The organism is Micromonospora sp. WMMD882 (assembly GCF_027497255.1).
Lineage (GTDB): Bacteria > Actinomycetota > Actinomycetes > Mycobacteriales > Micromonosporaceae > Micromonospora.
Map to the genome: position 1 here is coordinate 4,661,984 of NZ_CP114903.1, position 56,545 is coordinate 4,718,528.

A 56,545-nucleotide genomic window follows, 5' to 3' on the forward strand; every position below is an offset into this window, starting at 1 on the left:
GTACCGACGGGGGTCCGGTCGCCGCCACCGGGGAGGGCGAGCTGCTGGTGACGAACCTGGTCTACCGCGACACGGTGTTCGCGCGGTACCGCACCGGCGACCGGGCGGTGCTCGCTCCCGGGCGGGTCGACGGCGCGCAGCGGCTCGCCCGGCTGTGGGGCCGCGAGCCGCGGGAGGTCCGGTTCCGCACCGGCACGGTGCCCGCCGACACCCTCACCGACCGGCTCGGTCTCCTGCCGGGCCTGGCGGACTTCCAGGTACGGACGGCGCCGTCCGGCGCGGTGCTGCGGTGGACGCCCGACGACGTCCCCGCCGACCCCGAGCCGGCGTTGCGGGAGGTCATGGCCGAGCTGCTACCGGGAGAGGACGTCCGGTACGAGCGGTGCGCCCGGATCACGCCGCCGGGCGGCAAGAAACGGAGATTCGTATGACGCTCGACCTGACCTGGACGGGCAGCCAGTTCCTGGACCCCGCCACGCACAGCCGGGACGTCCTCTCCGGCCTGGGGACGGTCGACCTGACCACCAAGGACGACACCTGGGCCGACCGGGTCGCCGAGGCGGTCGGCGGGTACTTCACGGTCCCGGAGCCGTGGATCCGGGTGGGCGCCGGCACGACGCAGCTCATCGAGGTGCTGCTGCGCGAGCTGCACCGGGGCGTCGTCGTCGACGTGGTGCCCAACTTCCACCTCGCGGCCACGGTGGCCCGGCAGGAGGGGTGGACGTACCACAGCGTGCCGGTCCGGGAGCCGGCCGAGCTGCTGCCCGCCCTGGCGCCGTACCTCGGCCGCGCCGACGTCACCATCTCGATGTCCTCGCCGCGCAACCCGCTCGGTTACCAGTTCGACCTGGCCGACGTCGAGGTCCTGCTGCGTCGGGCGGCGGGCCCGGTGATCCTCGACGAGGTGTACGCCGACTTCGCCCCGGACTCCGCGCTGCGGCTGCTCGGGGCGCACCCCAACCTGTACGTCGCGCGGACCTTCTCCAAGGCGTGGGGGCTGGCGACCCTGCGGGCCGGGTTCGTCGCCTCCGCCGCCTTCGCCGACCCGGCGCGGCAGGTCTCCCGTCGGTCGCTGCCCAACAGCGTCTCGGGCATCACCCAGCGCGCGGTACGTCACCTGTTGGCACATCCGGAGGTCGTCCGGGAGAGCATCGCCGCCGCGCAGCGTGCCCGCGAGTCGATGCTGGCCGGGTTCGCCCGGATCGCCGGGGCGCGGGTCTGGCCGTCCGCGGCCAACTACGTCTGCCTGGAGACCCCGCTCGCCGGGCCGGTGGCCGAGGCGCTGGCGACCGCCGGGTACCGGGCCCGACTGCTGCACGACCTGCGCGGGTACCCGGAGAGCTGGCCGCCCGGGATCCGGCTGTCGGTGCCGCCGCAGCCGCACCTGGACGCGGTGGTGGCCTGCGTCGCGGCCTGTCACGACGGGGTGGAGCCGGTCGCCGAGGTGGTCCCGCCAACTCGGGCGGCCCGGTGAGCCTCCCGCACGCGCCGGGCGTCCCGTCCGCGCCGACCGACCTGGCCGCGCCGACCGACCTGGCCGCGCCGGGCGTCCAGACCGCGCCGGGCGATCCGGGCGTGGTGGGCGGCCCGGCCGGCGCGGTCGGGGAGCTCAACGGACAGCCCGCCATGAGCGCCGACGGCCGGCACGTCGCCTGGCTGTCCAGCGGCGCGGCGGGCACCCGGCTGGTGCTCTACGACGTGGCGGCCCGGCGGCCGTACGCCAGTCTGCCGGTCGCGGCCCGGCGGGCGCGGGCCTTCACCTGGTCGCGGCTGCCCGGCGTCGGTATCGCGGTGGCCGATCCCACCGGCAGCGAGAACTGGTCGCTGTACCGGGTCCGGGTCGACACGGGGGAGTGGGACGCGCTCGGGCCACCCGTCGGGGCGCAGAGCCGCGTGGTCCGGCTGAGCCCGCGGCGACCGGACTCTGTGCTGGTGGCCACGAACGGGCGCGACCCCCGGTTCCACGACTACGACCTGGTGTCGCTGCGTACCGGTGACCGTCGCCGGCTGCTCGCGAACGCCGGGTACGCGGCGGCCTACTTCGACGACGAGTTCGCGCTCCGGCTGGTGGAGACGGTCGACGGCGACGGCGCGCGGACGTTCTGGCACGGCGACCCGGCCGGCGGGCGACGGTTCCTGCGGGTGCCGCACGAGGACGCGTTGACCGCCCGGCTGCTGCGTTTCGCCGGGGACGGCCGGACCGTCTACGCCGTGCTGCCGGCCGGTGACGACGCCGTGCGGCTGGTCGGCCTGCGCTGCGTCGCCGACGAGCCGGCCACGGTGGAGGAGACGCTGCTGACGGCGCGGCGGGCCGACATCGACCGGGTCCTGACCGCGCCGGGGACCGGCCGGCCGGAGCTGGCGCAGGTGGAACGCTTCCGACCCCGTACGGTCGCGCTGGCCCCCGCGCTCGCGCCGGTCCTCACCGCGCTCCGGGCCCGACTCGGCGACGAGCCCACCGTGCTGCAACGGCACGAGGACGGTCGGCTGTGGCTGGTGGCCGTGCGCCGACCCGAGACGGACGTTCGGTACTTCTGCTACCAGCCGCACGACGACGCGTTGTGGCCGTTGTCGCAGGCCCGGCCGGACGGCCGACCGCTGGCGATCTCGTGTCGCCCGGTCGACGTCCCGGTGCGGGACGGCCGGCGCAGCGTGGCCTACCTGACCGTGCCGAGACGACGTGCGCCGCACGGCCCGGCCCCGGCGGTCCTGCTGGTCCACGGCGGTCCGTGGCGGCGCAGCCGATGGGAGTACGCCGAGCGGCGTGGCTGGCTGGCGGCTCTCGGTTACACGGTGATCGAGCCGAACTTCCGTGGTTCGACGGGCTTCGGTCGGGGCTGGGTCAACGCCGGTGACCGGCAGTGGGGCGCGGCGATGCGGGACGACCTGCTCGACGCGCTCGACTGGGCGGTCCGCCGGGGCGTGTGCGACCCCGACCGGGTCGGCCTGGTCGGGGGCAGCTACGGCGGGTACGCGGCCCTCCAGCTCGCCGCCAGCGCCGACCGCCTGTTCCGGTGCGTGGTGGCCACCTCGCCCGTCACCGACCTGCCGGCGTTCCTGGAGTCGCCGCCGCCGTACTGGCGTTCGGCCGCGCCCATGCTGCGCCGTCGGATCGGCGACCCGGCGGATCCGGCCCAGCGGGCGGCCCTCGACGCGGTGTCGCCGGTGCGGCACGCCGACCGGATCCGCTGCCCGGTGCTGCTGGTCCACGGTCTGAACGACAGTCGGTTGCCGGCGGAGATGACCACCAGGATGTTCATGGCGCTGGCCCACGCCGACCGGGACGCCAGCATGGCCCTGTTCCCCGACGAGGGGCACGAGATCGTCGGCGCCGCGAACCGGCTGGCCGTCGCCAACCTGCTCGCCGGCTTCCTCGCCCGACACCTGCCCGTGCCCGGGTCCTCCGCGCCGCCGACGTCCGCGCCGGAGCCGTCCGTGCCGGAAGCGTCCGCGCCGCCGACGTCCGTGCCGACAGCGGGCCGGGTGCCGGCGGGATCGACGCTCAAGCTCTTCCACACCCCGCGTCACCAGCGGGTGAACGCCGATCCGACCGGACAGAAGGTGCGCCCGTGATCGACCCAGCCTGGTTCCTGTCCGAGCTGACCCGACACCGGGTCGGCTGCGTCACCGGCGTGCCCTGTTCGTACGTCTCGGGCCTGTACACCCTCCTCGAAGGTGAGCAGCGGTACGTCTCGGCGACCAACGAGGCGGAGTCGGTGGCGATCGCCGCCGGCGTCTGGCTCGGCGGCTCGCAGGCGGTCGCGCTGTGCCAGAACTCCGGCCTGGGCAACATGACCAATCCGCTCAGCTCCCTCGCGGTCCCGTACCGGATCCCGGTGCTCCTCGGGGTGTCGCGGCGCGGCTGGCCGGCCGGCGCCGACGAGCCGCAGCACGCCCTGATGGGTCGGATCACGCCGGAGCTGCTCGGTCTGCTGGAGGTGGCCACCGAGACCCTCGACCCCGCGCCGGAGGTGGCGGCGCAGCAGATCGAGGTGGCGGTCCAGCGGTGCGCCGACCGGCGTTCCGCCGCCCTGGTCATCGAGAAGGGTCTGTTCGACAACGTCGTCCCGACGCCGGCCGTACCGCCGGTCGGGGTACGTCCGCCCGCGGCGGCGCACACGCTGTCCGGCGGGGCCCGGCCCCGGCGGGCCGACGTGATCGCGGCCCACCTGGCGCTGGAACCGGCCCGGGTCACCGTGGCCACCACCGGTTACACGGGTCGTGAGCTGTACGGCATGGACGACCGGGACAGTCACTTCTACATGGCCGGCTCGATGGGCTGCGCGGCCGGCATCGGGGTCGGCCTCGCCACCACCGGCCATCCGGTGACCGTTCTCGACGGGGACGGCGCGCTGCTGATGCGGCTCGGCTCCCTCGCCACGGTCGGCCGGTACGTGCGTTCGCCCTACCTGCACGTCGTCCTGGACAACGGCCGGCACGAGTCGACAGGTGGCCAGCACACGAACGGCGCCGCCGTCGACTTCGCCGCGGTGGCCGTGGCCTGCGGTTACCGGGCGGCGTGGCGGTGCGACGGCATCGACGCGGTACGGGAGGCGCTGCGCCGGGCCGTCCAGGTGACGGACGGGCCGGTGCTGGTGCACTGTCGCGTCGAGGCCGGAACCAGCGGCGCCCTGCCCCGTCCCCGGCAGCGCCTGGACGACCTCGCGGCGCGGCTGCGCGCCCACCTGAGCCGAAAGCACGTCCCCGCGTCCGTCCCGCTCTGACCCCCGGGAGAAGCCATGGCACTCCTTTTCACCCGTACCAATTCCCTCCTGTTGCTGGTGCCGAAGACCGGCAGCACCTGGATCCGGGCGAAGGTCCGGCAACTCGGGCTGGCCGTCGAGACGGTCGGTGATCCGGCGATGCGGGATCACGACCTGCTCGACCAGTACGACCGGTCCGCGTACCGGCACGTCGGGGCCTTCGTCCGTGACCCGGTCGAGTGGTACCGGTCGTACTGGGCCTACCGGATGGAACGGGGTTGGCGTCCGCAGTATCCGCTGGACGAGCAGTGCGCCAGCGACGACTTCGAGACGTTCGTCCGCCGGGCCGTGTCGATTCTGCCGGGCGCGCTGGGGAACATCTACACCTCCTACGTGGGCCCGCCCGAGGCGGAGATCGACTTCGTCGGGCGGCAGGAGCGCCTGGTCGACGACTTCGCCCGGTTCCTGCGCCTCGCCGGTGAGGAGTTCGACGAGGCGACGTTGCGGGAGGGCAGCCGGGTCAACGCGACGACGACGGTGCCGGACTATCCGGAGGAGCTGAAGGAGCTCGTCACCCTGTCCGAGTGGGACACGATGCGGCGGTTCGGCTATCTCGCCGACCGGCCCGACCCGTACGGGCTGGCGGAGATGCAGGCACGCTTCCCCGCGTACGCGGAGGACCACCGGCTGCTGACCCTCTGGACGGAGAAGATCCACTGGGCGCCGGACGACGTGAAGCGGGCGGCCGGCCGACCGATCCGCCAGCAGACCCGGCACGCCCGGGTGCACAGCAACTTCGCGCTGCTCGCCCAGCACAAGTACGGCGACCACGACTACGCCGAACAGCGGTACCGGCAGGCGCTCGAACTGGACCCCGACCACCCGCGCACGCTGTGCAACTACGCGCTGTTCCGCTGGCAGGCCCGGGCGGAGCCGCAGGAGGCCCGCCGGCTGATGCTGCGCGCGCTGGCCGGTCGTCCGTCGCACCCGTACACCCTGGGCAAGCTGGCCCGGCTCTCCGACCGCGCGCTCGGCGACCCGGAGCTGGCCGAGGTGCTGTACCGGCAGAGCCTCGCCGGCAACGACCGGCAGCAGGACGTCCCCGTGGAGCTGGCCGAGCTGCTGGTGCGGCTGGGACGCCCGGGCGCGGCGGTGGCGCTGCTCACCGAGCGCGCCGGCCGCCCGGACGCGAGCGAACTCACCCGGTCGGCCCTGGCGCTGCTGCGTCAGCGCGTCGAGCCGTCCGACCCCGCCCAGCGCCAACCAGCGTTGGCCTGACGAACCGAATCCCCTGAGGAAGGACACCACGAATGTCTGGCGACGACTTCTCCGGCGAGAGCATCGTCCGTAACCACGTCGATGCCGGCGGCAGGTCACTCGACGCGCTCGTCGCCGAGGCACGCGCGACGCTCGACCGCGACCGCATCGTCCTGATCCGTGACTTTCCGCTCGACCCCGACCGCTACCTGGCCTTCCTGGGCCGGTTCGGCACCCCGTTGGCGAACTACTCGTCCCGCAGCGACCTGGCCAAGGACGACCCGCACCCGCAGATCAACCGGGTCAAGTACAAGCCGAAGGGCCAGTACGTCAAGCAGTCCGTGCACTACGTCGGTGGCGAGCTGCGGCCACACTCCGCGCGTTCCTGGTGCGACCCCCGGCCGGCGTACTTCGCGATGCTGATGGTCGAGCCGGGCTGGCGGGACACGCCGGAGGGGCAGCGCGGCGAGTCGGTGGTGCTGGCCTGGCGGCGGCTGTTCGAGGAGTTGGCGGCCCGGGACGGCGAGACGTTCGAGGCGCACCTGGCCCACCTCACCGGCACCCCGGTCACCTTCGAGGCCAACAACGTCCGTGAGGAGCTGTCGCACCTGCCGCTGTGCTACCCGCTCGCCGACGCCGCCGGTCCGCTCGACCTGGGCGTACGGATGAAGCAGGACATCCAGGACAAGCTTCCGGGTCTGCGTGACCAGATCGCCGACTACGAGGGCTACCGGCGCGCCCTGGACTACGTGATCGAGAACGCCGCCGAGGAGAAGTTCCAGGCGTGCTTCCCGATGGACAGCGGTGACCTGCTGCTGCTGGACAACAACCGGTTCGCGCACGGCCGCCGGAAGATCGTCGGCGAGCGCCCGCAGGACGGCGGCACCGCGGTCAACAACCGGGAGCTGTGGAGCGTCACCGTCGCCTGACCGTCCCGACCACAACCGAGGAGATTCCGCATGACCAGCCCCGAGCCCACTTCCGCCGAGCCCACTCCCGCCGTCGACGGGGCCGCCCTGGCCGACAGTTGCGCCCAGCTCCAGGGTGAGCTGGACGCCCTGCTGCTGGGTCAGGACACCCAGCGGGCCGTCGACTCGTTGGACAACGCCGTCGCCTCGCTCAAAGAGGTGGAGCAGCGCAACGTGTCGTCGGTGCAGCTCGTCGCCCTCACCGACTGACCGGCCGACTGACCGACCGGACGGGTGGACGCGGCCGAGCGTCCGCCCGTCCCCGTACCGCCCAACCGCCCCACCGACGAAACAGGTAGATGATGTCGTTGGCACCGACGAACGGCTGGCGCAGCCGTGCCGCAGGTCTCCCGGTCAAGCTGATCAACTCGTGTGTGCGGCGGGCCGCCGACCTGCTCGACGGACGCGAGCAGCTCGTCTCCCGCAATCCGACGCCCCGCGACGGTGATCTCGTCGTCGTGCGGTGCCTGGCCGGCGCCGGCGCGTACGACCACGTCGAGGACGAGACCGGCATGCCGGTCAAGCTGTACCAGGGTGACCTGTTCGTGGCGACGCTCGGCACCCGGCGCTCCGGCACCAACCTCATCGGCGAGGTGCCGACGACCCCCGTCGCGGCCGGCGACCGGCTGGACCTCGTCGCGCAGGGCGGCCTGGCGGCCAGGTGCACGGCGGTCCCGGCCTACTACGGCGCCCGCGCGTTGCCGTTGGAGGTCGTCGGGTTCCCGGCGGACGCCGCCGGACGCGTCCGCAACATCGACGAGGCGCCGGTGGTGCCCGTCCGCGACAGCCGACGGCCGCGCGTCGACACCCCCGTGCTGTTCGTCGCCGGCACCTCGGCCGAGGTGGGCAAGACCACGCTCGTCTGCCAGCTCAACATCGTGGCCAGGCAGCACCGGCCAGGTCTGCGTACCGCGGCCGTCAAGGCGTGCGGCACCGGACGGGCGAAGGACGTGCTGAGCTACCGCGCCGCGAACTACGACGTGGTCACCGACTTCGTCGACGCCGGCATGCCGTCGACCTACGGCGTGGACCCGGACCGGTTCCGGGCCATGCTGTACACGCTCGTCGAACACTGCGCGGAACGCGTCGACCTGATCGTGGTGGAGATCGGCGGGGACTTCCTGGAGGCGCGGGCCCCCGAAGCGCTGGAGATCATGGCGGAGCTCGACGCCGCCTGCGTGATGATGGTCAACGACGCGATGGGCGCGCTGGAGGGCCTGCGTCAGCTCCGGGCGCTCGGCCGGGCGCCGCTCATGATCGGCACGTACCGGCAGAACCTGCACGCCCTCGCCGACCGCCTCGCCGTACCCGTGGAGCAGGTCGTGAACTCCACCGACGCGGACGCGCTGCGCCGCCTCCTCGACGCGATCCACCCGGCGCGGCCGACCGCCGACCTGCTCGCCGGGGCGACCGGCTGACATGGACGAGATCCTGCTCCTCGCCGCGGTGGCGCTGCTGGCGGTGGTCCAGTCGGTGTTCGGGGTCGGCCTGCTGCTCTTCGGCACGCCCCTGCTGCTGATGGCCGGCTACTCCTACCTCGAACTGCTCTACGTCCTGCTGCCGGCGTCGGCCACGTTGAGCACGCTGCAACTGGTCTTCGACCACTCGGTACGGCCGCGCGAGGTCGGTGGCTACGCGCTGTGGGTGGTGCCGGCGATCCTGGTGGGCACGGTGACGTCACTGCTCTACCTGACCGGCCTCGACATCCGGATTCCGGTGGCGGTGCTGCTCGCCGTCACCGGGGTGCTGCGGCTGAGCCGCTGGACCCGGCAGAGGTTGCAGACGGCGTGCGTGGCGGCCGGTCGGCCGGCGTTGAGCCTGATCGCCCTCGCGCACGGGCTGACCAACATGGGCGGCGGCCTGCTGGCCGTGTACGCGGGCGCGCTCAGCGACCAGAAACGCGAGGTCCACCGGACGGTGGCGGTGGTCTACCTGCTGTTCGCCGGGAGCCAACTGGTGGCGCTGTACGTCCTGCACGGCCCGCCGACGCCGGATCCGCGTCTGCTCATGTCGACGGTCGGCGTGGCCGTGCCGTACCTGCTGCTGGGCCGGCGGGTGTTCCAGGCCATGTCGGACCGCCGGTACCAGGCCGCCTTCTCCGCCTTCATGCTGTGCTGCGCGGGCGTGCTCACCTGGCAGGCCGCGCAGTGAGCGCCGCGCAGCAGGGCGCCGCTGGGCAGAGCGCCGGGCAGCAGGGCGCCGCCTGGCGGTACCGGCACGAGGGGCCGCGCGTCGACGGGAAGACGCTGACCCGGGACCGCACGTTCCCGGTCCGCTACCCGCACACCGGTGAACCGGTCGCCGACGTCGCCATGGCGACCCCCGACGACGTACGGCAGGCGGTGCGCGTCGCCGCGAGGTTCCGTGACCGGCTGAGCCGGCACGACCGGTACACGATCCTGATGCGGACCCGTGAGCTGATCGACAGCCGGCGCGCGGAGTGGGCCCGCCTGATCACGATGGAGTCCGGCCTGTGCCTGAAGGACACCGGTCACGAGGTGGGCCGGGCCTGTGACGTCCTGCTGTTCGCCGCCAACCAGGCGCTCGTCGACGACGGCGAGATCTACTCGTGTGATCTGACCGCGCACGGTCGGGCCCGCAAGGTGTTCACCACGCGGGAGCCGCTGCTCGGCGTGATCGGCGCGATCACGCCGTTCAACCACCCGCTCAACCAGGTGGTGCACAAGGTGGCGCCGGCCGTCGCGACGAACAACCGGCTCGTGCTCAAGCCGTCGGAGAAGACCCCGCTGGCCGCGTTGGCCTTCGCCGACGTCCTCTACGAGGCGGGCCTGCCGCCCCCGATGTTCCAGGTGGTCACCGGTGATCCCGCCGAGATCGGTCCGGCGCTCGTCGAGGACCCGCTCGTCGAGCTGGTGACGTTCACCGGCGGCACCGAGGTCGGCAAGCGGGTGGCCGCCCGCGCCGGGTACCGCCGTACCATCGTCGAGCTCGGCGGGACCGACCCGGCGATCGTGCTCGACGACGCGGACCTGGCGGAGACGGCGCGCCTGGTCCTCCAGGGGGCCTGCAAGAACTCGGGGCAGCGCTGCACGGCGGTCAAACGGATCCTGGTGCAGGCCGGGGTCGCCGACGAGTTCGTGGCCCTCCTCACCGAGCAGGCGCGGCAGTGGCGCACCGGTGACCCGCTCGATCCCCGGACCGACATCGGCACCGTCGTCGACGAGCCGGCGGCCCGGCGGATCGAGGCCGCGGTCGACGACGCCGTCCGGGCCGGCGCGGTGCTCCGCCACGGCGGCGTCCGCTCCGGCGCGCACTACGCTCCGACCGTGCTCGACCAGGTAACGCCCACCATGGCCGTGGTGACCGAGGAGGTCTTCGGCCCGGTCGCCCCGGTGGTGCGGTTCACCACCGACGACGAGGCCGTCCGGATCGCGAACTCCAGCCGGTACGCCCTGTCGGCCGGCGTATTCACCCGGGGCCTGGACCGGGCGCTGCGCTTCGTCGACCAACTGCACGCCGGCACCGTCAACATCGGCGAGGTTCCCGGCTACCGGATCGAGTCGACGCCGTTCGGCGGGATCAAGGACTCCGGGCTCGGCTACAAGGAGGGCGTGGTCGAGACCATGAAGGCGTACACCAACGTCAAGACCTTCTCGCTGCCCTGGCAGCCATGACCTGACCAGCCACTGGAGACGTACGTGCGCATCCTCGTCCTGCACCAGAACAAGTTCGACCGCCTCGGGTACGCCGACGCCTTCGACCACGCCCGCCACGACGTCACGTACGCCGGCACCGCCGAGTACATCGGGAACATCCCGGCGGACGTCCGCTGCGCGAAGGTGGTGCTGGAGCCGGAGCGGTCCGTGGTCGACCAGCTCCGTCCCCGACTACGGGGGTGGCCGCCGTTCGACCGGATCCTCACCCGGCACGAGCTGCTCATCGCCCCGGCGGCCGAGCTGCGGGCCGAGTTCGGCGTCCCCGGCATGCGACCCGACCTGGCCCGCAACTTCCGCGACAAGGTGGCGATGAAGACCGCCGTCGCCGCCCGGGGTCTGCGGGTTCCCCGGTTCGTGCCGGCGACCGACCTGCTCACCGGGGACGTGACGCCGCCGTGGCGGGGCCGCACCGTCGTCAAGCCACGCGGCGGGGCCGGCAGCCGCGGGGTGACCCTCTGCGAGGACGTCCGGCAGGCCCACGAGCTGGTCGCCCGGGAGCAGCGCACGGACGCCGGATTCGCCGGGCGGTACGAGGTCGAGGAGTACGTCGACGGGGACCTGTGGCAGATCGACGGCTACCTGTTCCGTGGCGAGCCGGTCGCGATCCAGGCCAGCCGGTACGTGGGGAGCTGCCTGTCGTTCGAGCAGGGCCGGCCGCTCGGCGTGGTGCAACGGCCGCACCCCGAGCTGGAGGCGTTCACCGTGGACTGCCTGCGCGCGCTCGGCGGCGACACGCTCACCTTCCACCTGGAGGCCATCACCACCCCGCAGGGCCCGGTGTTCCTGGAGGTGGCCGCCCGGTGCGGCGGCGGCTACACGGTGACCACCTTCCGGCGGCGGACCGGGATCCACCTGCACACCCTGGACATGGCCACCGAGGTGTCGGGCGCGCTCGCCACCGGGCACATCCACCGGCCGGAGACCACCGACCTGCACGGGGAGTTCCAGTACCCCGGCCACGTCTACGGCGGTGCGCCGATCACCGTCGACGTGCCGGCCGGGCTGCTCGACGACCCGCGCGTCCTGACGTACCAGGTGTACCCGGTCGACAGGCCCACCCCGGTGAAGGGCTCCTACCGTCCGGAGAACCTTCCGCTGTCCGGCCTGGTCACCGGCCAGGATCCGGACGTGCTGGAGAGCTGGCTGGTCGACCTGTTCGCCCGGGTCACCGTCACCCCGCGCCTGGGCGCGCCGGCTCCGCTCGTCGCCGCGCAGGCGGCCCCGTGACGGAACGGGTCCGCGCCATCCTCCTCACCCCGACCGACGGATGGTTGGTGTTCCGGCGTACCCGACCCGACCGGGACGTCTACTGGTCCCTGCCGGGCGGGGGCGTGGAGCCCGACGATCCCGATCGCCGGGCCGCGCTGCTGCGGGAGGTACGCGAGGAGGTGGGCGGCACGGCCCGGATCCACAGCCTCCGGTACGTCCTGGACACGCCGGCCGGCCGCCAGTACCTCTACCTCTGCCGGATCGACACGTGGTGCGAGGCGGACCGGACCGGGGCGGAGTTCAGCGACCCGACGGCGGGCGGGTACCTGCTGGAGACCCGGCGACTGGACCACCGGACGCTGGCCGCGATCACCCTGAGCCCACCCGGTCTGGCCGACCTGCTCGCCGCGGACCTGCGCCGGTCCGATGGCGACCTGTTCCGCCTGCCGGGCCTGCCGGAGGGCCCGGACTGACGCAACCCCCACCCGAGGCAGCGCCCTCCCCAAGGCAGCACCCGGAAGCAGAAACCTCCCCACGGACCGCGCGGACAGTGCCGGCCGTAGGTTTCCGGGGGGAGCCCGCCCACTCCGGGCGGTCAGGCTTGATCCCTGCGTGGGTGGGCTCCCCCCGGAAACCCCCCACGCGGTCTCATGCCCCCTTGGGGTGCCAGACGGTTTTGGTTTCCAGCAGGGCGGTCGTTCGGGTGATGCCGGGGTCTGCGGTCCAGTCGTGGTCGGCCGGGACGGGTCGTAGTACCCGTTTGAGGTTCTCCGCCGCCTTGATTTCCAGGTCGGTGGCCAGTTGCGGGTCGGTGACGCCGGTGAGGTCGAGGGCGTTGACGTCCAGGTGCGCGGCCAGCGTCGGAGCGGTTTCGGCGACCCGGCCGGTGAGCAGGTTCACCACGCCGGCGGGAAGGTCGCTGGTGGCGAGCGCCTCGGCCAGGGTGATCGCCGCCAGCGGCGCGGTGGGTGAGGTGAGCGTGACGACCGTGTTGCCGGTGACGATGGCGGGGGCGATGACGCTGACCAGGCCGAGTAGCGCCGGCTGTTCCGGGGCGATCACGCCGACCACCCCGGTGGGTTCGGGGGCGGACAGGTTGAAGTAGGGGCCGGCGACGGGGTTGGCGCCTCCGTGGATCTGGGGGAGCTTGTCCGCCCAGCCGGCGTACCAGACCCAGCGGTCGGTGGCGGTGTCGACTTCGTCGGCGGGCACGCCGAGGGCGACGAACTGCTCGCGGCGGCCTTCGAGCATTTCGGCGATGCGGTAGAGGATCTGTCCCCGGTTGTAGGCGGTCGCGCCGGCCCAGCCCTTCACGGCGGTCCGGGCGGCGACCACCGCGTCCCGGACGTCCTTGCGTGAGGAGAGGGCGACATTCGCGTTCTGCACCGGGTATGACCGTCCTGACTCGCTGCGGGGGAACTTCCCGCCGATGAACAGCTTGTACGTCTTCCGCACGGTCACCCGTTCAGACATCGAGGTACCCTTCCAGCCCGTGCCGGCCGCCTTCGCGGCCGTAGCCGGACTCCTTGTAGCCGCCGAACGGCGAGGTCGGGTCGAACTTGTTGAACGTGTTGGCCCAGACCACGCCGGCGCGTAGCCGGTCGGCGGTCCACAGGATCCGGGAGCCCTTCTCCGTCCAGATCCCGGCGGACAGCCCGTACGGCGTGTTGTTGGCCTTCTCCACGGCCTCCGCAGGGGTGCGGAAGGTCAGCACGGACAGCACCGGGCCGAAGATCTCCTCCCGGGCGATCCGGTGCGCCTGGGTGACCCCGGTGAAGATGGTCGGGGCGAACCAGAACCCGCGTTCGGGCAGCTCACAGGCGGGTGACCAGCGTTGCGCGCCTTCGGCGGCGCCGGCGTCGGACAGCTCGGTGATCCGGGCGAGCTGGGCGGCGGAGTTGATCGCGCCGACGTCGGTGTTCTTGTCCAGCGGGTCACCGACGCGCAGCTGGGCCATCCGCCGTTTCAACGATTCGAGGACCTGCTCGGCGACCGACTCCTGAACGAGCAGCCGGGACCCGGCGCAGCAGACGTGGCCCTGGTTGAAGAAGATGCCGGTGACGATCCCCTCGACCGCCTGGTCGATCGGGGCGTCGTCGAAGACGATGTTCGCCGCTTTGCCGCCCAGCTCCAGGGTGAGTTTCTTGCCGGTGCCGGCGACCGCGCGGGCGATGGCCCGACCGACCTCGGTGGAACCGGTGAACGCGACCTTGTCCACACCCGGATGCTCGACCAACGCCCGACCGGTGTCCCCGGCGCCGGTGACGATGTTGACCACGCCCGCCGGCAGGTCAGCCTGCTGACAGATCTCGGCGAACACCAACGCGGTCAACGGGGTCGTCTCGGCCGGTTTGAGCACCACCGTGTTCCCGGCCGCGAGGGCCGGGGCGATCTTCCAGGCCAGCATCAGCAGCGGGAAGTTCCACGGGATGACCTGCGCCGCCACCCCCAACGGCCGCGGATCCGCCCCGCTGTGCTGGCTGGTCGGCCTCCGACCGAACCCCGCGTAGCCGAGTTTGTCGGCCCAGCCGGCGTAGTAGAAGAAATGCGCGGCGACCAACGGCAGGTCGACATCCCGCGATTCCCGGATCGGTTTGCCGTTGTCCAGCGACTCCAGCACCGCCAGCTCACGGGAGCGTTCCTGCACGATCCGGGCGATCCGGTACAGGTACTTCGCCCGGTCCCGGCCCGGCATCGGCCCCCACACCCGCTCGTACGCCGTGCGGGCGGCCCGGACCGCCCGGTCCACATCCTGCGGGCCGGCCTCGGCGACCTCCGCGAGGACCTCCTCGGAGGCCGGGTTGATCGACTTGAAGCTGCCACCGTCGGTCGGGTCGACGAACCCGCCGTCGACGAACAGCCCGTACGAGGGCTTCAGGTCCACCACCGCACGGGACTCCGGGGCGGGCGCGTACTCAAACATGGGTCAGTCCAGGGTGAAGTAGTCGGGACCGGCATACACACCGGTGGTCAGCTTGGTGCGCTGCATGAGCAGGTCGTTGAGGAGGCTGGACGCCCCGAACCGGAACCAGTCCGGGTCGAGCCAGTCCGCGCCGACCGTCTCGTTGACCAGCACCAGGTATTTGATCGCGTCCTTGGTGTTCTTGATGCCGCCGGCCGGCTTCACACCCACCTGCCGGCCGGTGGCCGCCCGGAAGTCACGCACCGCCTCCAACATCACCAACGTCACCGGTAGCGTGGCCGCCACCGGGACCTTGCCGGTGGACGTCTTGATGAAATCACCGCCGGCCAGCATCGCCAGCCAGGAGGCGCGGCGCACGTTGTCGTAGGTGGCCAGCTCACCGGTCTCCAGGATCACCTTCAGGTGCGCGTCCCCGCAGGCCTCCTTGACCGCCACGATCTCGTCGTAGACGGCCTGGTAGCGGCCGGTCAGGAAGGCGCCCCGGTTGATCACCATGTCGATCTCGTCCGCGCCGGCCGCCACGGCGGCCCGGGTGTCGGCGAGCTTGACGTCGAGGGGGGCCTGCCCGGACGGGAACGCGGTCGCCACGCTGGCCAGGTGCACGCCGGAACCGCGCAGCACCTCGGCCGCGTACGGCACCATCGCCGGGTAGACGCAGACCGCGCCGACGTGCGGGCAGGTCGGGTCGGCCGGGTCGGGTCGCAGCGCCTTCGCCGCGAGAGCCCGCACCTTCCCCGGAGTGTCGGCCCCCTCCAGGGTGGTCAGGTCGACCATCCGGATGGCCAGGTCGACCGCCTGCGCCTTGGCGGTGGTCTTGATGGATCGGGTGCCGAAGTGGGCCGCCCGCTGCTCCGCGCCGACCTGGTCCACCCCGGGCAGGCCGTGCAGGAAGGCACGCAGAGCGGTCTCGGAGCCGGTCACGTCCGGCAGGTCTCGCACGAGGGCCATGGTCAGCCTCCTACCTCGGTCGATGTGGAGGGGGCAGGGTCGACGCCGATCCGGTGCAGCTCCCCGGCGAAGTGGCAGGCGGCGAAGCGCCCCGGCGCCTGCTGCCGCAACGGCGGCGACGCCGTACGGCAGATGTCACGACCCGGCCGGGCCGTCGGGCCGATCGGGCAGCGGGTGTGGAACCGGCAGCCGGGTGGGGGCCGCAGCGGGCTCGGCAGGTCGCCGGGGAGGGTGACGTACTTCCGGGTCCGTTCGACCACCGGGTCCGGCACCGGCGCGGCGGAGATGAGCGCCGCCGTGTACGGGTGCAGCGGCTCGGCGTACAACTGCTCCGCCGGGGCGAGCTCCACGATCCGACCCAGGTACATCACCGCCACCCGGTGACTGACGGCGCGTACCACCGCCAGGTCGTGCGCGACGAACAGGTACGACAGGCCGAGCGTGTTCTGCAGCTCGGACAACAGGTTCACCACCTGCGCCTGGATCGACACGTCGAGCGCGGAGACCGGCTCGTCGCAGACCACCAGGGACGGGTCGAGCACGAGTGCCCGAGCGATGGCGATGCGCTGCAACTGGCCGCCGGAGAACTCGCCCGGATAGCGGCTCGCGTCGGCGGAGCGCAGTCCGACCCGTTCCAGGGCCTGCCCCACCAGCTCGTCGCGATCCCGGCCCGAGCTGATCCGCTGCACCCGAAGCGGCTCGCCCACCAACTCGCCCGCGGTCATCCAGGGGTTCAGGCTCGCCTTCGGGTCCTGGAAGACGATCTGCGCCTTGCGGTGCAGGCCGGCGGCGCGCCGGGCGCCGGGCGCGGTGACGTCGACGCCGTCGAAGTGGACCGTACCCCGGGTGGGCTGGTCGATGCCCATGGCCAACCGGGCCAGGGTGCTCTTGCCGCAGCCGGACTCGCCGACCAGGCCGAGGGTCTCCGCGCGCCCGAGCGTCAACGACACGCTGTCGACCGCGCTCACCGTGCCCCGACCGCGCCACCCGACCAGCCGGCCGGCCCGGAACTCCTTGCTGACGTCGCGTAGCTCCAGCAGGGGCGTCCCGGTCCCAGCCGTGGTGAGCGCGGCGCCGTCGACCGCGCCGGCGGCGGTCGCCGCCTCCGGCTTCCAGCAGGCCACCAGGTGTCGGTCCGGCAGTTCCGCCTGCGGCGGCTCGTCGGCGCGGCACCGGTCGTCGGCGTGGGCGCAGCGGGGAGCGAACCGGCAGCCGACCGCCGGCCGGTCGGAGATGCTGGCGGGTTGACCGGGGATCGCGGTGAGTCCACCGGGCGGACTGTCCAGCCGGGGGACCGCCGCCAGCAGGGCCCTGGTGTACGGGTGCCGCGGGTTGGCGAAGACGTCGGCGGTGGTGCCCTGTTCCACGATCCGTCCGCCGTACATGACCAGCAACCGGTCGCAGGCCCGCGCCACCACGCCGAGGTTGTGTGAGATCAGCACGATGGCGGTGCCCAGCTCGCGGTTGATCTTCACCAGGAGGTCCAGCACCTGGGCCTGGATCGTCACGTCCAGCGCGGTGGTCGGCTCGTCGGCGATGATCACCTCAGGGTCGTTGCTGACCGCCATCGCGATCACGATCCGCTGCCGCATCCCACCCGAGAACTGGTGGGGAAAGTCGCGCAGCCGAGCGCCGGCGTCGGGGATACCTACCAGCTCCAGCAGCTCCCGCGCCCGCGTCCGCGCCTGGGCGGCGGTGTACCTGCCGTGCGTGAGCATCGCCTCGACCAGTTGGTCACCCACCCGGATCACCGGGTTCAGCGCGGCCAACGGATTCTGGAACACCATGGCGATCCGGGCGCCCCGCACCGTGCGCAGCTCACGGCCGGACAGGGAGAGCAGGTCCCGGCCGTCGAAGGTGACCGTGCCGTTGGTCGTTCCCGGTGGCGGCACCATCCGCAGCAGGGAGAGCGCGGTCAGCGACTTGCCCGAGCCGGACTCACCGACCACCCCGAGGATCTCGCTCCGACCCAACGTGAGGTCGACGCCGTCGACCGCGACCATCTGCCCACCCGCCGCGGTGGGAAAGGCGACTCGCAGTCCGCGTACGGTCAGCAGGGCTTCCCTGCCGGGCGGCAGGTCGGCGGACGGACGGGTGGCGGCCCCGGTGCTCATGGTCGTGGTCTCCGTTCGCTGTTCGAGCCGTAGTCGAAGACGAAGCGGTCCGCCCGGTACAGCTCGCGGACGAACTCCATCGGTCGGTCGTCCTGGTCGAAGGTGAGGCTGTGGGTCACGATCACCGGGCTCCCCCAGGGCAGACCGAGCAACGACGCCACCGGCGGATCCACGAAGGACACCCGCAACTCGTTCTCGGCCCGCGCCGGCCGCAGGCCCGCCGCCTTCAACTGCTGGTAGACACCGGTCTCCTCGATCATCCGGTGGTCGACCACGCGGGCCACCCGCGACGGGTACCACGCCTCGATCAGCACCAGCGGCTCGTCGCCCGCCGTGCCGACCCGCAGCAGCCGGTACAGCCGACGCGCCCGTGGCGTGTCCAGCTTCCGGCGCAGTTCCGGGGTGCTCTCCTCGAAGCCCTGCTCCACCACCCGCAGCTCGGCGGCCACGCCCGCCGTCCGCATCGCCTCCGAGAAGCTGGTCAACGACGGCAGCACCAGGTGGATGCGACGGTGGTTGACGAAGTATCCGGCGCCGTGCCGGGCGGTGAGCCGGCCCTCGGTGACCAGCCGCTCCAGCGCCTGTCGTACGACGTGCCGGCTGACCCCGTAGTGACCGGCGACGGCGCTCTCGGACGGCATCCGGGCGCCGTGCGGGAGCCCACCGCCGTCGATGACGGCCTGCAGCGCGGACTTGACCTGAAGGTAGAGCGGGTGGTCACCGACCCGGTCGATCGGCGGCAGCTCAGCCAACATGAGCGTCTCCTCTGTGGAGTTTCCCTAGGGTCGCCGCTGGTTGCCGCGGCCACGGCAGCGTACTGACCAGGGCGGCCAGCAGCAGGCCGAGCGCCGGCAGGATCCAGTGCTGCGTGCCGGGCGCGAGCCGCTGGGCGAGTTGGAGCGCGCCGGGCGCCAGGGCGGCGACACCGGTGGACGCCGCGATGATGACCGGCGCGCCGAACCGGCTGCTCCCGCCGGGGGCGTAGCCCAGCCCCAGCAGCGTCGGAAAGATCGGGGCCACCGCGGCGGTGGCGACGACGGCCAGCACGGTCACCGCCACCGGCCCGGCGACCATCGGGAGCGCCGCCACGCCGCCGGTGCCGACCAGGCAGAGCAGCACCACCCCGCGGCGTGGCAGCGCGCCCGCCGGCAGCGACGCCGCGATCCGTCCCACGATCATCCCGATGCCGGCGCCGAGGAGAGCCTGGTCGGCGTGGTCGGGCACGACCAGGGCCGCGCCCGAGACCAGTCCGAGCTGGACCGCGGTGGCCAGGCCGGCGCAGGCCGCCAACCGGGCCACCAGTCCAGCGGGTGGCCCATCCGCCGCGGCGGCGGCGGTCTGTCGAGGCGCCCGCACCGCCGCTGCCGCTGCGGTGAGCACCCCGACGACCAGCAGGGGGCCGACGCCCGCCCCCAGGCCCAGCACGATCGGTGGCACCCCGTTCCCGACGGCGAGCAGCGCCTGCATGGTCAGCACCGGGCGGGCGCCGGGCCACCGGCGGGCGGTCAGGTCGGTGAGCCCGACGTTGAGCAGCGCGGCGGCCGGGGCCAGGACCGCGAGGCCCGCCAGGTGCAGTACGGTACGCGTGCGGTCACCCGTCACCAGGCCGGCGGCGAGCAGGCCCATGCCGAGGGCGAGCAGGGTGAAAGCGAGCCCGGTCAGCCGCGCCGCCCAGGCGCGGAACCCCTCCAGGGCCAGGCAGGAGACGGCCACCAGCAGCAGGTATCCGGCCATCACCGCCGGCCGCTGCGGAAAGACCCCCGCCGGTACGGTGAACGCGAAGCCGAGTACGACGAACCGGATGCCGACGCCGACCATCGTCGTCCGGCGTCCTACCGCGACGGCCGACGACCCGGCGCTCACGACTGTTCCGTGGAGCTGCGGGTGGCGAAGCGACGGGCGACCGCCTCACCCACCAGGTTCAGCGACACCACCAGCAGGCAGAGCGTCAGGGTGGGGAAGACCAGGTACCAGGGCGCGGCGTAGACGTAGCCGCGCCCATCGTTGATCAGGCTGCCCAGGCTCGGCATCGGTGGTTGGACGCCGAAGCCGAAGAAGCTCAGCCCGGCCTCGTACATGATCGCGCCCGGAATGCCCACCGACCAGGCGACCCCGAGCTGCACCGCCATCGGCCGCAGGACGTGCAGCCGCAGGACGTGCCAGCGACCGGCGCCGAAGGTGCGGGCGGCCGAGACGTAGTCCCGCTCGCGCAGAGCCAGCGCCTCGCCGTAGACCAGCCGGGCCACGTCCGGCCAGCCGATGATCACCAGCGCGAGGGTCAGCGTGGCGAGGCTCGGCCCGAGCACGGCGGTGACCGCCATCGCCACCAGGAGGGCCGGGAACGCCAGCATGATGTCGGTGGCGCGGAGCAGCAGGACGCGGGCGACGCCGGGGGAGAAGGCCGCCAGGTAGCCGATGAGCACGCCGACCACCATCACCACGGTGCGTACGCCGACCCCGATCAGGATCGAGGTGCGCAGCCCGTAGAGCACCCGGCTGAGCATGTCCCGACCGAGCTGGTCGGTGCCGAACCAGTGCTCCGGCCCGGGCGGGAACGGCGGCACGTTGCCCGGCGTCACGTTCACGACGGTCGGGTCGTACGGGGCGAACAGCGGCGCTCCCACCCCGAGCACGAGCCACAGCCCGGCGATCACCGCGCACCAGACCAGGGTCCGTCGGCCCGGCCGGCGGGCGCGGCCCAGGAGGGCCAACCGCAGGCGGGTGGTCAGGCCGGGCGACACCGGCCGCGACGCGCTCCGGAGATCAGACATCAGGCACCGATCCGAGGGTCGACGAGCCGGTAGGCGATCTCGGCGAACTGGTTGGTGAGCAGCACGACGATGGTGATGGCGAGCAGGGCCCCCTGCAACGCCGGCAGGTCCCGGTGCACCAGCGCGTCGTAGGCGTACTTGCCGGCGCCCGGCCAACTGAAGATCACTTCGACGATGGCGACCCCGCCGAGCAGCCGGGACAGATCGGCTGCGGCCACCGAGATCAGTGGCCCGTAGGAGACCCGCAGCACGTGCCGGCGGGCCACCGTGCCCGGTCGGACGCCCTTGGCGATGGCGGTGCGGACATGCTCGTCGTTGAGGTGCCCGGCGATCGAGGCGCGGGCGAACCGCGCGACGAACCCGGCCGACGGAATCGCGCAGGTGATCGCCGGCAGCACGATCGCCGCGCTGAGCATCCCGCCGCTGCCCGACGGGGGCAACCAGCCCAGCCACTGCGCGAAGACCAGTTGCAGCAGCAGGGCCAGCGCGAACATCGGTAGCGACACCGCCACGGCCGAGCCGGTCATCAAGGTGTTCGAGGCGAAGCGTCCGCCGCGCAGCGCGGCCAGGGCGCCGATCAGCAGACCGGCGGCGAGGGCGATCAGCTCGGCGACCAGGGCCAGTTGGATCGTCTTCGGGAAGACGCCGAGCAGCTCCGCCAGGACCGGTCGCCCGGTCTGGAAGCTGGTGCCGAGGTCACCCCGGAGCAGCCCGCCCAGGTACTCCAGCAACCGCTGGGGCGCCGGCTTGTCCAGTCCGAGCTGCTCCCGGACGGCCTGGACGCTGGCCGCGTCCGCGCCGGCTCCGGCGACCACCCGGGCGGGGTCGCCTGGCAGCGCGTCGATGAGGACGTACGCCACCAGGGCGACCCCGAGCGCGAGCAGCGGGATGGCGCCGAGCTGTCGGAGGACCCTGTTCACCGGTGCGATCCCGCCTGTCCGGTCACTGCGCGACCCAGGTCTTGCGGTAGTTGTGCGCGTCCATCGCCGACGGCACGTACCCGCCGACCCTCGGCTGGTGGATGTCGACGTAGACGTTGTGCAGCAGCGGGATGTAGGCCAGCTCGCCCAGCACCGCGTCGCCGATCTGCTGGTAGAGCCCGGCGCGGGTGTTCTCGTCCATGCTGCTGCGGGCCTGCGTCAGCAGGTTGTCCACCTGGGAGCTGCGGTAGCGGGCCGCGTTGCCGAAGCCGATCCGGTCGGAGGCGACGAGCGGGGTGATGAAGCTGTCCGGATCGATGAAGTCGGGCACCCGGTAGGTCCAGGCCAGGTCGAAGTCGCCCTGGTCGAGAGCCTGCTGGTACTGCGCCTGCTCCAGTTGGTTGAGCTGGACGTCGATCCCCACGGCCTTCAGGTTGGCCTGGTACAGCTCCAGCGTCTTGGTCAGGTTCGACCAGGACGGCGCGATCAGCCGGAGCGGTGTCGTCGGCGCGCCGGCCTCGGCGACGAGGGCTTCGGCCGCGTCGGCGTCCGCCGCGCAGGCCGGCTTCGGCGGCGACTTCTCCAGCGGTTCGGGCAGCAGGGTGTACGCCTCGTTGGCCCGTCCCTGCAGACCGGCGACCGCGGCGGCCCGGTCGACGGTGACGCAGATCGCCTGACGCAGCGGCTTGGACCCGCCGAGCGGCTGGCGTTCCATGTTGATCGCGAACATCTCGGTGTGCAGGGTCTCGGCCCGCCCCAGGTTCTCCGACCACTTCGGGTCCTTGGCGTACCGGTCGTAGCTGGCCGGCGGCAGCCAGGTGATGTCCATGCTGTCCGACTCGAACTCGAGCATCCGGGTGTTCTCGTCCGGCACGAAACGCCAGATGACGGTGTCGAGGTAGGGACGACCGTCCCAGTACGAGTCGTTGGCGGTGGCGCTCAGTTGCTGGTTGCGTTGCCACTCGCCCAGCTTGAAGGGCCCGGCCGAGACGACCTTGGCGCCGAAGTCGGCCGCGTTCTCGGTGGCCGCCCTCTCCGACACGATCGCCAACTGCGGGCTGGCCAGCAGCGCGGTGAAGCCGGCGTACGGCTGGGTGAGCGTGACGGTGAGCGCCCGTTCACCGGTCACCACGATGCCGGAGATCTCGTCGGCCTTGCCGGTGCGCAGCTCGGTGGCGCCGGCCACGATGTCGATGATCTGCGCCCGGGGTGACTTGGTGGCCGGGTTCACCACCCGTTCCAGGCTGAACTTGACGTCGTCGGCGGTGACCGGGTCACCGTTGGTGAAGGTGGTCTGCCGCAGTTGGATGGTCCAGGTTCTGCCGTCGGCGCCGGCCTCGGCCTTCTCGGCCAGGGCCGGCTCGACGGCGTTGCCTTCGGTGTTGAGCCGGAACAGGCCCTCCAGGATGTTGGTGCCGATGACGATCTGGTCGTAGCCGGTCAGCAGCGCGGGGTCGAGGCTGGCCGGGTCGCCCGAGGCGAAGGTGGTCAGCGTGCCGCCGGAGCGGGGTTCGCCGGGGCCGGCGCTGTCATCGCCGGAGCTGGTGTCGGGTTCGATGGAGCTGCATGCCGTCAGCGCGGCGACGAGCAGGACGGCCGCGCCGGTACGGAAGAGGGGACGGGGTGTCACGGGTGGCTCCCAACGGTAGGAGCGCCTGTCAGCGCTGCTGAGGTCGGTAGATGCGGCTCTCCTGGATGGTTTTCATGTTCAGGACGTACTGCAGCTCGCTGTCGAACTCGAAGGCGTCGTGCCCCCGGTGGGCGGCGACCCGGGTGGCGAAGAGCTCGCCGGGCACCACGTACGGGATGCCGATCAGCTCCTCACGGTGGTTACCGGCGACCGGCAGGACCAGCCCGGCCTCGCCGAAGCTGGCCGCGGCCTCCTCGACGGTGACCACGGCGCAGTGCGCGCCGAGCGCGGCGGCGGTCCGCAGGATCTCCTCGGCCCGGCTGCTGGACCGTCCGGGCGGCGCGAGCAGCAGCAGCTCGCTGGTCGAGCCGGTGAGGAAGAACTGCTCGTGCGCCCACTCCTCCAGGTGCTGCACGTTGCCGTTGATCCGGGCCAGCTCGTAGGTCTTGGCACCGTAGAACAGCGCCATGCCGTGCGCCGGCCCACCGCCGACGATCATCACGTCGGAGTGCTCGGCGAAGCGCTGGGCGAGTTTGTCCGCCGGGTCGGCGCAGATCTCCACGGTCTGGTCGACGGCGCGGGCGGCAGCCCGCATCTGTTCGGTGATCTCGTCGACCTCGGCTTCGCTCAGGTGCCCACGCAGCCGGCCCATCCGCAGCGCCACCAGCAGCAGCGTGGTGAAGCTGACCAGGTAGTTGGCCAGGCCGAAGCTGGGTCTTCCGGCGCCGTCCTCCAGGTTGCTCGGCATGGTCAGCGCCCGGCCCTCCCGCTCCACCCGCTGGTTGAGGGTGTGCCGGGAGACCTCGGCGAGCCGACTGGTCGGGCTGCCGGTGACGGCCACCGAGAACGCTCCGACGTCGGTCGCCCGGGCCGCCGCCTCGACGGTACGGGTGGCCTTGCCCGAGTTGGAGATGGCGAGCACCAGGCTCTCGTCGGGCAGGGCGTCGGCCGCGTACCGGGCGAACTCCAGCGCCTCGATCGGCTCGGTGGGCACCTTCGCGAAACGGTGGAAGGCCATCCGGGCGGCGATTCCGGCGAAGTACGAGTCACCGCAGCCGGTGACGTAGACGTGCCGGGCGTCGCGCAGCTTCTCCTCGGGCAGCCGGGCGACCTGTTCCTCCACCACCTCGATGGCGGCCAGGACGGCGTACGACTGGTGCGCGATCTCGTACATCATGTCGTCGACGGAGACGCGGTTCGGCTCGCCGTACTCGGCGGCCGGCGGTTCGATCAGATCGGTGGTCAAGACGGGATTCCTCCATCCAGGGTGCTGATCAGACTCTTGAGGCGGTGCTCGGCCAGGGCCCGGTCGACCTCCAGGACGCTCAGCGCCCCGAAGGTCTCGACCACGAACGAGGCGGAGACCGCGCCGTGTGCGGCGGCCAGCACCGGGTCGCCGGTGCGGGCCAGACCGACGAGGAAACCACCGCAGAAGGCGTCCCCGGCGCCGGTCGGGTCACCGGGCTCGACCGGCACCACTCCGATCCGCCGGACGGCCGGCGCGGTGTGCACCGAGCAGCCGTCCGCGCCTTCCTTGACGACCACCACCGGGCAGCGCCGGACCAACCCGGCCAGCGTGGCGGCGGCGTCCCCCCGCAGCGGCCAGGCGGCCAACTCCTCCCGCCCCGGCAGCACGGCGGTGACCAGGCCGAGCAGCTCGTCGTCGAACTCCTGCCCGGTCTCGTCCCACCACGGCCAGTCGAGGGTGAGCACGGTCTGGTCGTCGGCCGCGCGGAGCTGGGCGGCGAGGGCGCGCAGGTTGGCGTGCGGGCCCGGCGCGAGATGCGCGCCCCGGGCCCGTCGGTAGCTCGCGGGCAGTTGCGGCGGCGCGGGGCTGTAGCGGGGCCAGGCTTCGCGGTGCACCTCGGAGCCCATCGCGCTGAAGTCCTGGGACAGGTCGATCAGGGCGGCGACCTCGGGCGGGAGCGTCGCCTCGGCGACCCGGTCGGTCCGTGAGCCGTCGGCCCGGTAGAAGACCCGCGATCGCAGGGCGTGTGTCTCCGGCAGCCGGTAGACCCCCGCGGTGTCGATCCCGGCGGCGGCGATCCGGTCGAGCCAACCGGTCGGGTAGTCGGCGCCGGCGCCGGCCACGAGTCCGACCGAATCCGACCAGATCCAGGCGCCGACAGCCGCGTACACGCCGTTGCCACCGCACTGGCTCGGCGATATGGCGCCGTCCGCGGTCACCACGTCGTCGATCGTCAGGTTGCCGGTCACCACGAATTCGATGCCCATCGCCCACCCCCACTTGTCCGGACGAGTATGAGCACGCCAGCGGTGAGTGGTCAATACTTGTCCGGAACAGTTATCGAAGCGGGAGGTGCTGTGACCAGGTAATATGCGACGGTCGCTGCGCGCCGCCGACATGGTCGGCCCCGGCGACCGGGTGGATCGCGACATCTGCGCCGGCGCGCCGCCTCGGCGCGTGCCTCCGGGTCGGTGTCCGGGTGGGTGGTCAGCCGCTTCGGCCCCGCCCGCGCCGGCGCGGGCCGGGCGACCAGTTCCGGGCGGCGTTCGGGCCGGTCAGCGCGGTGGGCGCGACGGCCGGTCGCCGGGCTGGTTCGGGTTGTAACGACGCCGAAGTCAAGTCGAAACACCTCTTGACTCTGACGTTATCTGGATTAGTGTTCAGACCACCTGCTCACCAGATCAGATGCGCGTCGAAGTGGGCGTTGCCGCCCGCAGCGGCGGCAGACGTCCGGCCCGAGCGACCACCACCGTTCGAACCCGGGCTTGCGGGCCCGTCGCATACCAGAGGAGGACCGATGTCTTCGCTCGACTACACCTACGAGAACATCGACAAGGTCATTGACCGGTCGACGTGGGTGGCCCCGACCCTGGACCCCGACAAGACCATGCTGCTGGTGCTGGACATGCAGAAGGCGTGTGCCGAGCCCGGTGGCGCCATGTACATCCCGAGCATCGGCGGCGCTCCGGAGGGCAAGGACGTCGTCCCCCCGGTGGTAAACGTGCTCGAAGCCTGCCGGGCCAAGGGCATCCCGGTCGTCTGGTCGCTGTGGGGCCTGCGCGGCGACGGCAAGGACGCCGGCTACGCCGACCGTAAGTGGGGCCTGGAAGGCCAGTTGGCGACCTTCCCCGGCTCGTGGGGCAACGGTGGCGACGAGTTGGTCGACGAGCTCAAGCCGCTCGACGACGAGCCGGTCATCCGCAAGCACCGGTTCTCCTCGTTCTACGGCACGGCGCTGACCGAGTACCTGCGTCGCGCGGGGCGGGACACCCTCGTCGTGGCGGGCCTGTCCACCGGCAACTGCCAGATCGCCACCGCCATCGACGGCAACAACCAGGACTTCAAGATCGTCGTTCTGGCCGACACCACCGCCGCCATCCCGGCCTCCATCCCCGGTGACGCCGAGCAGCCGCTCGGCTACGGGCAGCACTGGGAGGCCCTGCGCAACATCCAGGCCAACCACGGCGACGTGCGTACCAGCGTCGAGTTCCTCCAGATGATCGGCGCCTGACCGGCACGACCCCGCCGACGACGGCTCCAGACCCGAGGAACCGGGCAACACCCTAAACGCGAAGAGAAGGAACGTGAGATGTCGCTTTCAGGCAAGCGCGTGGCCCTGCTGATCGAGGACGAGTACCAGATCCTCGAAGGCTGGTACCCCCTCCTGCGCCTGCAGGAGGCCGGCGCGGACGTCCAGGTCGTCGGCAGCGGCACCAAGGAGTCGTACGACAGCAAGGAGCACTACCCGATGCGGGCGGACGTCGGCGCGCCGGACGTGTCCGCCGCCGACTTCGACGCGGTGGTCATTCCCGGCGGGTTCGCTCCCGACAACATGCGTCTGCACCCGGAGATGATCGACCTGGTCCGGGACGCCTACGAGTCGGGCAAGCTCGTCGCCGCGATCTGCCACGGCGGCTGGATGCTCGCCTCGGCCGGCGCGACAAAGGGCAGGAAGATCACCGGCTATCTGCCGATCAGGACCGATGTCGAGAACGCGGGCGGCACCTGGGTCGACGAGCCGGTCGTCGAGGACGGCAACGTCATCACCTCCCGCACGCCGGTCGACCTGCCCCACTTCGGCCGGGCCATCGTCGAGTACCTCGGGCGCAACTGACCGCCCTGCCCGACTGCGCCGCCGGGTCCGTGGGAGCGGACCGGCGGCGTCGGGGCGGCGACCCCTTCGGTGCTGCCTGCCACCGAGCGCCCTTCGAGAGGAGAGAGAGATATGGCTTATTCGTTCAAGCCGGAGCCGGTCGACGCCATCGTCGTCGGGCTCGGCGCGACCGGTGGCACTGCGGTAAAGGTGCTGGCCGAGGCCGGCATGAAGGTCGTCGGCTTCGACCGGGGCCCGTGGCTGCGGGCGCACGAGCACTACTCCGGTGACGAGGTCAAGTACGTCAACCGCAACTACCTCTGGCCCGATCCGAAGCTGTTCCCCCGGACGCTGCGCCACGACGAGAACTCGGTGGCCGAGGTGTTCCCGTTCTCGCCGACCCCGCAACTCGTCGGCGGTGGCACCAACCACTGGGCCGGCTGGGTGCCCCGGCCGCGGGAGTCGGACTTCATCCAGCGCTCCCTGCACGGCGACCTGGCGGGCGCCAGCCTCGCCGACTGGCCGATCCGCTACGAGCACCTGGAGCCCTACCTGACCAGGGTCGAGTGGGAGTTCGGCGTCTCCGGCGTCGCGGGCGCGGACAAGTACGAGCCGTTCCGCAGCCGCCCCTTCCCCAGCGAGCCGCTGCGCCCGACCCGCTTCGGCCGGCGCTTCTACGACGCGGCCAAGAAGATGGGGATCAACGCGTTCCCGATTCCGCACGCCATGGTCACCAACCGGCACAAGGGTCGCGACCCGTTCAACAAGACCAGCTTCTGGAACCAGTACGGTGACCCGAGCGGCGCCCGGTCGAACACCCTCACCACGTTCATCCCGGAAGCGGTGGCGACCGGCAACTTCGAGCTGCGCTCGGAGTGCTTCGTCCGGGAGATCAGGGTCGGCACGGACGGGCGGGCCACCGGTGTCGTCTACATCGACCCCGAGGGCCGGGAGGTCGAGCAGGACGCGAAGGTCGTCGTGCTGGGGCTGGGCGCCATCGAGTCGGCCCGGCTGATGCTCATGTCGCGCTCTGCCCGCCACCCGGACGGCCTGGCCAACTCCAGCGGCCTGGTCGGCAAGAACGCCACCTTCCACGAGTACGTGTTCGCCGTCGGCCTGTTCGACAAGGAGGTCGACGATCCGCTGTACGGCTGGGCCGGCAACTACATCAGCGGCGGCACGTTCGAGTTCTACGAGACCGACGAGAACCGCGGCCACATCGGTGGCTGCCTGATCTCGGCCTCGCAGACGGTCCACCCGGTCAACTGGGTCTTCCCGGGCCGACCGAGCTGGGGTGGCGCCCTCAAGGACGCCGACCGCGACTACTTCAACTACGCGATGAAGATCGGCGCGATCCTGCACGACATGCCGCGTGAGTCCAACCGGGTGGATCTCGACCCGACCGTGAAGGACGCCTGGGGCCTGCCGGTCGCCCGGATCACCCACCAGCCGCATGACAACGACGTGCGGATGAGCAAGTGGCAGGTGGACAAGAACGCCGAGATCCTGGAGGTGGCCGGCGCGCGTAAGACGGTCCCGGTGTATCTCGACCGGATGACCGGCAACACCTGCCACCAGCACGGCACGGCACGGATGGGCAACGACCCGACGACGTCGGTGCTCAACGAGTGGTGCCAGACCCACGACGTCGACAACCTGTTCGTCGTGGACGGTTCCGGTTTCCCGACGTCGACCGGCGTCAACCCGACGCTGACCATGATGGCCAACGCCTGGCGCGCGTGCGACTACATCGTCGACACCTTCGCCAAGGGCCGCGAAGAGCACATCACGGTCGACTAGCCAGAGCACGTTGAGCCACCCGAGGAAGGAGGACTTGTGACCCTCAAGGCTGACTGGGAGGTCGTCGGGTCGCCGATCGACCCCGACTCGAACGAACGGCTGTTCTTCACCGAGCACGAGTGGGAGACGATCGAGGCCGCCACCGCCCGCATCATCCCGACCGACCACGACCCCGGGGCGCGGGAGGCCCGGGTGGTCGTCTTCATCGACCGCTACCTGTCCGGCATCGACTACGTCTTCGCCGCTGCGGACGGAACCGGGTTCCTCAAGCTGACCGGCAAGTTCGCCGAGGCGTGGCGGGCCCGCATGTGGGACATGCAGCAGACCTACCGCCAGGGCATCCGCGACCTGGACGGGGTGGCCCGGACGAACTACGACGTCGACTTCAAGGAGTTGACCGAGGAGCAGCAGGACGGCGTGCTGGAGTTGTACTCCGGCGCGCCGAAGCCGTCCAGGGTCACCCTGGGGACGACGGAGGCGGTGACCACGTTCCTCCAGGGCACCTTCGACGAGGGGATGGCGTTCTTCCCGGCGTTGTGCCTGCACACGAAGCAGGGGTTCTACTGCGACCCGGTGTACGGCGGGAACCGGGGTCGCGTCGGCTGGCAGGTGATCGGATTCGTCGGTCCGGAGTCGTTGAAGGACACGATGGACGGCACGTACGACACCACCGCGTACTTCATGGAGGGTGACTACGCCTGGGAGGAACTGGTCCCGCATCTGCGGGAGCACCCGTTCCGGCCGGCTGACCGGTAGGACCTGGAGCGAGCCGTGGCCCGGGCGTGTTCCGCCCGGGCCACGGTTGTCTGTGCACGGGTGGGCGGGCCCATGCCTGGCGCGCGGAACCGCTAGAATGTGTTCAGGAGATCTGACCATTCCTTGTCAGTTGATCATTGCGAGCGGGTCACGCGCCCGTTCGGTGAAAGGGGTCATGGAGATGACCGGCTTTGGTCCCGGCGATTTCGAGCCGGTCCGCCGGCTGAAGGTCGCCGACTCCGTAGCGGCCCAGCTCGAGCAGATGATCACCCGGGGCGACATCAGGCCCGGTGAGAAGCTGCCGCCCGAGCGGGTGCTCGCCGAGCGGTTCGGCGTCGGGCGCAGCTCGATGCGCGAGGCGATCCGCGTCGTGGAGACCAGCGGCATGCTGCGGACCGACCACGGTCGCGGGGTCTTCGTCGTCAGCGACAAGAAGGCGATGCCGAAGCTCTCCGACCTGCTGGTGTTCGACGACTTCACGGTGCCGGAGCTGTTCGAGGTGCGCATGTCGCTCGAACCGGATGCCGCCAGCCTCGCGGCCCGGCGGATCACCGCCCAGGAGGCCGCCGACCTCCAGCGGATCCTGACCGAGGCCGAGAATCCGCAACTGAGCGACGACGCGTTTGTCAAGCTCGACGCCGAGCTGCACCGCGCGATCGTCGCGGCCACCAAGAACCGACTGCTGTTGAAGCTCATGGAGAGCATCGAGCCGCTCTTCTTCAAGTACTCCCACCGGGTCATCAAGCTGCCCGGCCGCCGGGCGCACGCGCATGCCGGGCATGTCGCGCTCTGCAAGGCCATCATCGGTCACCGGGTGCGGGACGCCCGGTCCGCGGCGCTGAGCCACATCCGCGACGTCGAGCGCGACATCGCCGGGCACCTGGACCAGCGCGCCGAGCGCGGGTAACGCGGCTGTCGCGCGGAAGCGCCGCCGCCGGGCGTCCGGCGGCGGCGCTCTCCGTTCGGCGGGTCAGCGGAGATCCAGCATCGCCTTCGGGCGGTGAGCCGGCCCGCCGACCGGTCGGCGTAGCCGCTCGGGAGCCTTCGGCAGGGACTCGAACTGGGCCGGGTCGTGCCCGGTCACGACGAGCGCGTCCGTCGCGTCGGCCAGCGCGGTGAGGCGGCGCATCGACTGCACGGCGGCCAGGGTGTCGGTCGCGATGCCCGGCGGGAGGTCGTCGTCGATGCATCCGACGGTGTTTATCGCGTCGCCGGCGAGAATGACGTTGCCCAGGTCCGGCACGTCCCAGAGCACCACCGACTGGTGCCCGGGGGTGTGGCCCGGGGTGGTCATCAACTGGATTCCCGGGAGCATGTGCCAGTCGCCCTCGGCGAGGGTCCAGTTCGTCGCCGCGAAGTCCGCCGGCACGTACGCCTTGCCCGCGTGCCCGTCGGGGCTGCGCGCCCACCGCAACTCCCCGCGTTGCACGACGTGCACGGCGCCGGGGAAGACCCGTCCGCCACCGGCGTGGTCGTGGTGCAGATGGGTGTAGACCACCGCCCGTACGTCGCGTGGCGTGAGGCCGAGCAGCTCCAGTTGCCGGGCCGGGTGCTGGTGTGGCCGCACGCGCGGACGGGAGGCCGCCGCCAGCTCTGGTCCCCAGGTGGCGACCGGGTCGTCGATGACCCCGGGATCGTTGCCGGTGTCGACGAGGACGTACCCCGAGGTGGTGCCGACCAGGAACATCTGCACCGGTACGGCGACACGACGGCCGAACCCGGTGCCGGGGACGACCACGCTCGACTCGACCTCCAGCACGCCGCCGTCGAGGAGGTGGAGTGAGGTCACCGAGGATCTCACCGGGCCGCCGCCTCGGCGCTGACGTGCAGGCAGCGTAGGAGCATCGCCATCGAGGTCGCGCCCGCGTCGACGTGTCCGCGACCACGATCGCCGAGGTAGCTTCCCCGGCCCATCCTGGCCACCATCGCGGCGGTGGCGTCGCGCCCCCGTTCGGCCGCCTGGGCGGCGCGGTCGAGGGCCGGCACGAGGCCAGCGGAGCGGGCGGCGGGGGAGTCGAGCTCGGCGACGGCCGGATGGAGCGCGTCGACGAGCGTCTTGTCACCGGGGGCCGAGCCGCCGAGCTCGCGGATGCCCGCGAGGGCCGAGCGGAGTCCCTCGGTGAGATCGGTGAGGCCCAGCGCGGTTCGGCCGACGCCGACGTCGCTCAGGCGGAGGAAGAACGTGCCGTACAGCGCCCCGCTGGCGCCACCGACGGAGTTGACCAGCGCCATGGCCACGCCCTCCAACTGCTGCTGGAGATCGTCGGATCGGCCCTGCCGCAACAGCGCCCGGACGGCTGCCGCGCCCTGGCTCAGGTTGGAGCCGTGCTCACCGTCACCGGTGGCGGAGTCCAGCTCGTTCAGCCGGGACTCGGCCGCGACGATCTCGGCGCAGAAGCGTTCCAGCCAGGCCGTCACGGTTGCCTGGGACAGGGTGGCGGGCATCTCAGACTCCCCAGCGCAGCGAAGGCGTGTGAACGGGTCGGTCCCACAGGTCGAGTAGCTCCTCGTCGACGTGCAGCACGGTGAGCAGCGCGCCCAGCGAGTCGAGCGAGGTGAGGTAGTCGCCGACCAGGCTCCGGACGGGCACGACGCCGTGTCGGACGAGGCGGTCACAGACCGCCGCGAACAGCCCGTACAGCTCAAGGGCGGGGGTCGAGCCGAGGCCGCTGAGCAGCACCAGAACGCGGTTGCCGGGTCGGAGGGCCAGCTCGCCGGTGACCCGCTCCAGCAGTACGTCGGCGATCTCGCCGACGGGCGGTAGCGGCATCCGCTCGTGGCCGCGGTCACCGCCGATGCCGACGCCGACCTCGTACTCCCCGTCGGGAAGGTCGAACGTGCGCCGTCCGGTTCTCGGGTGCGTGCACGAGCTCAGCGCGGCACCGAAGGTCCGGCTGCGCTCGACGACCCGACGGGCGAGGGCGGCGACCTCGTCGAGCGGGCGTCCCTGCTCGGCGGCGGCCCCGGCGATCTTCTCGGCCAGCACCGTCGCGCCGAGGCCCCGGCGCCGTCCGGCGAGCTCCGGTGGGAACGACGCGTCGTCGTTGACGACGACCTTCTCGATCCGGACGCCCCTGCGGCGGAGGACTTCGGCGGCCAGGCCGAAGTTCATCACCTCACCGCCGAAGTTCTTGATGAGGTACAGCACGCCGGCGCCGCGGTCGGCGTGCCGGGTCGCCGCCAGGATCTGGTCCGGCACCGGGGACGCGAACACCTCACCGGGGCATGCGGCGTCGAGCATGCCGAGGCCGACGTATCCGGCGTGCAGCGGTTCGCAACCTGATCCGCCGCCGGAGATGACGCCCACCTTGTCGGTCACCGTCGGTGCCCGCCGCACGACTATGCGGTGCTCCGGGTCGTACTCGACCACGTCGGGATGGGCGGCTGCCAGCCCGCGCAGGTAGTCCGGAACGACCTCCGAGGCGGTACCCATGATCTTCCGCATCCTGCCCGCCCTTTCTGCGGAGAAGAACCGATCGACCTCTTGACTTTGTGGCTCGGATCTCAGGATATTGGTCGGACCACCCGATCACAAGACCACTGATTGTCGAGAGGAGCAGGCATGGACGCGCCACCACCGGTGCCGGCGGACGGGCGGCAGCCCGCGACGGCTCCGCTCCTACGCATGACGGACATCCGCAAGCGGTTCCAGGGCGTCCGCGCCCTGGACGGGGTGAGCCTGCTGGTGCACAGGGGTGAGATTCAGGCTCTGCTCGGCGGGAACGGCGCGGGCAAGTCGACCCTGCTGAACGTGCTGTCCGGCCTCGTCGTCGCGGACTCCGGCAGAATCGAACTGGCCGGCCGCGAGGTGTCGATCGGACATCCCCGACAGGCGCAGGCGCTCGGCATCAGCACCATCCACCAGGAACTGTCCACCGTTCCGGACCTGACCGTGCTGGAGAACATCTTCCTCGGCCGGGAGGCGGCGCTGACCGGCAGGAGCTCACCGTTCGTCAACCGCCACCAGATCGCCCGCCGGATCGCCGACCTCGCTGCCGAGTTCGGCATCACCAGATCCGAGCTGTGGCGGCCGGTCGGCGAGTTCGGGGCGCTCAAGAAGCGGGCCATCGAGATCGTCAAGGCGCTCGCCGTACCGCCGCAGATCCTGATCCTCGACGAACCGACGTCGGGGCTCGAGGAGCACGAGAAGACGCTGCTCTTCGAGCACATGCGCAGCCTCCAGCGTCGCGGCGTCGCCCTGATCTGGGTCACCCACCACCTCGACGAGGTGTTCGGACTCGCCGACGTGGTGACCGTGATGCGCGACGGCCGGACCATCGCGCGTACCGGGACCACCCAGCTCACCAAACGTGAGCTGGCGGTGCAGATGTTCGGCGGGGACGCGACGGAGCTCATGGAGTCCGCCGCCACCGTGCCCACGCCGAGGCGGCGGGACGGTGGCGAGAGCCAGCCACGGCTGCGGGCGTCGAACCTGAGCCGCCACGGGGTGCTCCGCGACATCTCCTTCGACCTGCGGCGCGGGGAGGTCCTGGGTGTCGCCGGCCTGGCCGGCTCCGGACGAACCGAGCTGGTACGGGCGCTGATGGGCCTGGACAAACTCTCCTCCGGCCGGATCGAGATCGACGGCCGCCCCAGCCGGATCGGGCACCCCAAGGTGGCGTACCGGGCCGGACTCGCCATGGTTCCCGAGGACCGCAAGCAGTTGGGCATCCTCCCGGACCTCTCCGTCGCCGAGAACATCTCGGTCTCCGCGCTCGGCACGGTGACCGCGGCCGGCCTGCTGCGTCGAGGACGGGAACGGGCGCTCACCGACTCGTACGTCCGTCGTCTGGGGATCAAGACGCCCGGCCCGGCGGAGCCGATCCGCAACCTCAGCGGCGGCAACCAGCAGAAGGCGATCATCGCCCGTTGTCTGAACACGAAGCCGTCGATCCTCATCTTCGACGAGCCGACCCAGGGCATCGACATCCACGCGAAAGCCGAGGTCCACCGTCTCATCCGGGACGTCGTGGCGGAGGGCACCTCGGTCATCGTCATCGCCTCGGAGTTCGCCGAGCTGATCAGCCTCTGCGACCGGGTCATCGTGCTGAACCGCGGAGCGCTCGTCGGCGAGATCAGCGACATCCCCCACCGGGTGGCGACAGAGGGCTACGACGCCGTCAAGCACGCCATCATCGACAAGGCATCGAGAGCTGACCGATGAAGAACCTACGCCCCGGCGCCGCCCGGTTCCTCGGGATCGAAGGCGTGCCCATCCTCCTGGCCGTCACCGCGGTCACCGTCGGCTTCGTGCTGGCCGTGCCGTCGTTCGCCGACGGCGACTCGATCGGGTACTACCTCAACGAGGAAGTACCGATCTTCGTCATCACCGCCGGGCTGGCCCTGGTCATCATCGCCGGCGGGATCGACCTCTCGGTCGGCGCGGTCCTCGGCCTCAGCGCCGGCACCTCGCTCTGGGCCTCGATGCAGGGCTTCCACCCGATGGTGTCAGTTCTGGTCGGAATCGGGACCGGGCTCGCCTTCGGGCTCGTCAACGGCCTGGTCATCGTCATGTTCCAGCTCAACGACTTCATCGTCACCCTGGGCACCCTCAACGTCGCCGCCGGCCTGCTGGTGGTGCTCACCGACCACGTCCAACTGACCGGCACGGCCGACGAGACGTTCCTCGGCGTCGCCGGCGCCTCCCTCGGCGGCGTCACCAGCGCGATGATCCTGACCGTCGTGATCATCGCGGCGCTGCACCTCGTGCTCCTGAGGACCGCTTTCGGCCGCAGGATCCGGGCGGCCGGGATGGGCCGGGCGCCGGCCCTGGTCGCCGGCCTCGACGTCGGACGGCTCAAGCTCTACGCCTACCTCGTCTCGGGCGGCCTGGCCGGCTTCGGCGGCGTCCTGCTCGCCGCCCGGCTCAACTCCGTCCAGGCCGGCATGGCCGGCGGCTACGAGCTGATCGCGGTCGCCGCGGCCGTGCTCGGTGGGGTGAGCCTCGCCGGCGGCCGGGGCGGGATCTGGCAGGCCGCCCTCGGCGCGTTCCTGCTGGTGACCCTCAAGCAGGGATTCCGCCTGATGGGCGTCGACCCGCTCATCTTCTCCATCATCACCGGCGTCTGCATCCTCGTCGGCGTCGTCGTGGACCGCGGCGTCCGCCGCTACGCCCTGACGCTACGCGCCCCGGCGCCCGTGCGGACACCGGCGACCGAACCTCAGCCGGCGACGATCAAGGGGCGACGATGACCACCCTCACCGACGACCGGATGTCCGCCACCGACGGGCGGCTCTCCGTGCTCCTCTCCCGGATCATGCGGGATCCGCTGTTCGGGATCCTCGTCCTGCTCGTCGTCGTGTCCGCGGTGATGTCGGCAGTCGAGCCGACCTTCGCCACCGTCGGCAACCTGACGAACATCGTCAACGCCATGATGACCGTGAGCTTCCTCGCGATCGGGATGACCGTGGTCCTGATCGCCGGTGGCCTCGACCTGTCGGTCGGGTCGGTGATGGGCCTGAGCGCCGGCGTGGTGGCGAGCTGCCTCAACAACGGGCTGCCGATCGCCGTCGCGTTCCTCGCGGCGCTCGGCGTCGGCGCCGGGATCGGCCTGGTCAACGGGCTGCTCATCACGAAGCTCGGCATCCCGGACCTGATCGCGACCCTGGCGATGCTCGGCCTGGCCGGTGGCTTCCTGCTCTACTGGACCGCCGGTGTGCCGATTCTCGGCTACATGACCGACACGTACTACTACATCGGTGGGCTGCGTCAGCTTCTCGGCCCGATCACCGTGCCGATGCTGCTGGTCGTCGCGGTCTGCGTCGCGGTCTCGGTGTTCCTCCGTCGCACCACCTACGGTGTGAAGTTCTACGCGGTCGGCAGCTCCGCGGCCGGCGCGATGAACGCCGGGATCCGCGTCGACCGCATCAAGATCTCCGCGTACATGATCAGCGGTCTGATGGCCGCCGTCGCCGGCATCCACATCGCCGGCCGCACGACCACCGTGCCGCCCCTGATCGGCAACGGCTACGAGATCAGCGCCATCGCGGCGGCCGTGATCGGCGGCGCATCGCTGTTCGGTGGCAAGGGACGGGTGCTCGGCGCGCTCGTCGGCGCGCTGACCCTGACCCTGACCCGCAACATCATCAACCTGACGGGCGTCGAGTCGAGCTGGCAGGCCGTGGTCACCGGGCTCGTCCTCATCCTCGCCGTCCTGGCGAACCAGGCGTGGAGCGGCATCACCCGTTCGCTCGACGCCCCCCGTCGCTGAACCCACACCGCCTCCGACCATCCACCGCACGCACCGGGAGATCGACATGAAAAACTTCGATGGACTATCGCGACGACGGATGCTGCGCACCGCCGGCCTGTTGGCCGGAGCCGGTGTCGGCGGGTCCCTGTTGGCCGGCTGCTCGCCGAACGGCGGGACGAGAGATGCCGCCGACGGCGACGGACCGGCCAGCGAGTCGTTCGACGAGGCCGTCAAGAAGATCGTCAACGGCAGGGAGATCAAGATCGGTTTCACCCCGCCGGTGCTGTCCGAGAACTTCACCCAGATCGAGCACGCCGCCTGGCGCAGAATGCACGAGTACGAGCAGCGGTTCGGCTGCCGGTGGGTCTGGGAGCGGCAGGCGCCGGTCGGTGACTTCAACGCGGTCCAGGGCACCCTCGGCATCGTGCAGTCGTGGGTGGCCCGCAAGTTCGACGCCATCGCGGTGTGCACCGGCGCGAACTTCGCCACCGTCCAGAACCTGTACCGGGACGCCACCGGGAAGGGCGTCCGGATCTACCAGTTCAACCAACCGGCCGAGCTGTACCCCGAGGACCAGTTGCAGACCGTCACCAACGTCGGCTACGACAACCGCTGGCAGTCCGGATACCTCGCGGGCAGGTACATCGCCGAGAAACTCAAGGGGCAGGGCAACATCCTGCAGATCTGGGGGCCGTCCGGCTCGGACTGGACCCGCGGCCGCAGGATCGGGTTCGAGCGGGCGCTCGCCGAGAACCCGGGCATCAAGGTGGTCGGCGAGGCCGACGGTGGCTACGTACGCGACAAGGGCCTGGCCGCGGCGCAGGACCTGCTGACCAAGAACCGCGACGTCAACGCCATCTACGGCGAGAACGAGGAGATGGCGCTCGGCGCGTCCCAGGCCATCGACACCGCAGGTCTCAAGCACTGGGACGGGTCCGACGGGATCCTGACCATCGGCGCGGACGGCCTCCTCTCCGGGTACCAGCAGATCAGGGCCGGCAAGCTGACCGCCACCGTCGACATCGGCGGGGTCGACCAGGGGCAGAACCTGGTCGAGGCGATCTTCGTCACGGCGGTGCTCGGCCAGACGGTCACCCAGTTCATCAACAACCCCACCCAGGTCGTCGACCAGAGCAACGTGGACTGGCACCAGGCGTACACGGAGTGGGCGCTCGCGGCCCCCAAGAAGTACGCCTGACCCGGGCGCGCCCGGTGGCGGTGACCCGGCGGCCGGGCGCGCCACTACCCAATCAGCAGCGACGAGGCGAACGGTGAATCGAGCATGAAGATCGTAGGCGTACGGGCGTATCCCGTCGGGCTGCCCCTGACCGAGGAGCTGCGCTGGGGATCCATGGCGGTGAGCGTCAAGGGCGGCATCATCGTCGAGGTCAGCACCAGCGACGGACTGGTGGGCATCGGTGAGGCGGGCTTCTCGGCCGAGTACTTCCCGACCGTCGGCCCGCTGATCAACGGCCAGCTCGGCCCCATGATCATCGGTCGGGACCCGAGGGACATCGGCGCCTTGTGGCACGACATGCTGCGGGCCACCCACATGTGGGGCCGCCGCGGCATCGAGACATACGCGCTGAGCGGCATCGACATCGCGCTCTGGGATCTGCTCGGCAAGACGACCGGCCAGCCGGTGCACCGGCTGCTCGGCACGGCGAAGCACTCGGTGCGGGCGTATTTCGCCCCCTCACTGAAATCCGCGGAGAAGGCCGTCGCCGAAGCCCGGGAAGCGGTCGCGGCCGGCTACACGGCGATCAAGCTGCGGGTCGACGGGGACCTGTCCGGCGCGGTCCATCTCGTACAGTCGGTACGCTCCGCGGTCGGCGCCGGCGTCGACCTGATGGTCGACGCCAACATGGCGTACGACCGCAGGGGCGCCCTGACACTGGCCAAGGAGCTGCACGACCTCCAGGTGGCGTGGCTGGAGGAGCCGATCAGCTCCTGCAGCCTGTCACAGTACGTCTCGGGCCACTCCTGGCTGGCGGACCGGGTGGACATCCCGCTGGCCGGCGGCGAGTCGCTGCTGACCCGGTTCGAGTACATCGACCTGATGGAGAAGCTGCCGTTCGACATCGTCCAACCCGACGCCGCCAGCGTGGGCGGCATCTCCGAACTCAAGCGGATCGCCGACATGGCCAGCGCCTGGAACCTCAGGTGCGTGCCGCACATCGGTTGTTCCTCGGGCACCGGCATCGGCATCCGGGCAGGGCTTCAGGTCATTCTCAGTTGCGACAACGCCCCGCTGATCGAGTTCGACGCCTACGGCGGCCTCGGCTGGGAGGGGTTCCTCACCGACCCGCCGGTGGTCAGGGAGGGCCGGGTCTGGGGCAACGAGCAGCCCGGCATCGGGGTGAGCGTCGCCGACGGCGCGGAGGAGCGGTTCCGCGTCCGGATCGGAGAGTAGTGCGCCTCTCGCGTCTGCCGGCGGGCGCGTTCGTCCGCCGGCAGGCGCGAGTGTGGCACATGCTCCGACACCACGGGAGCATCCCGTCAGAGTCCACCAACCACCAGGCCCCGTCCCATCCGGCCTGACCATCCACCACGAACCACGTCAGCACCGAGGTGGTCCCGTCCGTACGTGACGGCCCGGGGCGTCCTCCGCGCCGGTGAGATCACCACGACGCCTTGCGTATCCCGGGGAGCTCGCCGCGTAGGGCCAGCTCGCGGAAGCGCACCCGGGACAGTCCGAACCGGGACAGCACCCCGCGCGGACGGCCGTCGATCTGGTCCCGTGACCGCAGCCGTACCGGGCTGGAGTCCGGTGGCAGCCGGCTGAGCCGGCGGGCCGTCTTGGCGCGTACGTCCGGGTCGGTGTCCGGATGGGCGACCACCCGCTTGAGTTCCGTCCGCGCCGGGGCGTGCCGGGCTACCAGTTTTTCGCGGCGGGCTTGCCGGTTGACCAGGCTTTTCTTGGCCATCAGCGGGCCTCGCGGAACTCGACGTGGCGGCGCGCGATCGGGTCGTACTTGCGTAGCGAGAGGCGGTCCGGGTCGTTGCGGCGGTTCTTGCGGGTGACGTAGGTGTAGCCGGTGCGTGCGGTGCTGCGCAGCCGCACGCCAGCAGAGCGTCGAAGCGGTCGATGTCCTCCGCGCGGGCGCCCGGACCGACCCTCACCTGGACCGTGACGGTGAGGACCTCGCCGGCTCCGGAGGAGTCCATCGGACGCCTCCGGGCAGTGCCGCTCGCTTCCGCAGCCTTCATGTGCTTAGAATGACAATCGTTTTCAGGTAAGTCGAGAGGAATTCGATGTCGTCGTCACCACAGGCCCCGACCCATGCCGTGACAGCGGACCCCGGCACCCGCCCGTCGCTGACCGTGCTGTCCGGGTTCTGGCCGGCGGCGACCTTCGGCGTCGCCCGCGCCCTGCTCGCCGCCGACCCGGCACTGCTGCTGGTCCGGCACGACCTGACCGGGATCCGCGACGGCGTCGTCCGACGGGTGGTCCGCAGCGGCGCCGGCATCGTCGAGGACGAGCAGGTCGTGTTGCGGCACGGCTGCGTCTCCTGCACCCTGCGCGAGGACGTGCTGCCCACCCTCGTCCGGCTCACCCGTAGCCACCCCGGTCGGGACCTGGTCCTGATGCTGCCCGAAGTGGTGGAACCGGAGGCGGTCGCCGCCGCCTGCGCCTGCTGCCTGGTCGACGGCGCGCCGATCACCGAACTCGTCCGGGTCGACTCGTACGTCACCGTCGTCGACGCCGAACACCTGCTCGACGCGCTCGCCAGCACCGACGACCTCACCGCCCTCGGCATCCAGGCCGCCGAGGACGACCACCGCGCGCTCGCCGACGTCGTGGTCCGCCAGATCGAGTACGCCGACACCCTGGTCCTCTGGGGACACTCCCCGGACGGCGAGTTCGACACCGGCAGGTTGTCGGTCCTGCTGCAACGCATGACGCCGTGGGCCACCCACTTCCGGGTCGGCGGCGACCGTGTCGACGCCACCAGGCTGAACCGGCTGCTGCGGCACACCCACCGGCACCGCCCCGAGACCCCCGGAGTGCTCGCCCGTGGTCTGCAGGGCTATGCCCTCGGCACGCACGAGCCGGAGCCCGACTGCGGAGTCGTCTCCGCCGTCTTCCGCGCCCGCCGGCCGTTTCACCCGCAGCGTCTGCACGACGTCCTCGAAGAGGTAAACGCCGAGCTCGTCCGATCCCGGGGCCACTTCTGGCTGGCCAGCCAGCCCGACACCGTGATCGCCTGGGAGTTCGCCGGCGGTGGCCTGGCCATGGGGTCCCTCGGACACTGGCTGGTCAGCCTGCCCACCGACCGCTGGGATCACGTCGACGACCAGCGCCGCCTCGCTGCCGCCCTCGACTGGGACCCCTACTACGGCGACCGGCACCAGCACCTGGTCTTCATCGGCATCGACATCGATCCCGTCGAACTGCACCGTACCCTCACCGGCTGCCTGCTCACCGACGCCGAACTCGCCGACGGCGAGCAGACCTGGCGCGCCTACCCCGACCCCTTCGCCGGCTGCTTCCCGCTGGACACGCAGGAACTGGCCGACGCCGACACCGACGGAGCGCAACCCGCATGAAGCCCGGAATCCACCCCGAGTACCGGCCCGTCGTCTACCGCGACAAGGGCGCCGACTTCGCCTTCCTCACCCGCTCCACCGCCACCAGCGACCAGACCGTCGAGTGGACCGACGGCAACACCTACCCCGTCATCGACGTCCAGATCTCCTCCGCCAGCCACCCCTTCTGGACCGGCAAGCAACGCCTGCTCGACACCGCCGGCCGGGTCGAGAAGTTCCGCCAGAAGTACGCCCGCCGCGGCTCTCAGGGTAGATGAGCGCCCACCTGCGGTGATCACCGCCCGCGGCGTGCCCTACCGGCACTGCGGCACCGCACCAGCACCCCGGGCGGCCCAGCTCGGCGGCGGGGAGACGCGCCGGCGGACTTCGGAATCTGGCTCGCCCGACGCGGCTCACGCGCTTCCCGATCCAGAGCGGCGGGGCGGTGGTCACCCCCGGCGGTGGTACGGATCATCGCGTGCCGGGGGGACCGCCTGCCAGGTGCGCCCGCATTCGAACAGCACCTGTTGCCATAGTGCGGCAATTGCCAGTCATCTGCAACAAGGTCGGCGGGTTGCTTCGCTCACCCGGGTCAGATCTTCGGGCCCGTGGCGCGGGCGGCGTCGAAGCGGGAGATCACGTCCGACCAGTTGACCAGGTTCCACAGCCGGTCGACGTAGTCGGGACGCACATTCTTGTACTGCAGGTAGTAGGCGTGCTCCCAGGCGTCGAAGACCAGCAGCGGCGTGGTGCCCTGCCCGACGTTGCCGTGGTGGTCGTAGACCTGCTCGACGACGAGCCGCTGCCCGAGCGGCTCCCACCCCAGCACACCCCAGCCTGAGCCCTGCACGCTCTTCGTCGCCGCCGACAGTTGCCCGGCGAACGCGTCGAACGAGCCGAAATGCTCGTCGATCGCCGCCGCCAGCTCGCCGTCGGGCCGGTCGCCGCCGTCCGGGGACAGGTTGCCCCAGAAGATGGTGTGCAGCACGTGGCCGGACAGGTTGAACGCGAACGTCTTCTCCAGCCCGACCAGGGTGCCGAAGTCGCCCTTGGCGCGGGCCTCGGCGAGCTGCTCGAGGCCGTCGTTGGCGCCCTTGACGTACGCGGCGTGGTGCTTGCTGTGGTGCAGCTCCAGGATCTGACCGGACATGGCCGGCTCCAGGGCGCCGTAGTCGTAGGGCATGTCGGGCAGGGTGTAGACCGCCATCAGGATCCCTTTCCGGTGATACTGCCGTAGTTTCGTTGTTGCCAGTATCTTGCAACAAGGCGGCGGCTGTCGTGGGGAGCGGGGATTGATCACATCGCAGACCGATCGGGTGACCGCGGCGATGGACCGGCTCCGCCGCGCCGGCCTACGTGCGACCCTCGCGCGTCGCGGAGTCCTGGAAGCCCTCGGGGAGGCAGCCGGTGAGCGTCGGCACCTCAGCGCTACCCAGGTCCATCAACGACTCACCGGCCAGGGACTGACGGTGGAGCTGTCCACCGTGCACCGCGTACTGGCGAGCCTGGTCGATCTGGGGGTCGCCCATTCGGTCCCGGTCGGCGCGGCGGCGACGTTCGGGTTGGCCGACCAGCCACACCATCACGCGGTGTGCCAGGGCTGCGGCGTCATGCGCCAACTGCCGGTGCCGGCTGTCGCGGACAGTGTCGCGGCGGCCCGGGTGGTCGGGGTGGAGGTGGACCCGCACGGTGGCAGCGGCGGGGTCGTCGTCTACGGGCGGTGCGCGCCGTGCCGCACCTCGCCCGCCTGATCACCCCGGCGGCGGCAGGCACGCTGGTCAACCCGTTCGCATGATCCCGGCGACGGCGGCGAGCGCGGCATCGGCGGTCAGACCAGCGGCACCGCCCTGCGCCAGGCGGTCGGTGCCGCCGCCACGCCCGCCGAGGACGGCCTTCACCAGGCGTACGGCGCTGAGCGCCACCGGCGCCGTTGCGGTGGCGGCGACGACCAAACGGGTGTTGCGCTGCGCGGACGCGGCGACCGCCACCACGCCCGGCTGTCCCTGGGGTAGCGCGGCACAGATCAGCTCGGCGAGCTGCCGCGGGTCCTCGTCACCGGCCGCGACCATGCCGACGTAGCGGGCGCCACCGACCTGCGCCGCGTCGGTGGCGAGGCGGCGGGCCCGCTGGGCGGTGAGCTCACGGGCGAGTTGGTCGGCGCGGCGTTCGGCGGCCTTGGCACGGCCGAGCAGCGCGCCGATGCGTTCGGGTAGGTCCTCGCGCGGGGCCTGCAGGTGCGCGGCGAGCTGGGTGACGAGATCCCGTTCCCGGGCGAGGTAGCGCAGCCCGTCGAGTCCGACGACCGCCTCGACGCGGCGGTGCCCGGCGCCGACGGACGACTCGCCGGTGAGCGCGAGCAGCCCGATCTGGCTGGAGTGGGCCACGTGGGTACCGCCGCACAGCTCCCGGGACCAGGCCCCGCCGATCTCGACCACCCGGACCTGATCGTCGTAGGTCTCCCCGAACAGGGCCAGGGCGCCGAGTTCCCGGGCCCGGGTCAGCGGCATGACCTGCGCGGTGACCGGCAGGTCGTCGCGCAGGGCCCGGTTGGCCACGTGCTCGACCTCGCTGCGGGTGGCCGGGGACAGCCCGGTCGGCCAGGCGAAGTCCAGGCGCAGGTAGCCGGGCCGGTTGTAGGAGCCGGACTGCAGCGCGGCCGGGCCGAGGACCTGCCGCAGCGCGGCGTGCAGGACGTGGGTGCCGGAGTGGGCCTGACGGGCGCCGAGGCGCCACTGCGCGTCGACCCGGGCGGTGAGGCGGGCGCCGACGGTGAGCTGTCCGGTGGTGACCCGGACCTGGTGCGCGACGAGGCCCCTGACCGGGCGCTGCACGTCCAGCACCTCGCCCGCGCCGTCGGGGCCGGTGAGGTGACCGGCGTCGGCGGCCTGCCCGCCGGACTCCGCGTAGAACGGGGTGACGTCCAGGACCACGGTGGCGAGCTGCCCCTCGGTCGTCGCGGGGGCGGGCTCGCCGTCGACCAGGAGCGCCACGATCGTCGACTCGGTCGTCAGGTCGGTGTAGGCGCGCCAGTCCGTCGGGCCGGCCGCGTCGATGATCCGCCGGTACGCGGTCAGGTCGGTGTGCCCGGTCTTGCGGGCCCGCGCGTCGGCCTTGGCCCGGGACCGCTGGTCGGCCATCAGCCGGCGGAAGCCCTCCGCGTCGACGGTCAACCCCTGCTCGGCGGCGATCTCCAGGGTCAGGTCGATCGGGAAGCCGTACGTGTCGTGCAGTTGGAACGCCTTGTCCCCCGACAACGCCGCCCGACCCGCCTGCCTGCTCTCGGCGATCGCGGTGTCCAGGATCGTCGTGCCGGCCCGCAACGTCGCCAGGAACGCGTCCTCCTCGGCGTACGCGTACTGCGAGATCCGGTCGAACTCACCCGCCAGCTCCGGGTACGACGGGGACATGCAGTCCCGGGCCACCGGCAGCAGCTCGGGCAACGCCCGGTCCTGGTAACCGAGCAGCCGCATCGCCCGGATCGCCCGCCGCATGATCCGGCGCAGCACGTAGCCACGCCCCTCGTTGCCCGGGGTGACCCCGTCACCGATCAGCATCAACGCCGTCCGCACGTGGTCGGCGACCACCCGCAGCCGCACGTCGTCCGGGTGGGACTCGGCGGCCACGTGGCCGGAACGCGCCCCGTACCGCTTCCCGGTCAGCTCGGAGGCGCGGGACAGGATCGGCCGGACCTCGTCGATCTCGTAGAGGTTGTCGACACCCTGGAGCAGGGACGCCATCCGCTCCAGCCCCATCCCGGTGTCGATGTTCCTGCGGGGCAGGTCACCGACGATCCGGAAGTGCTCCTTGCTGGTCACGTCCGCGATCTCGTACTGCATGAAGACGAGGTTCCAGAACTCCAGGTAACGGTCCTCGTCGACCTCCGGGCCACCGGAACGCCCGTACTCCGGGCCCCGGTCGTAGTACAGCTCCGAGCAGGGGCCGGCCGGGCCGGGAATGCCCATCGACCAGAAGTTGTCCTTCTTGCCCCGCCGGACGATCCGCTCGGCCGGCAGACCGACCTCACGCCAGATACCGAACGCCTCGTCGTCGTCGAGGTAGACCGTCGCCCACACCCGCTCCGGGTCCAGGCCGAACCCACCCTGCCCGACCGGCCTGGTGGACAGCTCCCACGCCAGCGGAATCGCCCCGGCCTTGAAGTAGTCACCGAAGGAGAAGTTGCCGTTCATCTGGAAGAACGTGCCATGCCGACTGGTCTTGCCGACCTCGTCGATGTCCGGGGTACGGATGCACTTCTGCACACTGGTCGCCCGCGCGCACGGCGGAGTCTGCTGACCCAGGAAGTACGGGACGAACTGCACCATGCCGGCGTTGACGAACAGCAGGTTCGGGTCACTGATGGCGGGCAGCGGAGCGGACGGCACCACGGCATGGCCGTTCGCCTCGAAGTGGGCTAGGAACCGCCGCTTGATCTCCGCCGTCCGCATACCGTCCATCCTTACTGCAACTCTTTGGCAATTGCATAGTATGGGCGACTGTGCAGACACCGAACGGCACCCCACGACCCATCACCCGATACGGCACCCCCGTGCTGCACCGTCGCTGCGCCGAGGTGACCGGGTTCGACGACGCCCTCGCCCACCTCGTGGCGGACATGTTCGCCAGCATGTACGCCGCGCACGGCGTGGGCCTCGCCGCCAACCAGATCGGCGTCGACGCCCGGATCTTCGTCCTCGACTGCCCCGACGCCACCGGCGCCCACACCGTCGCCCACGTCATCAACCCGGTCCTGCGCCTACCCGAGCAGCGTGACCTGGTCACGGACTCCGAGGGCTGCCTGTCCGTGCCCGGCCAGCACGCCGAGGTCACCCGCCCCGCCACCGCCACCGTCACCGGCGTCGACCTGCACGGCCGGCCCGTACGCATCGACGGCACCGGCACCCTCGCGCGCTGCCTGCAACACGAGGTCGACCACCTCGACGGCCTCGCCTACGTCGACCGGCTACCCGCCCGCACCCGCAGACAACTGCTCGCCGCCGCAGCCGAACACCCCGGCGTCGGTGTCGGCACCGGACAGGACTGACCGGTGCCGGTCGTCCTCGGCATCGAAACGTCCTGCGACGAAACCGGCGTCGGCATCGTCGCCGACGGCGTCCTGCTCGGTGACGCCCTCGCGACCAGCATGGACGAGCACGCCCGCTTCGGCGGCGTCGTCCCCGAGATCGCCGCCCGCGCCCACCTGCACGCCGTCACCCCGATGGTCGAGCACGCCCTCGACCGCGCCGGCCTCGGCTTCGCCGCCATCGACGCCGTCGCCGCCACCGCCGGCCCCGGCCTCGCCACCGCCGTGCAGGTGGGCCTCGCCGCCGGCAAGGCCTACGCCCTCACCCTCGGCGTCCCCCTCTACGGCGTACACCACCTCGCCGGCCACGCCGCCGTCGACCTGCTCGACCACGGCCCGCTGCCCCAGCGCAGCATCGCCCTGATCGTCTCCGGCGGCCATACCAGCCTGCTGCTTCTCGGCGACCTTGCCCGCGACCCCGTCATCCACCTCGGTGACACCGCCGACGACGCCGCCGGCGAAGCCTTCGACAAGGTCGCCCGCCTCCTCGGCCTGCCCTACCCCGGCGGATCCGCCATCGACGCCGCTGCCCGCCACGGCGACCCGGACGCCATCACCTTCCCCCGCCCGATGACCGCACCCGGCGACCCGCCCTACCGGTTCTCCTTCTCCGGCCTCAAGACCGCCGTCGCCCGCTGGACCGAACGCCACCACGGCCCGCTGCCCGTCGCCGACATCGCCGCGTCCTTCCAGGAAGCCGTCGCCGACACCCTCACCCGCAAAGCCGTCACCGCCTGCCGCGACCACCACATCGACACCCTGCTGCTCGTCGGCGGCGTCGCCGCCAACACCCGCGTCCGCACCCTCGCCGAACAACGCAGCACCGCCGCCGGCATCACCCTGCGCGTCCCCGCACCCCGACTCTGCACCGACAACGGCGCCATGATCGCCGCCCTCGGCGACCTCCTCGTCCGCGCCGACATCCCCCCGTCACCACTGACCCTGGGCGCCGACCCCAACGCCCGACTGACCTACGCCACCATCCGCAACCACCTGTGCTGACCAGGTGACCACGCTCAGGTGAAACGGGTCACCGGCGGCGCGGGAGGGTGCCGCCTGCGGCGTCGGCGGCGCGGCACGGCGACCCACCGCCCTGGGCTCCCCAGGAGGACAGGATCGGTGGAAGGTCCGACAGCAGCGCCGACGAGCCGCGCGGCGCTACGGCGCTGCGTCTGTCGTGGGCGTGGTGACGCCCGTACTGATCGGGCAGATCGCCCCACCCACGGTCGGGCCGGGGCGGTTGCGACGGCTCCAGCACCTCGGCGGAGACGTCGGAACGCCCGACGGTGCACAGGTGCGTCCAGTTCTCGCCCAGGTCGAACACGTACGCGAAGGCCGTGCCGACGGTCAGCGCGTCCAACCGGCTGCGGCGGCCGTCGCGGGTGCCGGGGAACGCCGGCCCGTCCCGCCAGGTCGACCAGCTCACGTCCACGCCGTCAGGCAGCACGAACATGCGCAGGTGCGCCAGGTCCCAGCGGCCGAAGGCGACGTCGATCGCCTCGGCCAACTGGGCGAAGGTGTGCCGGCGGTGGGCCGTGAACACGCGGCCGGGGCGTGGCCACCAGTCCCGGCCACGCCCGGTCACCAGTTCCACACAGATCGACAAGAACCCGTCCGAGGTGGCGGCGTGCGGGAGCGCAGGACTGGGCAGGCCGCCGCAGTCCGTCGGGTCCGCGGCGGTGGCCTGGGGTTCAGGCCCCACGAGAGTTACCGAACGGAGCGTCCGGCGGCGAGATCAGCGGGTCGGGTCCGCAGGTGAACGGCCGCAGCCCCGCCCCCCGGTCAGGCTCTTCGCGTGCCGCCCCCGGGATGCGGCGCATGAATCGGTAGCCGCTCCCGAGCACGCCGGTGAAACCGATCACCACGGCGTAGGACCAGGCTTCGGCGGTGGCGGTCAGGTCGCCGAGCTGGTTGGCCAGGAATCCAACGAACATGGCCATCCCGAGCCCGGTGACGGCAGCCACCGCGCGCAGATCGGCCACCACCGACGCGAAGACACCGGCCGCGACGGCCATGACGGCCATCCGCCCCGGCGACTCCGACGGCGGGAAAACCGCCGCCGCCAGCAGGGCCGCGGCGGCCATCACCGCCCAACCTGCCGCGACACTGACACCGGTCGGTGTCGGTTGGCGGCTGACCGGGGCCGAAGGATTCGGATCGACAGTCATCACGCGCCTTCCTCGACGGCGGGCCCGCATCTCGAACCCTCGTCGCTATATCACCCCCGGCGGCCGGCCACCGTCGACGGTTTTCACACACCTGCTACGACCACGGCTCGATTCTTGACGCGGTCGCAACGGCGACCGCTCTGCCGCGTGCGTCGACCCGGTTTCGGCTGATCCGGGGCTGGCTGCGGCACCGACGGGGGACACGCGGACCACCCGGCCACCCGTCAAGACCGCCACCCGCCGTCCGGACGTCTTCCCGGCGAGATCACCCCGCAACAGGTCACCGAGGCACGCAGGAAACTGTGGGCCCAACGAGACGGGCAGGGCCTGGAACAGGCACAGCGGCGGAGAATCCGCGAGATGCGGCAGTCATCCCGCCTGGTCGGTGCGGAGCGTCTGGATGTGGGTGACGCGCTCGCCGGTGTGCGGGTCGCGGCCGTGCCAGCACCGGTAGTTGTCCAGCACGAGCACGTCGCCCGAGTACAGCCGGAAACGGGGGAGGACCGACTGCGCCCGGCCCACCTCCTCGTCGAAGCGGGCGAGCATCGAGGCGACGTACTCCTCGTCCGGGTCGCGGTGCAGCGGGAGCGCCCCGTCGGCGCGCCGGGTGATGCGTCGTCCGGTGCGGGTGTACTCGATGTGCCGACCGACCCTGGGGGTGGCGGGTAGACCCCGGATACCCGCCCAACGGCCGTACAGGTCGACGTCCGTGCCGGCCAGAAAGGTCCGCAGGTTCGTCGGCAGCGCGTCGGTGAACGCGTGGGCGTCCAGGACGAAGGAGTCCCCACCCGACGGCGCCGGGGTGACAAGTTGCACCAGGACGTAGTCCTCGTCGGGGTGCCGTCGCCTGACCGGTGTCCCACCGATGTCCACAACGATGTCGAAGCTGTCGGCGTGCAGGTCGATGACGCCTCCGTCCAGCGACCTGCGGGTGCGGTGCGGGTACAGCTCCCGCAGGGTCGAGCCGAGCAGGGCCGCCGCCACCTGGGCGAGGGAGTCGGGATGGGGGGGAAGGCCGGTCAGGACCACCGCGCCGGTCTCTGCGAGCCGGTCGCGAGCGGCCGGGCCGGCGGCGGCGAGACGATCGGGTACGACGGCGACGCCGGTCACGACCGCACCCTGTCGTCCGGGAGCGTGGACGTCACCGAGGTGGCGACTCCCCGGTAGGTGACCGTTCGGTGGCCGAGGCCGTCCAGCCCGATCTCCGCGTCGACCTCGAACACCTCGCGGAGCCGGGCGGGGGTGAGAACGCTCTGTGGTGTGCCGGCGGCGACCAGGACGCCACCGTTCATGAGCAGCAGCCGATCACAGTAGCGGGCGGCCAGGGACAGGTCGTGCAGCGCGATCAGGACCGTCTGGGGCGTCCCGCCGAGCAGGTGCATCAACTGGAGTTGGTGCTTGATGTCGAGGTGGTTGGTCGGCTCGTCGAGAAGAATGGCCCTGGGCCGCTGGGCCAGGGCACGGGCGATGTGGGCCCGCTGCCGCTCGCCGCCGGACAGCGTCGGCCAGGTCCGGTCGCGGAGCGCGGTGAGGTCCATCCGGGCAAGTGCGGCGCTAATGATCATGTGGTCGGTGCGGTCCAGCCCGCGCCATCGGGTACGGAACGGGGTGCGGCCGAGTGCGACCACGTCGGCGACGGTCAGGTCGCTGCCGGACGCGGCGGACTGCTCGGCGAACGCGGTGTGTCGGGCGATCCGGCGCGTACTCCAGTCTCGAATGTCCTGACCGTCGTAGCGTACCGTGCCGGTGGTCGCTGTCCGTAGGCCGGCCAGACAACGCAGCAGCGTGGACTTGCCGGAACCGTTCGGCCCGATCAGTCCGACCGTCTCGCCTGAGGCGATCTCCACCTGGATGTCCCGGATGATGGTCTGGTCTCCGGCGCTCCAACCCAGCCGGTCGACGCTGATCCTCACAGCTCACCTCGACGGCGCAGGATCAGCAGGAACAACGGAACCCCGAGCAGCGCGGTGAACACCCCGACGGGCACCTCCTGCGGCGCGAACGCGACCCGCGCCAACGCGTCGGTCCAGACCAGGAAGACGGCGCCAGCCAGCGCGCTGAACGGCAACAGGGCCCGGTGCAGTGGCCCGACCAGGAACCGGACGGCGTGCGGGACGATCAACCCGACGAACCCGATCGCCCCGACGGACGCGACCGCGACCGCGGTCAGCAGCGCGGTGACGACGAGCAGCACCCGTCGTGTCGTGCGTACGTCGATGCCGACGGAGGCGGCGGTGTCCGCGCCGAAGGCGAAGGCGTCGAGGGCGGTGGCGTTGACCCACATCACCGACAGTCCGGCGGCCAGGGCGACCGCGCAGACCAGCACCGCGTCCCAACGCGCCGAGGCCATCGACCCGAGCAGCCAGAAGGTGATCGCCCGGGTGGCCTCGGCGTCCGCCGAGGCCATCAGGACCAGTGCCATCACCGCGTTGAACAGGTAGCCGATCACCACTCCGGTCAGCACCACCCGGACCGAGTCCAGACCACTGCGCCGCAACAGCAACAACAGCAGGCCGAAGGAGCCCAACGCGCCGAGGAACGCGCCGCCGGTCAGCCCGAGCGCACCGGCGCCGGCACCCAGCACGACCACGACGACCGCGCCGGTGGAAGCGCCGTGCGACACACCGAGCAGGTAGGGCTCGGCCAACACGTTACGGGTCACCGCCTGGAGCACCGCTCCGCATGCTGCCAGCAGCGCGCCGACCAGGGCAGCCATCATCACGCGCGGCAGTCTTAGCTGCCAGATGAGCGAGTCGACCAGTCGGGGCAGGGGCTCGACGCCCAAGCCGACGCGTACACCGACCGCCCGACCGATCTCGGCGTAGCCCACCCCGTTGGCGCCGATCCGCACCGCCACCAGCATCGACGCCACCAGGAGGACGATGCCCAGGGCGGACAGCACAGCCCATGACCAGCCCGACCGTCGCGGTGTGGTGCGCAGGTGTGGCGGCGGCGCGGCGCTCCGGGCGGTCGGGAGGAGCACGTCGGCCGGTGGTGCACCGCTAGCGGACATATCCGAGGGTCCGCAAGCCGTCGATCAGTACCCGCAGGGCGTCCACGGTCCGTACGGAGGGGTCCATCTCGATGCCGGGCACCTGGATGATCCGGTTCTCGCGCACCGCGCTGAGCTCGGACACCACGGGATCGCGCCGCATCATCGCCAGCTTCTCCTGGGCGCTGTCGCCCGGCGCTCCCCGTTCGGACAGGTCCCCGACGACGATGATGTCCGGGTCACGCTGCGCGATCTGCTCCCAGGACACCTCCGGCCACTGCTGGTCCACGTCGTCGAACGCGTTGCGCGCCCCGACGAGCTGACTCATGGCGCTGGGCATGCCACCCTTGCCGGCCACATAGGGCAGCCCGTTGAACACCGAGTAGAGCCACACCACCGAAGGCTGTTCCCGCAGGCTCCGCCTGGTCCCGCCGGCCTGCTCCAGTACGGCACGCTGCTCGGCGACCAGGGCGGCTGCCCGGTCCTCGACGCCGAAGACCCGTCCGAGCTTCTCGTAGTCGGTGAAGAGCAGGTCGAACGGCGTCGCCCCGGCCCCGTTCGCCGCCGGGCAGTCGACCGCGCTCACGAAGGACGGCAATCCGAGTTCGGCCAGTTCCTCCCGGGTGCCGACCTGCTCGCGCGTATAGAGCGCGGCGAAGGACGACATCACCAGGTCCGGAGTGGCCGCCCGTAGTTGCTCACCGGTCAGCTTCTTGGGGTTGAGCACCGGAATCGTCTCGTAGTCGGCCTGGAACCGTGGCGCCACCCTGGTCTTGAGGTTCGACGTGCCCGCCATCCGTGCGGCCAGGCCCAACGCCAGCAGCGTTTCGGTGGACGACTGATCCAGTGTGACCACCCGTTCCGGGGCCCGAGGGAAGGACAACTCCCGCCCACAGCTCGACACCGTCACAACACCGGCTGACCTGGACCCGTCGGACGGAGGGCCGGCAGGCTCGGCGCACCCGGACAGGGTGATCGCCAGGACGAGGGTGACGCACCAGGCTCTCCGGCCTCTCATCAGCTTCCTTCCGACGCAGGCATGACGATGGGGTCGACAACCGAACCCATAGTGCAGAGAGAACCGTTTCCATTGCAAGATGGCCATCGGCCCACCTCGGCGGGGTTCCTGAGCTTCCGATCGCTGTCCGCCGAACACGGCGGATCTTCCGCCCAGGGACCGAACGCCACCACGGCCCGCTGCCCGTCGCCGACATCGCCGCGTCCTTCCAGGAAGCCGTCGCCGACACCCTCACCCGCAAAGCCGTCACCGCCTGCCGCGACCACCACATCGACACCCTGCTGCTCGTCGGCGGCGTCGCCGCCAACACCCGCGTCCGCACCCTCGCCGAACAACGCAGCACCGCCGCCGGCATCACCCTGCGCGTCCCCGGCGGTGGTCCACGCGGACGGCGCGCAGCACGACGTCGTCGACGTGGTGTGTGCTGATCGCCCCCGGGGGGCGCGGGCGGGTCTCGTCCACGTCGACGCGCCAGTCGTCCGAAGCGGTGATCGCGGCGGCGATCTCGTCGATGCCGACGTACGCCTGCGGGTCGTACATGTGGGTCTGCTCGCCGGGGTCTGACGGCTGCTGGAGCCAGCTCAGGTCGTGACCGACGACGAGCAGCGTCCCACCTACGGCCACGGCGTCGAGGAGGTTGCGCAGTCCGCGCTGCTCGGGGGTGCGCTGGAACGAACCGTACTGGAGGGAGACGAGGTCGTAGGTCTCGTCTGCGAAGGCGGCGGGGTCGTTGGCGTCGCAGTGCAGGATGCGCACGTCGAGCCCGCGGCGTTCCGCTTCGGCCCGGACGCGGTCGAGTGCCCTGCGGGAGACGTCGGAGGCGGTCACCTGCCAGCCTCGTTCGGCCAGCCAGAGCGCGTCGGCGCCCTCACCCGCGCCGACGTCGAGCGCCCGCCCGGGGGGCAGGTCCGTCACCTCCGCCACGAGGGTGCCGTTCGGGTTGGCGCTCCACATGCGTTCCTGGTCGCCGTAGCGGCTGTCCCACTCGATCGCGACGCCGGAGGGGCGGACGCCGGCCGTGGTGTCCTCGGCGGCGAGGCTGAAGGCGATCTGGGCGCCGGTCCAGCTGCCGTTCGCCGCGGACTGCAGGACCTGGGCGCTCGGGTCGGTCAGGTTCCCGGCGGCGAAGACGCCCGCCACGCTGGTACGTCCGGCGGGGTCGACCGCGACGACGCCACCGAGTCCGCTGGGGTGGGCGGTGGTGTCGATACCGAGCCCGGCGAGCATCTCGACCCGGGGACGGAACCGGCCCCCGGTGAGGATCGCGTCGGCCGGCAGGCGGCGGCCGTCGGCGAGCTCGACGACGAGTGGCCCGTCCGGGTCGGCGTCGGCCACCCGGCGCACCGCGCTCTCGACCACCGGGACCCCGGCGGCGACGAGGTTCCGCGCCGCGGCCGGGTCGATCCCCGTCGCGTCGTGCAGCACCACGGTCAACTGGTCGGTCAGGTGCCGCATCAGCGGGGTCGGGTGCAGTCCCATCGGCGTCGTGACGATCTGCACGACCCGCCGGTCGCGGACCTCCCAGCCGTGGCAGAACGGACAGTTGAACACCTGCCGGCCCCAACGCTCGGCGAGGCCCTCGATGTCGGGGAGCTCGTCGACGATGCCGGTCGCGGCCAGTATCCGGCGTGCGACGAGGCCGTGGCCGCCCGAGAGGGCGAGATGGAACCCGTCGTCCGCTTTCCGTACGGCCAGGACCCGGCCGGTGAGGACGTTGCCACCGTAGCTGCGGACCTCCTCCCGCCCGATGGCCCGCATCGCCTCGGGCGGTGTGCCCTCACGTCCGAGGTAGCCGTGCGTGTGCGCTGCCGGCGCGTTCCGCGGCGTGCCGTCGTCGACGACGATGACCGAGCGTCGCTGCCGGGCGAGCTGCAGCGCGGCCGCCAGACCGGCCGCCGATCCGCCGATGACGGCGACGTCGCACCTGCGGACGATGCTCTGGTGCGGTCGGCGTTCGGAGCTTTCGTGGGAATGATCCGTCATGCGTCCAAGCGTAGGAACATCTGGCGGTAGGTGAAAGATAGCTTGCGGGATTCGCAAGACGCCCTCATGCTGGGCAGATGAACGACCGCAGTGAGGTGGAGCGGCTGGCGCGTACCCGCCTACGCAGCATCCGCACCACGCTCGGCTACTCCCTCGACGAGCTCGCCGAGCGCACCAATCTCAGCCCGTCGACGATCAGCCGGGTCGAGACGGGCAAACGGACGCTCAGCCTCGACGTGCTCGTGCCCCTGGCCAACGCGCTCCAGGTCAGTCTCGACGTCCTCTTCGAGGCGCCCAGCGACGAGGACGTGGTGATCCGTCCCGTGCAGCACCGTTCGGGTTCGCGTACGACGTGGCCGCTGAGCCGCGTCGACGGGCGCACCATGGCGATGAAGGTCCGGTTGGAGCCCGAGGCGACGATGCCGGCCCAGCGGGTCCATCCGGGGTACGACTGGTTCCTGGTGCTGGAGGGCAGGGTGCTGCTGTGGCTCGGCGAGCGGCAGATCGAGGTTGCCAAGGGCGAGGCGGCCGAGTTCTCGACGATGACGCCACACTCGATGACAGCGCTCGACGAGCCGGCCGAACTGATCATGATCTTCGACCGCGAGGGGCAGCGCGCACATCTGCACCAGTGAGCCCGAACCGGGGCGGGGCGGTAGCTGGCAGCCACCCACCGCCGCCCGGGACCGCTGGCTCGCCCGCGTGCGCAGAACTTCCCTGAGGCCAACCGATGCCGTAAAGGTGGGGCCGCGCTGTAGTTCCTGGTCTCCACGGACTCGCGCCGGTCGGCCCCGCCGTCATCGCCCCCGCTGCCGCATCGGCAGATCGGCCGGCGCGAGGCCCGGGTGGGCTGTGGCCTCGCGCCGGCCGGTTCCGCCGCTTGCAGGCACTCCCTACCTCGGCGGACGTCTGATGGAGTTACCTGAGGTGGCGGTGGTCAGGGGAGGACCTCGAAGGTCCAGGTCTTGGCGCCGGAGGTGATGGTGGCGCCGGTGGAGGCGAGTTTGCCGGTGACTTCGAAGGTGACGGTGTAGGTGCCGGCGGCGTCGAAGCCCCAGTTGACGTGGGCATGGGTGTTGCGGTTGACGTTGAGGCTGTCGGGCAGGCCGTTGCCGCTGTCGAACAGGACCGTCGGGGTGCCGAGGGTGGTGGTGTAGACACTGAAGCCGGCCGGGCCGCTGACGTTCGTGAGTTTGAAGGTGACCCGGTTGTTCTGGAGCACGCCGCCGGGTATCTCGGTGGTGTTCCAGCCGGCCCAGAGCAGTCCGGCGGTGTTGCTCTGCGGCAGGATCCAAGCGTTGCCACCCGTGCCGAGGAACGACCACGCGCTGCCACCGGGCACGGTGACCTTGGCGGTGTTGGGCACGCGCAGGACGACGTCGGCGGGGTTGCGCTCGACCGGTGGGCTGACGGTGTCGTCGAGCAGGTTGACGGTCAGCGCTCCGCTGGCGTAGTCGACGTCGATGACGTCGACGTGGCCGCTGGACAGGACGATCGGCGCCGCGACAGCGGGGACGGCGGTGCCGGCGAGCAGGGCTGCGGTCAGGGTGAGGCCGGTGAGGAAGCGGCTGCGGGTACGCACGGTGTTCACTCCTTGACCACGACGCGCAGGGTGGCCGGCTCGCTGGTGACCTTCTGCCCGGTGGCGGCGAGGGTGCCGGTGGCGCGGAAGGTGACGCGGTAGGTGCCGGCGCTGTCGAAGGCCCAGTTGGCGTGCAGGTGGTCGCCGGCGGTCAGGGCGATGGTGTCGGGCAGTCCGTCGCCGCTGTCGGCGAGGACGGTGGGCTGCCCGACGGCGTTCTCGGTGTAGATGGCGAGCTGCCCGGGGCCGTTGACCGACCGCA

55 protein-coding genes and 1 pseudogene (2 of these 56 cut by a window edge) are annotated in these 56,545 nt (G+C 71.5%); 29 read left to right on the forward strand and 27 right to left on the reverse strand.

Annotation, left to right across the window (positions count from 1 at the left end):
• The 12 genes from O7606_RS19745 to O7606_RS19800 all read left to right on the forward strand — a co-directional run.
• Nucleotides 1-431 carry the 3' portion of an AMP-binding protein gene (locus O7606_RS19745; RefSeq protein WP_281595503.1) on the forward strand. It extends 802 nt beyond the left edge of the window, so the window shows 431 of its 1,233 coding nt (coding positions 803-1,233); its start codon lies off the left edge, out of view; its stop codon occupies nt 429-431.
• Nucleotides 428-1,474, forward strand: coding sequence for an aminotransferase class I/II-fold pyridoxal phosphate-dependent enzyme (locus O7606_RS19750; protein ID WP_281595504.1), 1,047 nt, complete (start codon nt 428-430; stop codon nt 1,472-1,474). Before O7606_RS19745 ends, O7606_RS19750 begins: the two co-directional genes overlap by 4 nt.
• Nucleotides 1,471-3,573 (forward strand): alpha/beta fold hydrolase, encoded by a 2,103-nt coding sequence (locus O7606_RS19755; protein WP_281595505.1) that lies wholly within the window; start codon nt 1,471-1,473, stop codon nt 3,571-3,573. Before O7606_RS19750 ends, O7606_RS19755 begins: the two co-directional genes overlap by 4 nt.
• A complete protein-coding gene (gene aepY, locus O7606_RS19760; RefSeq protein ID WP_281595506.1) occupies nt 3,570-4,724 on the forward strand; it encodes a phosphonopyruvate decarboxylase in 1,155 nt (384 codons plus the stop codon). Before O7606_RS19755 ends, aepY begins: the two co-directional genes overlap by 4 nt.
• Before the next feature lie 15 nt (nt 4,725-4,739).
• Nucleotides 4,740-5,981, forward strand: coding sequence for a hypothetical protein (locus tag O7606_RS19765; RefSeq protein ID WP_281595507.1), 1,242 nt, complete (start codon nt 4,740-4,742; stop codon nt 5,979-5,981).
• A 32-nt stretch (nt 5,982-6,013) separates the two neighbouring features.
• The gene (locus O7606_RS19770; RefSeq protein ID WP_281595508.1) at nt 6,014-6,889 is read left to right on the forward strand and encodes a TauD/TfdA family dioxygenase; all 876 of its coding nucleotides are present in this window, start codon (nt 6,014-6,016) and stop codon (nt 6,887-6,889) included.
• Between the two features lie 30 nt (nt 6,890-6,919).
• Nucleotides 6,920-7,138, forward strand: a complete 219-nt coding sequence (locus O7606_RS19775; RefSeq protein ID WP_281595509.1) for a hypothetical protein — start codon at nt 6,920-6,922, stop codon at nt 7,136-7,138.
• 98 nt (nt 7,139-7,236) lie between these two features.
• Complete coding sequence (locus O7606_RS19780) at nt 7,237-8,346, forward strand: hypothetical protein (protein ID WP_281595510.1); 1,110 nt, start codon at nt 7,237-7,239, stop codon at nt 8,344-8,346.
• A 1-nt stretch (nt 8,347) separates the two neighbouring features.
• Nucleotides 8,348-9,079 (forward strand): sulfite exporter TauE/SafE family protein, encoded by a 732-nt coding sequence (locus tag O7606_RS19785; RefSeq protein WP_281595511.1) that lies wholly within the window; start codon nt 8,348-8,350, stop codon nt 9,077-9,079.
• A complete protein-coding gene (gene phnY / locus O7606_RS19790; RefSeq protein ID WP_281595512.1) occupies nt 9,076-10,563 on the forward strand; it encodes a phosphonoacetaldehyde dehydrogenase in 1,488 nt (495 codons plus the stop codon). Before O7606_RS19785 ends, phnY begins: the two co-directional genes overlap by 4 nt.
• A gap of 24 nt (nt 10,564-10,587) precedes the next feature.
• On the forward strand, nt 10,588-11,832 hold the full coding sequence (locus tag O7606_RS19795) for a hypothetical protein (RefSeq protein ID WP_281595513.1): 1,245 nt from the start codon (nt 10,588-10,590) through the stop codon (nt 11,830-11,832).
• The gene (locus O7606_RS19800; RefSeq protein ID WP_281595514.1) at nt 11,829-12,287 is read left to right on the forward strand and encodes an NUDIX hydrolase; all 459 of its coding nucleotides are present in this window, start codon (nt 11,829-11,831) and stop codon (nt 12,285-12,287) included. The genes O7606_RS19795 and O7606_RS19800 overlap by 4 nt, the downstream gene beginning before the upstream one ends.
• Before the next feature lie 175 nt (nt 12,288-12,462).
• On the opposite strand, the gene O7606_RS19805 is transcribed toward O7606_RS19800, so the two are convergent.
• The 11 genes from O7606_RS19805 to O7606_RS19855 are packed head-to-tail and all read right to left on the reverse strand — an operon-like array spanning nt 12,463 to nt 25,355.
• Nucleotides 12,463-13,287: an aldehyde dehydrogenase family protein gene (locus O7606_RS19805; protein WP_281595515.1), complete on the reverse strand. Its 825-nt coding sequence runs from the start codon at nt 13,285-13,287 to the stop codon at nt 12,463-12,465.
• Entirely contained in the window at nt 13,280-14,737 is a 1,458-nt protein-coding gene (locus O7606_RS19810; RefSeq protein ID WP_281595516.1) for an aldehyde dehydrogenase family protein, read from the reverse strand. The genes O7606_RS19805 and O7606_RS19810 overlap by 8 nt, the downstream gene beginning before the upstream one ends.
• A 3-nt stretch (nt 14,738-14,740) precedes the next feature.
• Nucleotides 14,741-15,685, reverse strand: a complete 945-nt coding sequence (gene deoC, locus O7606_RS19815) for a deoxyribose-phosphate aldolase (RefSeq protein WP_281595517.1) — start codon at nt 15,683-15,685, stop codon at nt 14,741-14,743.
• Between the two features lie 2 nt (nt 15,686-15,687).
• Nucleotides 15,688-17,799: an ABC transporter ATP-binding protein gene (locus tag O7606_RS19820; protein WP_281595518.1), complete on the reverse strand. Its 2,112-nt coding sequence runs from the start codon at nt 17,797-17,799 to the stop codon at nt 15,688-15,690.
• Nucleotides 17,796-18,554, reverse strand: coding sequence for a GntR family transcriptional regulator (locus O7606_RS19825; protein ID WP_281595519.1), 759 nt, complete (start codon nt 18,552-18,554; stop codon nt 17,796-17,798). Before O7606_RS19825 ends, O7606_RS19820 begins: the two co-directional genes overlap by 4 nt.
• Nucleotides 18,544-19,662: a hypothetical protein gene (locus O7606_RS19830; RefSeq protein ID WP_281595520.1), complete on the reverse strand. Its 1,119-nt coding sequence runs from the start codon at nt 19,660-19,662 to the stop codon at nt 18,544-18,546. The genes O7606_RS19825 and O7606_RS19830 overlap by 11 nt, the downstream gene beginning before the upstream one ends.
• Nucleotides 19,659-20,570: an ABC transporter permease gene (locus O7606_RS19835; RefSeq protein WP_281595521.1), complete on the reverse strand. Its 912-nt coding sequence runs from the start codon at nt 20,568-20,570 to the stop codon at nt 19,659-19,661. The genes O7606_RS19830 and O7606_RS19835 overlap by 4 nt, the downstream gene beginning before the upstream one ends.
• Nucleotides 20,570-21,490 (reverse strand): ABC transporter permease, encoded by a 921-nt coding sequence (locus tag O7606_RS19840; RefSeq protein ID WP_281595522.1) that lies wholly within the window; start codon nt 21,488-21,490, stop codon nt 20,570-20,572. The genes O7606_RS19835 and O7606_RS19840 overlap by 1 nt, the downstream gene beginning before the upstream one ends.
• Before the next feature lie 22 nt (nt 21,491-21,512).
• Nucleotides 21,513-23,120: an ABC transporter substrate-binding protein gene (locus O7606_RS19845; RefSeq protein WP_281595523.1), complete on the reverse strand. Its 1,608-nt coding sequence runs from the start codon at nt 23,118-23,120 to the stop codon at nt 21,513-21,515.
• A gap of 28 nt (nt 23,121-23,148) precedes the next feature.
• On the reverse strand, nt 23,149-24,366 hold the full coding sequence (locus O7606_RS19850) for an SIS domain-containing protein (RefSeq protein WP_281595524.1): 1,218 nt from the start codon (nt 24,364-24,366) through the stop codon (nt 23,149-23,151).
• Nucleotides 24,363-25,355: a carbohydrate kinase family protein gene (locus tag O7606_RS19855; RefSeq protein WP_281595525.1), complete on the reverse strand. Its 993-nt coding sequence runs from the start codon at nt 25,353-25,355 to the stop codon at nt 24,363-24,365. The genes O7606_RS19850 and O7606_RS19855 overlap by 4 nt, the downstream gene beginning before the upstream one ends.
• 530 nt (nt 25,356-25,885) lie before the next feature.
• Here O7606_RS19855 and O7606_RS19860 point away from each other — a divergent pair.
• From O7606_RS19860 to O7606_RS19880, 5 genes are all read left to right on the forward strand, one after another.
• A complete protein-coding gene (locus O7606_RS19860) occupies nt 25,886-26,599 on the forward strand; it encodes an isochorismatase family cysteine hydrolase (protein ID WP_281595526.1) in 714 nt (237 codons plus the stop codon).
• 78 nt (nt 26,600-26,677) lie between these two features.
• Complete coding sequence (locus O7606_RS19865) at nt 26,678-27,202, forward strand: type 1 glutamine amidotransferase domain-containing protein (RefSeq protein ID WP_281595527.1); 525 nt, start codon at nt 26,678-26,680, stop codon at nt 27,200-27,202.
• Between the two features lie 111 nt (nt 27,203-27,313).
• A complete protein-coding gene (locus O7606_RS19870; protein WP_281595528.1) occupies nt 27,314-28,981 on the forward strand; it encodes a GMC family oxidoreductase in 1,668 nt (555 codons plus the stop codon).
• A gap of 36 nt (nt 28,982-29,017) precedes the next feature.
• Nucleotides 29,018-29,737 carry a gluconate 2-dehydrogenase subunit 3 family protein gene (locus O7606_RS19875; RefSeq protein ID WP_281595529.1) on the forward strand — a complete coding sequence of 240 codons (720 nt, stop codon included), beginning with the start codon at nt 29,018-29,020 and terminating at the stop codon, nt 29,735-29,737.
• 175 nt (nt 29,738-29,912) lie between these two features.
• Nucleotides 29,913-30,644, forward strand: a complete 732-nt coding sequence (locus tag O7606_RS19880; protein ID WP_281595530.1) for a FadR/GntR family transcriptional regulator — start codon at nt 29,913-29,915, stop codon at nt 30,642-30,644.
• A gap of 63 nt (nt 30,645-30,707) precedes the next feature.
• On the opposite strand, the gene O7606_RS19885 is transcribed toward O7606_RS19880, so the two are convergent.
• Genes O7606_RS19885 through O7606_RS19895 form a run of 3 tightly spaced genes read right to left on the reverse strand, consistent with a single transcriptional unit; the run spans nt 30,708 to nt 33,170 of the window.
• Nucleotides 30,708-31,526, reverse strand: a complete 819-nt coding sequence (locus O7606_RS19885; RefSeq protein ID WP_281595531.1) for an N-acyl homoserine lactonase family protein — start codon at nt 31,524-31,526, stop codon at nt 30,708-30,710.
• Between the two features lie 8 nt (nt 31,527-31,534).
• Nucleotides 31,535-32,182 carry a dihydroxyacetone kinase subunit DhaL gene (gene dhaL, locus O7606_RS19890; RefSeq protein WP_281595533.1) on the reverse strand — a complete coding sequence of 216 codons (648 nt, stop codon included), beginning with the start codon at nt 32,180-32,182 and terminating at the stop codon, nt 31,535-31,537.
• Between the two features lies 1 nt (nt 32,183).
• The gene (locus tag O7606_RS19895; protein WP_281595534.1) at nt 32,184-33,170 is read right to left on the reverse strand and encodes a dihydroxyacetone kinase subunit DhaK; all 987 of its coding nucleotides are present in this window, start codon (nt 33,168-33,170) and stop codon (nt 32,184-32,186) included.
• A 129-nt stretch (nt 33,171-33,299) separates the two neighbouring features.
• On the opposite strand from O7606_RS19895, the gene O7606_RS19900 reads away from it, so the two are divergent.
• The 5 genes from O7606_RS19900 (at nt 33,300) to O7606_RS19920 (ending at nt 39,343) form a co-directional block, all read left to right on the forward strand.
• Nucleotides 33,300-34,901, forward strand: coding sequence for a sugar ABC transporter ATP-binding protein (locus tag O7606_RS19900; protein WP_281595535.1), 1,602 nt, complete (start codon nt 33,300-33,302; stop codon nt 34,899-34,901).
• Nucleotides 34,898-35,929, forward strand: a complete 1,032-nt coding sequence (locus tag O7606_RS19905; protein WP_281595536.1) for an ABC transporter permease — start codon at nt 34,898-34,900, stop codon at nt 35,927-35,929. The genes O7606_RS19900 and O7606_RS19905 overlap by 4 nt, the downstream gene beginning before the upstream one ends.
• On the forward strand, nt 35,926-36,948 hold the full coding sequence (locus O7606_RS19910) for an ABC transporter permease (protein ID WP_281595537.1): 1,023 nt from the start codon (nt 35,926-35,928) through the stop codon (nt 36,946-36,948). Before O7606_RS19905 ends, O7606_RS19910 begins: the two co-directional genes overlap by 4 nt.
• Nucleotides 36,949-37,027: 79 nt before the next feature.
• On the forward strand, nt 37,028-38,128 hold the full coding sequence (locus O7606_RS19915) for a sugar ABC transporter substrate-binding protein (protein WP_281595538.1): 1,101 nt from the start codon (nt 37,028-37,030) through the stop codon (nt 38,126-38,128).
• An 84-nt stretch (nt 38,129-38,212) separates the two neighbouring features.
• A complete protein-coding gene (locus O7606_RS19920) occupies nt 38,213-39,343 on the forward strand; it encodes a mandelate racemase/muconate lactonizing enzyme family protein (RefSeq protein WP_281595539.1) in 1,131 nt (376 codons plus the stop codon).
• A 208-nt stretch (nt 39,344-39,551) separates the two neighbouring features.
• On the opposite strand, the gene rpsN is transcribed toward O7606_RS19920, so the two are convergent.
• On the reverse strand, nt 39,552-39,857 hold the full coding sequence (gene rpsN, locus O7606_RS19925) for a 30S ribosomal protein S14 (RefSeq protein WP_281595540.1): 306 nt from the start codon (nt 39,855-39,857) through the stop codon (nt 39,552-39,554).
• The gene (rpmG, locus tag O7606_RS19930; RefSeq protein WP_281595541.1) at nt 39,857-39,994 is read right to left on the reverse strand and encodes a 50S ribosomal protein L33; all 138 of its coding nucleotides are present in this window, start codon (nt 39,992-39,994) and stop codon (nt 39,857-39,859) included. The genes rpsN and rpmG overlap by 1 nt, the downstream gene beginning before the upstream one ends.
• A gap of 191 nt (nt 39,995-40,185) precedes the next feature.
• Here rpmG and O7606_RS19935 point away from each other — a divergent pair, with 191 nt between their 5' ends.
• Both O7606_RS19935 and O7606_RS19940 read left to right on the forward strand, forming a co-directional pair.
• The gene (locus O7606_RS19935) at nt 40,186-41,481 is read left to right on the forward strand and encodes a GTP-binding protein (protein ID WP_281595542.1); all 1,296 of its coding nucleotides are present in this window, start codon (nt 40,186-40,188) and stop codon (nt 41,479-41,481) included.
• Complete coding sequence (locus O7606_RS19940) at nt 41,478-41,738, forward strand: type B 50S ribosomal protein L31 (protein WP_281595543.1); 261 nt, start codon at nt 41,478-41,480, stop codon at nt 41,736-41,738. Before O7606_RS19935 ends, O7606_RS19940 begins: the two co-directional genes overlap by 4 nt.
• A gap of 314 nt (nt 41,739-42,052) precedes the next feature.
• On the opposite strand, the gene O7606_RS19945 is transcribed toward O7606_RS19940, so the two are convergent.
• Nucleotides 42,053-42,667: a superoxide dismutase gene (locus O7606_RS19945; RefSeq protein WP_281595544.1), complete on the reverse strand. Its 615-nt coding sequence runs from the start codon at nt 42,665-42,667 to the stop codon at nt 42,053-42,055.
• Between the two features lie 121 nt (nt 42,668-42,788).
• Here O7606_RS19945 and O7606_RS19950 point away from each other — a divergent pair, with 121 nt between their 5' ends.
• Nucleotides 42,789-43,211, forward strand: coding sequence for a transcriptional repressor (locus O7606_RS19950; protein WP_281599767.1), 423 nt, complete (start codon nt 42,789-42,791; stop codon nt 43,209-43,211).
• Between the two features lie 27 nt (nt 43,212-43,238).
• Here O7606_RS19950 and alaS read toward each other — a convergent pair whose 3' ends face one another.
• Nucleotides 43,239-45,905, reverse strand: coding sequence for an alanine--tRNA ligase (gene alaS / locus O7606_RS19955; RefSeq protein ID WP_281595545.1), 2,667 nt, complete (start codon nt 45,903-45,905; stop codon nt 43,239-43,241).
• A gap of 80 nt (nt 45,906-45,985) precedes the next feature.
• On the opposite strand from alaS, the gene def reads away from it, so the two are divergent.
• Both def and tsaD read left to right on the forward strand, forming a co-directional pair.
• Complete coding sequence (def, locus tag O7606_RS19960; RefSeq protein WP_281599769.1) at nt 45,986-46,501, forward strand: peptide deformylase; 516 nt, start codon at nt 45,986-45,988, stop codon at nt 46,499-46,501.
• 3 nt (nt 46,502-46,504) lie between these two features.
• Complete coding sequence (gene tsaD, locus O7606_RS19965; protein ID WP_281595546.1) at nt 46,505-47,542, forward strand: tRNA (adenosine(37)-N6)-threonylcarbamoyltransferase complex transferase subunit TsaD; 1,038 nt, start codon at nt 46,505-46,507, stop codon at nt 47,540-47,542.
• 28 nt (nt 47,543-47,570) lie between these two features.
• Here the strand turns inward: tsaD and O7606_RS19970 are convergent, their stop codons facing one another.
• The 6 genes from O7606_RS19970 to O7606_RS19995 all read right to left on the reverse strand — a co-directional run bounded on the left by O7606_RS19970 (nt 47,571) and on the right by O7606_RS19995 (nt 52,556).
• Nucleotides 47,571-48,083: a hypothetical protein gene (locus O7606_RS19970; protein WP_281595547.1), complete on the reverse strand. Its 513-nt coding sequence runs from the start codon at nt 48,081-48,083 to the stop codon at nt 47,571-47,573.
• Nucleotides 48,084-48,231: 148 nt separating this feature from the next.
• Nucleotides 48,232-48,624 (reverse strand): hypothetical protein, encoded by a 393-nt coding sequence (locus O7606_RS19975; protein ID WP_281595548.1) that lies wholly within the window; start codon nt 48,622-48,624, stop codon nt 48,232-48,234.
• Between the two features lie 453 nt (nt 48,625-49,077).
• Nucleotides 49,078-49,818 carry a TauD/TfdA family dioxygenase gene (locus O7606_RS19980; protein ID WP_281595549.1) on the reverse strand — a complete coding sequence of 247 codons (741 nt, stop codon included), beginning with the start codon at nt 49,816-49,818 and terminating at the stop codon, nt 49,078-49,080.
• Nucleotides 49,815-50,621: an ABC transporter ATP-binding protein gene (locus O7606_RS19985; protein WP_281595550.1), complete on the reverse strand. Its 807-nt coding sequence runs from the start codon at nt 50,619-50,621 to the stop codon at nt 49,815-49,817. Before O7606_RS19985 ends, O7606_RS19980 begins: the two co-directional genes overlap by 4 nt.
• On the reverse strand, nt 50,618-51,610 hold the full coding sequence (locus tag O7606_RS19990; protein ID WP_281595551.1) for an iron chelate uptake ABC transporter family permease subunit: 993 nt from the start codon (nt 51,608-51,610) through the stop codon (nt 50,618-50,620). The genes O7606_RS19985 and O7606_RS19990 overlap by 4 nt, the downstream gene beginning before the upstream one ends.
• A gap of 100 nt (nt 51,611-51,710) precedes the next feature.
• Complete coding sequence (locus O7606_RS19995) at nt 51,711-52,556, reverse strand: ABC transporter substrate-binding protein (RefSeq protein ID WP_281595552.1); 846 nt, start codon at nt 52,554-52,556, stop codon at nt 51,711-51,713.
• 338 nt (nt 52,557-52,894) lie between these two features.
• Between O7606_RS19995 and O7606_RS20000 the strand changes: the two are divergent.
• Nucleotides 52,895-53,059, forward strand: a pseudogene (locus tag O7606_RS20000) (tRNA (adenosine(37)-N6)-threonylcarbamoyltransferase complex transferase subunit TsaD); the annotation flags it as partial.
• A gap of 13 nt (nt 53,060-53,072) precedes the next feature.
• Here the strand turns inward: O7606_RS20000 and O7606_RS20005 are convergent.
• Nucleotides 53,073-54,701 carry a bifunctional NAD(P)/FAD-dependent oxidoreductase/class I SAM-dependent methyltransferase gene (locus O7606_RS20005; RefSeq protein WP_281595553.1) on the reverse strand — a complete coding sequence of 543 codons (1,629 nt, stop codon included), beginning with the start codon at nt 54,699-54,701 and terminating at the stop codon, nt 53,073-53,075.
• Between the two features lie 77 nt (nt 54,702-54,778).
• Here O7606_RS20005 and O7606_RS20010 point away from each other — a divergent pair, with 77 nt between their 5' ends.
• Nucleotides 54,779-55,336 (forward strand): helix-turn-helix domain-containing protein, encoded by a 558-nt coding sequence (locus O7606_RS20010; RefSeq protein WP_281595554.1) that lies wholly within the window; start codon nt 54,779-54,781, stop codon nt 55,334-55,336.
• A gap of 302 nt (nt 55,337-55,638) precedes the next feature.
• Here the strand turns inward: O7606_RS20010 and O7606_RS20015 are convergent, their stop codons facing one another.
• Nucleotides 55,639-56,292 carry a choice-of-anchor M domain-containing protein gene (locus O7606_RS20015; protein ID WP_281595555.1) on the reverse strand — a complete coding sequence of 218 codons (654 nt, stop codon included), beginning with the start codon at nt 56,290-56,292 and terminating at the stop codon, nt 55,639-55,641.
• On the reverse strand, nt 56,289-56,545 hold the 3' portion of the coding sequence (locus tag O7606_RS20020) for a choice-of-anchor M domain-containing protein (RefSeq protein WP_281595556.1). Its footprint extends 391 nt past the window's final position; only the last 257 of its 648 coding nucleotides appear in the window; its start codon lies off the right edge, out of view; its stop codon occupies nt 56,289-56,291. The genes O7606_RS20015 and O7606_RS20020 overlap by 4 nt, the downstream gene beginning before the upstream one ends.

Excerpts from the sequence above, each read along its gene's own strand:
- O7606_RS19750 (WP_281595504.1), top strand. The coding sequence starts at position 428 with ATGACGCTCGACCTGACCTGGACGGGCAGCCAGTTCCTGGACCCCGCC.
- O7606_RS19765 (WP_281595507.1), top strand. The coding sequence starts at position 4,740 with ATGGCACTCCTTTTCACCCGTACCAATTCCCTCCTGTTGCTGGTGCCG.
- O7606_RS19770 (WP_281595508.1), top strand. The coding sequence starts at position 6,014 with ATGTCTGGCGACGACTTCTCCGGCGAGAGCATCGTCCGTAACCACGTC.
- O7606_RS19775 (WP_281595509.1), top strand. The coding sequence starts at position 6,920 with ATGACCAGCCCCGAGCCCACTTCCGCCGAGCCCACTCCCGCCGTCGAC.
- O7606_RS19785 (WP_281595511.1), top strand. The coding sequence starts at position 8,348 with ATGGACGAGATCCTGCTCCTCGCCGCGGTGGCGCTGCTGGCGGTGGTC.
- O7606_RS19805 (WP_281595515.1), bottom strand. The coding sequence starts at position 13,287 with ATGTCTGAACGGGTGACCGTGCGGAAGACGTACAAGCTGTTCATCGGC.
- O7606_RS19810 (WP_281595516.1), bottom strand. The coding sequence starts at position 14,737 with ATGTTTGAGTACGCGCCCGCCCCGGAGTCCCGTGCGGTGGTGGACCTG.
- deoC (WP_281595517.1), bottom strand. The coding sequence starts at position 15,685 with ATGGCCCTCGTGCGAGACCTGCCGGACGTGACCGGCTCCGAGACCGCT.
- O7606_RS19820 (WP_281595518.1), bottom strand. The coding sequence starts at position 17,799 with ATGAGCACCGGGGCCGCCACCCGTCCGTCCGCCGACCTGCCGCCCGGC.
- O7606_RS19825 (WP_281595519.1), bottom strand. The coding sequence starts at position 18,554 with ATGTTGGCTGAGCTGCCGCCGATCGACCGGGTCGGTGACCACCCGCTC.
- O7606_RS19835 (WP_281595521.1), bottom strand. The coding sequence starts at position 20,570 with ATGTCTGATCTCCGGAGCGCGTCGCGGCCGGTGTCGCCCGGCCTGACC.
- O7606_RS19855 (WP_281595525.1), bottom strand. The coding sequence starts at position 25,355 with ATGGGCATCGAATTCGTGGTGACCGGCAACCTGACGATCGACGACGTG.
- O7606_RS19860 (WP_281595526.1), top strand. The coding sequence starts at position 25,886 with ATGTCTTCGCTCGACTACACCTACGAGAACATCGACAAGGTCATTGAC.
- O7606_RS19865 (WP_281595527.1), top strand. The coding sequence starts at position 26,678 with ATGTCGCTTTCAGGCAAGCGCGTGGCCCTGCTGATCGAGGACGAGTAC.
- O7606_RS19870 (WP_281595528.1), top strand. The coding sequence starts at position 27,314 with ATGGCTTATTCGTTCAAGCCGGAGCCGGTCGACGCCATCGTCGTCGGG.
- O7606_RS19880 (WP_281595530.1), top strand. The coding sequence starts at position 29,913 with ATGGAGATGACCGGCTTTGGTCCCGGCGATTTCGAGCCGGTCCGCCGG.
- dhaL (WP_281595533.1), bottom strand. The coding sequence starts at position 32,182 with ATGCCCGCCACCCTGTCCCAGGCAACCGTGACGGCCTGGCTGGAACGC.
- O7606_RS19895 (WP_281595534.1), bottom strand. The coding sequence starts at position 33,170 with ATGGGTACCGCCTCGGAGGTCGTTCCGGACTACCTGCGCGGGCTGGCA.
- O7606_RS19900 (WP_281595535.1), top strand. The coding sequence starts at position 33,300 with ATGGACGCGCCACCACCGGTGCCGGCGGACGGGCGGCAGCCCGCGACG.
- O7606_RS19905 (WP_281595536.1), top strand. The coding sequence starts at position 34,898 with ATGAAGAACCTACGCCCCGGCGCCGCCCGGTTCCTCGGGATCGAAGGC.
- O7606_RS19910 (WP_281595537.1), top strand. The coding sequence starts at position 35,926 with ATGACCACCCTCACCGACGACCGGATGTCCGCCACCGACGGGCGGCTC.
- O7606_RS19915 (WP_281595538.1), top strand. The coding sequence starts at position 37,028 with ATGCTGCGCACCGCCGGCCTGTTGGCCGGAGCCGGTGTCGGCGGGTCC.
- O7606_RS19920 (WP_281595539.1), top strand. The coding sequence starts at position 38,213 with ATGAAGATCGTAGGCGTACGGGCGTATCCCGTCGGGCTGCCCCTGACC.
- rpsN (WP_281595540.1), bottom strand. The coding sequence starts at position 39,857 with ATGGCCAAGAAAAGCCTGGTCAACCGGCAAGCCCGCCGCGAAAAACTG.
- O7606_RS19935 (WP_281595542.1), top strand. The coding sequence starts at position 40,186 with ATGTCGTCGTCACCACAGGCCCCGACCCATGCCGTGACAGCGGACCCC.
- O7606_RS19940 (WP_281595543.1), top strand. The coding sequence starts at position 41,478 with ATGAAGCCCGGAATCCACCCCGAGTACCGGCCCGTCGTCTACCGCGAC.
- O7606_RS19945 (WP_281595544.1), bottom strand. The coding sequence starts at position 42,667 with ATGGCGGTCTACACCCTGCCCGACATGCCCTACGACTACGGCGCCCTG.
- O7606_RS19950 (WP_281599767.1), top strand. The coding sequence starts at position 42,789 with ATGGACCGGCTCCGCCGCGCCGGCCTACGTGCGACCCTCGCGCGTCGC.
- alaS (WP_281595545.1), bottom strand. The coding sequence starts at position 45,905 with ATGCGGACGGCGGAGATCAAGCGGCGGTTCCTAGCCCACTTCGAGGCG.
- O7606_RS19975 (WP_281595548.1), bottom strand. The coding sequence starts at position 48,624 with ATGGCCGCCGCGGCCCTGCTGGCGGCGGCGGTTTTCCCGCCGTCGGAG.
- O7606_RS20005 (WP_281595553.1), bottom strand. The coding sequence starts at position 54,701 with ATGACGGATCATTCCCACGAAAGCTCCGAACGCCGACCGCACCAGAGC.
- O7606_RS20010 (WP_281595554.1), top strand. The coding sequence starts at position 54,779 with ATGAACGACCGCAGTGAGGTGGAGCGGCTGGCGCGTACCCGCCTACGC.